The organism is Neisseria sp. HMSC055H02 (assembly GCF_001813335.1).
GTDB lineage: Bacteria > Pseudomonadota > Gammaproteobacteria > Burkholderiales > Neisseriaceae > Neisseria > Neisseria sicca_C.
The window spans coordinates 61,420-117,586 of record NZ_KV812081.1 but is presented as its reverse complement, the minus strand read 5'-3'; the positions used below and the strand labels follow the sequence as shown (position 1 = coordinate 117,586).

The following is a 56,167-nucleotide window of genomic DNA, read 5'->3' as shown; positions in this document are numbered from 1 at the left end:
CGATTCCGAGCTTCTGGGCATCCCGCACCGCATCGTCATCGGCGACCGCGCCTTGAAAGAAGGCAATGTCGAATACGCCGAACGCCGCGACAATCAGGCGCAAACCGTAAGCCTGAATGAAATCGCCGGCAAAGTATTGGCTGCATTGAAAGACTAATGACGGATTAAAACGAATGCAGATAAAAGAAGGTCGTCTGAAACTGGAAACAGGTTTCAGACGACCTTCTTTATTTTGAAATCAAAATCAGCAGTAAAAATCAGGAAAACACATGATTATTTAGTCAAGTATGTTTTTACCACCTCTGCTATTTTTATGAAAAAGATGGGCGGCGCTACTAATGAATCTGAAAATTCAAGCTGGACGGCAACTTTGGCTTCGCGTATGTTCAAAGTGTATTTAGATGTATAGCTGCAATGATTCGAGATATTTTATTATCGTAACTTTCACGGATACCAACAACCATGCCTTCCAGCCCTTTTCCTCTTTCAGTTTGTCCGGAAAATGTGAATGACCTTATCCGCAGTCTGAACATGTTTGCACCTGTCTTGCAGGTATTGCCCAGTACGGTGTTTTTTGTAAAAAACATGCGGGCGGAGTATGTCTATGCCAACGATACGCTGTTGCACCGCTTACAATTGTCAGATATGGCGGCTTTGATTGGGAAAACATCGGAAGACCTGTTTCAGTCGGAATGGGGACAACGTTATACACAGCAGGACAGGGAAGTTTTGAACGACGGCAAAATCATCAACAATAAGCTGGAGCTGCATACTTATGCTTCGGGAGAACTGGGCTGGTGTATCACGCATAAAATGCCGGTGCGCAATCCTTTGGGTGAAATTATTGCCATGCTTGGTGTGTCTGTGGATGTGGAAACCAATGACAGCAACCGCCCCGAGCTGAATAAAAAAGTCGCGCTGATTGAAAAATACATTGCCGGCCACTTCGACCAAAACATAAAAATGAAAGACTTGGAAGCCGTTTCACGTCTTTCCACCGCCCAAATCGAGCGTTATTTCAAAAAGATTTTCCACATCACACCTTCGCAATATATTCAAAAAATACGCATCGAAGCAGCCATGGCGATGTTGGAAACAGGCTTGTCGGTAACGGAAATTTCTGCCCGCTGCGGCTATTCCGATCACAGTGCATTTACGCGTCAGTTTAAGGCACTGGTAGGATTGGTACCATCTGAATTTAAGAAATCAAGATAACAGTAACCGTACGGAAATGCCTGTCTGAAAATAGTTTTCAGACAGGCATTTTTTGTTTTAAGTGTGTCTGAGTGTGCACATTTCCGCATAAAAAACGGGAAATTCATCAAGACGGCGGCAGCAGCGATTTTGTAAGGTTAACGGAAGTTTTTTAGCGATAGGATTTTGCTATGCCGCATACCGAATATACTTTTTCCGTGATTGACTCCCATACCGGCGGTGAGCCGACCCGTGTAGTGTATGACGGATTTCCCGAGCTTTTCGGCAGCAGTTTGCAGGAGCAGTGTGCCGATTTTGCCAAACGTTTCGACCATTTGCGTCGTGCGCTGATTTTGGAGCCGCGTGGTTCGGAAGTTTTGGTCGGGGCGTTGTTGTGCAAGCCGCAAGCCCCTACTTCTGTCGCCGGCGTGATTTTCTTTAACAACAGCGGTTATTTGGGTATGTGCGGCCACGGCACCATCGGTTTGATTAAAACGCTGCAACACCTCAAACGCATTGATATCGGCACGCATATCATCGAAACGCCGGTGGGCGATGTACGCTGCACGTTGTATGAAGACGGCTCGGTCAGCGTGCGCAACGTACCGGCCTACCGCTACCGTAAAGACGTGTCGCTTGACGTTGAGGGCATTGGCAGCATCACCGGCGATATTGCTTGGGGCGGCAACTGGTTTTTCTTGGTGAATGACCACGGCTGCACCATCTCGCCCGACAATCTGGAGCAATTGACTGATATTTCATGGCGCATCCGCACCGCGCTGAATGCGCAGGGCATTAGCGGCAAAGACGGGCAGGAAATAGACCACATCGAGCTGTTCGGGAAAACCGATACTGCAGACAGCCGCAGCTTTGTGCTCTGTCCCGGCAAAGCTTACGACCGCTCGCCTTGTGGCACGGGCACCAGCGCGAAGATGGCCTGTTTGGCTGCAGACGGCGTGTGGCCATCTGAAAAAGAGTGGGTGCAGGAAAGCATAATCGGCAGCCGCTTTGCTGCTTCTTATGAAACACTTTCAGACGACCTTCATTCGGAAGGTCTGATAATCCCCACCATCAAGGGAGAGGCACATATTCATGCGGCATCGGAAATTTTTGTAAACGCGGATGATCCGTTCCGCTACGGAATTGAAACATCATGAGCAGCCAAATTTTTTCTGCAGCCGTGGTTGGTGGCGGCATCGTCGGATTGAGCATCGCGCTGGAATTGCAGCGTTGCGGCGAAAGCGTACTGTTGTTAGAGCGGGACACTGTATGCGGAGGCGCATCTTATGGCAATGCCGGGCATATCGCCACCGAGCAGGTGTTTCCGATTGCATCGCCGGACGTGCTCAAGCAACTGCCGAAAATGCTGCTCGACCCGCTTGGACCGTTGCGGCTGGACTGGAAATACCTGCCTAAAATCACGCCGTGGCTGTTCAGCCTGCTGTACAACCTTACGCCCAAACGCTTCCAGCACAGCCACCGCGCCCTGATGGCACTAAACAGTCTTGCTTTGGCTGCATGGAGGAAGTTTGCACAAGAATGGAGAGTGGAACAACATATCCGTATCGACGGTTCGCTGTTGGTGTGCGAAACCGAAAACGGGCAATCAGCGTTACAGAAACACGGCAGGGTGTTGAATGAATTAGGTGTGGTCAACGAATGGCTTGACTATGCCGGTCTGCATGAACGCGAACCTGCGCTGGCCGATACGCAACGCGGTGCGCTGTTTTACCCTCATACCGGTCATGTGGTCGATTTGGCAGGTATGGCGGCTGATTTACAGCACGCTTTCATACAGGCGGGCGGTACGATCAGTGAACATACCGACGTTTCCGATATCCAATTATTTTCAGACGACCTGTTCCGCATCATAGGCGGTAGTAAGGCGTTTGAAGCCAAACATGTGGTGATTGCTGCCGGTGCGTTTTCTAAACCATGGTTGAAAAAACTGTGCGGCAGCGACGTACCGCTTGATACGGAACGCGGTTACCACCTGATGTTGCCGCAAAGCCTAAATATTTTGAACGTGCCGGTAAGCAGCTTTGAGCGCAAATTCATCATGACGCCCATGAACGCAGGCTTGCGCCTGGCCGGTACAGTGGAGTTTGCCGGGCTGGATGCACCGCCGAATATGGAACGGGCTCAGCAGCTCTTTCACTTGGCAGAATCTATGCTCAAAGGTCGTCTGAACCGGCAAGGTGCCGTGTCGTGGATGGGTTTTCGACCGTCGATTGCCGATTCCCTGCCGGTAATCGACCGAAAAGAAAACATTTTTCTGGCGTTCGGGCATCAGCATTTGGGCTTAACCCAAGCACCGCTCACCGCAAAACTGGTGAAAGCCTTGTATTTTGGAGAACAGCCTGCAATAGATTTAAGCCCTTACCGTTTTAGCCGTTTCTGAAGCGAGCAAACCGAATCACGATTCATCTCAAGAGGAGAAACATATGAATATCGAAGGTATTTTAGTTCCCATCGTTACCCCGTTTACCGCCGACAATCAAGTGGATACCACGCTGCTGGCCGAATTGGTGGACGCGTTTATTGCTAAAGGCGTGCGCGGCATCGTAGCCTGCGGCACCACGGGTGAGTATTACGCTTTGTCGGAAGCCGAACGCGAAACCGTATTGACCACCATCGTGAAGGCCGCTGCTGGCCGTTGTACGCTGATTGCCGGTGTCAGCGATATGTCGAGCGAAGTGGCTGCACAACGCGCCGCCCGAGCTAAAGAATTAGGCTACGACGGGCTGATGTTGTCGGCGCCGCCATACAGCCTGCCGTCGCAGCAAGGCATTATCGAGCACTTTGAATATGTGGCGTCTAAAACCGACTTGCCGATTATTCTCTACAACTTTCCCGCGCGTATCGGCGTAGAACTCGAATTTGAAACTGTGGCGCATTTGTCGAAACATCCCAACATCGTCGGTATCAAAGAAAGCACCGGTAATTTCTCTAACGCGTTGCGTATGATCCAGGCGAAATTCGACAACTTCCAAGTCGTGTGCGGCTGCGACGACCAACCTTTGGATTTCTTCTTCTGGGGTGTGAAAAGCTGGATTGCAGGTGCGGCCAATGTGTTCCCAGGTGAGCAGGTTGCCCTGTTTAACGCTGCCCAAGCCCAAGATTGGGATAAAGCCCGCCAGATTCTTACCGACCTTTATCCCGCCCTGCATTCGATGGAGTCGGGCGACTACAACCAAAAAGCTAAAATCGGCTGCTTAAACGGTACCAAACCCGCCGGAAAAGTGCGCCTGCCGCTGCACAATCTGACCATGCAGGAAGCCGCCGAGTTTACGGCATTGTTGAAATAAAGGAGCCGCAGTATGAAAACCATTGAACAAATCTTCGAGGCCGCCAAAGCAGGCAGCCTATGGGCGGGGAATTTGATTCCGAACCACGCCGATTCGGGCAGAAAGCTGGAAAACCGCACGCCCATCGACAATTCACTCATCGGTTACATCGCCGACGGCAGTGAACAGGATATAGATGCCGCCGTGCGTGCCGCGCGTTCTGCGTTTTCAGACGACCTTTGGGCAGGCAAAAGCCCATCTGAAAAACGTGCCGTACTGCTGCGTTGGGCGCAGTTGATTGAAGAACATGCCGAAGAGCTCGCTGCGTTGGACTGTATCGACGCTGGCAAGCCCATCAGCGAGTGCATCAACACCGATATGCCCGCCACCATTGAGACCTTTTATTTCTACGCCGAATATGTGGATAAAGCCTTCGGCCGCGTTGCCCCCACCGGCAACGACGCGCTGGGTTTGATTGTGTATGATCCGGTCGGCGTGGTCGGCGTAGTGCTGCCGTGGAACTTCCCCGCGCAGATGTTTGCATGGAAAGTGGCACCTGCTTTGGCAGCGGGCAATTCGGTGATTGTGAAACCGGCCGAACTGACGTCGCTGAGCGCCTACCGCATGGTGCAGCTGGCGCATGAAGCAGGCGTGCCTGAAGCAGCGCTGACGCTGGTTTGCGGCTTGGGGGAAACGGTCGGCAAGGCTTTGGGTGTGCATCAAGATGTGGACATGGTGGCCTTTACCGGATCCACCGAAGTCGGACGCTATTTCTTGGAATATTCGGCGCAAAGCAATTTGAAAGAAATCGTCTTGGAATGCGGCGGCAAAAGTCCGCAAATCGTGTTTGCCGATGCGGATATAGACAAAGCGGTACCGTTGATTTTAGCCGCCGCGTTCTGGAATATGGGTGAAAATTGCAGCTGCGGTTCGCGCCTGATTGTGGAAGCAAGTATCAAAGATGCCCTGCTGGCCAAACTTTCAGACGACCTCAAGCAAGGCTGGAAAGTCGGCGATCCACGCCTGCCTGAAACCAACCTCGGCCCGATGGTGGAAGAAGCTCATTTTGATAAGGTGTGCCGTTATTTCGATACCGCGCTGAAAGAGGGCGGCAAACTGATTACCGGCGGCAAAACCGGCGACGGCTGGTATTTTGAGCCGGCGATTATCGACGGTGTAACTGCGGATATGACCGTGTTCCAAGAAGAAATTTTCGGTCCGGTGCTGGCGGTAACCGCATTCAGCAGCGAAGAGGAAGCCGTCCGTTTGGCGAACCAATCGGATTACGGACTGGCCGCTTCGTTCTACACATCCAATGTAAGCCGCGCCCACCGTGTTGCCCGCAAAATTCAGGCAGGTACGGTATCGGTAAACGGTTTTTCGGAAGGCAGCATCGCCACGCCGTTCGGCGGTTACAAACAATCCGGTTTCGGCGGTCGCGACAAAGGTGTGGAAGCGTTTGAGCAATATACGCAAACAAAAACCATTTGGTTTCTGGAATAACACAAAATAAAGCTCAGGTCGTCTGAAACCGACAGGCTTGTAACAAACACAAACCTTTTTCCAGACGACTTCTAATAACTACACAAAAACGCAAAGGAGAAGAGATGGAAAAGATCGTCAGTACACTGGTGGACTATATCTGGGGAAACGGCCTGGTTTATCTGGCTTTGGCCGTCGGTTTATATTTCACTATTATTACTAGAGGAGTGCAGTTCCGCTATTTGCCTGAAATGATCCGCCTACTGAATGAAAAGCAGGAGTCCGGTGCGGGTATTTCTTCGTTTCAGGCATTCTGCATGTCGCTGTCGGGACGCATTGGTGTCGGCAACATCGCCGGCGTAGCGACCGCTATTGCCGCAGGCGGTCCGGGCTCTGTATTTTGGATGATTGTGATGGCTCTGTTGGGTGGTGCCAGCGCGTTTGTAGAATCCACTTTGGCGCAGATTTATAAAACCAAAGTCGGTACGGAATACCGCGGCGGCTCTCCTTATTACATCGAGCGCGGCTTAAAGATGAAAGCCTTTGCAGTGCTGGTAGCCGTAGTGATTTTCCTGAGCTACGGCGTGTTAGTGCCGGGCATTCAGGCCAATACCATTGCTACATCGTTTGAGAACGCCTTCGCACTGCCTGCATGGAGCACCGGTGCTGCAGTTTCCATGATATTGGCGTTTCTGATTTTCGGCGGCACCAAACGCATCGCCCGTGCTGCTGACCGCATTATCCCCCTAATGGCGTTAGGTTATGTAGGCTTGATGCTGATTGTGTTGATAAACCACGCATCTAAAATCCCCGAAACCTTAAGCCTGATCATCGGTAGCGCATTCGGTACGGACGCGGTATTCGGCGGAATTGTCGGTAGCGCGATTTCCTGGGGGGTGCGTCGCGCCGTGTTCTCAAACGTAGCCGGTGCAGGCGAAGCAACGTTCAGCTCGGCTGCCGCTGAAGTAAGCCATCCTGTGAAACAAGGTTTGGTGCAAGGCTTTTCGGTGTATATCGATACCGTGATTGTCTGCACCTCCACCGCTATCATGATTCTGATTACCGGTATGTATAACGTACATCCGGTCGGCATGAAAACGCCGCTTGTGGAAAATATTCCCGGCGTGGAAGCCGGCTCTGCTTACACGCAGGCTGCATTGGGTACTGTGTTCGGTAATTTCGGCGGCGCATTTGTGGCGGTAGGCATCTTCTTCTTTGCCTTTACCTGCCTGCTGGCTTATTACTACATCGCCGAAACTGCGCTGCTCTATCTCGACCAAAAGCTGAAATACCCGATACTCAGTATGATTCTGCGGTTGGTGTTTTTAGCGGTGGTGTTTACCGGCAGCGTACAGTCCGCCAGCCTGATGTGGGGCTTGGGTGATATAGGCTTCGGCAGCATGTGTTATCTCAACCTGATTGCTATCGTATTTCTCAGTAAACCCGCCTTACGTGCGCTGTATGATTACGACCGCCAGAAAAAAGCCGGTCTTGATCCGGTGTTCGACCCGCGTGTAGCCGGGATTGAGAATGCCGAATTCTGGATAGAACATATGCAACAACATGATAGGCGCTAAGTTTGCTCCGTTACGATAGATGAGCAAAGTAGTTGGAGGATCTAGGTTTTAAGTGCAACATCTGATTTAATTGAGCAAACCCGTTTAATAAGTACCTCATTTGGTGCCGAATAACACAACAGTTATGTAGGTGTGTTGTTCGGCACTACTGTATATGGTGTACCAGGACATGTCTAAATTTGCCTGAAATCCTTCCCTTTCAAAAAATACTGTCAAAGCGGCTCATTAGTATTTTCATTCGATTCCTGATCCCACTAATGTGCACTAGACTTCCTGCTTGGAAAATCTTTGCACTTCAAATCCAAATGTGTGAACTCTGCGTTCAATCGTACAACTGCCGTTTCAAAAACCAATCGCCGAACGGCCAGTCCACGCTGTCGAGCAGGTTTTTGGTAATCAGCCCCAGCTCGGTATCGCCTTCAATTTGCAGTTTGCGGTTGAAAAACAAAGTATCCGGATCTTCCTCGCGCATTATCATGCGCATAAAGTCGATACCGTTGGCGGCAAGGCGCAAATCGGGCGTGCCGAATAAATCCGCGTCGATGGATTTTTCTAAATCTTAGTAAATTTGTCCAACAATTCAGTGTTTGCCGCATAATTGGTGTCGGTGGATGCAAAGACAGCTATTTGAAGTAATTTTCTTGTGCGTTGAATTTTTTGGAGACGTACCCTGATAATGTCATGGTTCATATGGTTTCCTTTATAGTTTCGAAAGAGGTCGTCTGAAATTTTTTCAGACGACCTCTTTTCTCTATGTTAATCAAACAACTTGCCGCTTAGCCAGTCTTCCACGCTTCACAGTATTTCAGGCAGTTTTGCAGTATCCGTTCCCCGGCCTGTATCAAATCCAGTTTGCCGCCGCTTTTACCGCCGACTTGTTCGGCTGCGAATTTGACAAAATCTCCGGCTTTCACTTTTCCGGTCATGGCTTTGGATATACCGGCGCACAGCGTATGGCGTAGCCTATGCACGCGGTTGGAAGGGGCTAAGGTTTGCTGAAAGTACAGGCTGCTTTTGATAAAGATAGGTCGTCTGAAAATTATTTCTCGGGCAGCTTTGAGATTACGGGCAATATAAAGTTTTGTTGGGTTATGATCCAAGCTACGTTTGCTTCGGCGCAGGCAACATAAAGCCAATGTCCGCACAACCTTGCTACAAATCCGATTCTCCGCCAAACATCTCTTCTGCCAAGGCTTTGGCTTTTTCCAAACCTTCAGGGGTGAGATAGGCGGATTTGGCTTTACCCCAAGGCTGGCTGATTAAGCCTTGTTCGTGCAGGCTATTGAGCAGGTCAAAATCGTAGCCTTTCCAAAAACGGCCGTCTTCAAATTCCAATGCGCCGATTAGGGCAAGCAGGGCGTTTTCCATTTTTTGGCGGTTGTAGGGCATGGGTTGGGGCTTTCTTGATTTGGATTGATGGGGTGAGATGTGGAAGAATGCAGGCTACTGCTTACTACACTTGTCAATCTTGTAAAGTTTAAAGAGAATGTATCATTTAATTGGACAGAAGAAAGAGCTTAATATGTATGACAAGTTAAAAGAGCGATATGAAAATTTTTTAGATCAAATAGCAAAATTAAAACTCTCTTATCGTATCACATCTAGAACATTTGAATGTTTTTTAAACGAATTATCAAAAAAACAAGCCAACTTTGATAAATTAAATCTTGATCTTACTGAAAAATGGACTCTACCTACAAATATTGAAAATTACTATTTTATAAATCCTTATACAGGGAAAACTGAATTACATAGAAACAATCAATTTGATTACAAAGAATATGCTGAGCAATGTTACATTCATAGAAATAAACAATATCAGTGGTTGTTAGTTGATGGATATGAATTATTTGAAGAGTATATTATTGATCTATATAAGATATGTTGTCATCACTTTAAAATAAAGCATCTCCGCCTTGATAAAGATAAAGAAGGGGATATGGATAATATGGAATTAAAAAAATATGTTAATAAAATTATTGTAAAATTTAGAGATAAAACCCCAAATATTAAAATAGATGAGAAAAATAATAAGACTGGAAAGAATCTCTTTTTTTATGTAAAGATGATTGAACAATTTCGTCATATTATCGTCCATAAAAATGGAAAAGTATCTGATGTTGATACGATATTAAAAAATATTCTGAATAAATCTGGTATTACAGGAAATAAAGAGTTAGAACCACAATATAAAAAAATTATTCAAGGGTATATTTACACTAACGCGGAAAAAAGAGAATTATTAGGAGTTATTGTATTAGAAGATTATAAAATAAATGAAATTGTGTCATGCAGAAAATTTGAAGGCTTAGCGAATGATTTATTAGGGTATGCCTTTATTCTTTCCTGCAATCTACTACTGACATTGAAAAATAATACATAGTAAGTCTTAGCTCCATATTACTTCACATCTTGCTCAATGGCACTGTATTTTTGTATGAGAGTAGATATAACAAGCAGAGCTTAAGCCATGATCCAATATCATCATTGAATTTTCCTAAATACTTGGGGTATTGCCTTAATCTGCTATATTAGGAAAGGAAAAATCTCAAAAAATTTATCCTAATATCTATATATCTTACTAAGAAGGTCGTCTGAAAAATTTTTCAGACGACCTTCTCTACTTAACTTAATACATCACTCATCAACTCAGCTTACTGTTTACCCAGCCTTCTGCCGAATTCAGCATCGTGCCGACTTGAGAAGCATCCGTACCCCCTGCCTGTGCCAAATCCGGTCTGCCGCCGCCTTTGCCGCCGACTTGTTCTGCTGCGAATTTGACCAAATCGCCGGCTTTTACTTTTCCGGTCAGGGCTTTGGATACGCCGGCGCACAGGGATACTTTGCCGTCGTTTACTGCCGCCAAAAGAATCACGGCGTTGTCGGATTTACCGGTTAAATCGGTAACGATTTCGCGCAGGGCGGCTGCGTCGGCTTCGATTTGAGCGGCGACGAGTTTGGCTGCGCCCAAGTCTTTGGCGTTGTCCAAGAGCTTTGCGCCTGCGTGGACGGCGAGTTCGGCTTTGGCTTTTGCCAACTCTTTTTCCAAGGCTTTGGCGTTGGCGGCGTTGGCTTGGATTTTGGCGAGTACGTCTTTTTCGGTTTGGGCTTTGACTTCGGCGATGATGTTTTTCATCAGGCTTTCTTGGTTTTGCGCCCATGCCAGCGCGGCAAGGCCGGTAATGGCTTCTACGCGGCGGATGCCTGCGGCGATGCCGCCTTCGCTGATGATTTTGAAGAAGCCGATGTCGCCGGTGCGGGCAACGTGGGTGCCGCCGCACAGTTCGGTGGAGTAGTCGCCCATGGTGATGACGCGGACGAAGTCGCCGTATTTTTCGCCGAAGAGCATCATGGCGCCGGATTTTTGCGCGTCTTCAATGGACATGGTTTCCACTTTGACGGGCACGTTGGCGATAATCGCGGCGTTGACGCGGCGTTCGACTTCGGCGATTTCTTCCGCGCTGATGCCTTGCGGGTGGGAGATGTCAAAGCGGGTCAGCTCGGCGTTTTGCAGGCTGCCTTTTTGTTCGACGTGCGTGCCCAAAACATCGCGCAGGGCTTTGTGCATCAGGTGGGTAACGCTGTGGTTGCGCATGATACTGTCGCGGATGTCGTTGTCGATTTCGGCAGATACGGCATCGCCGACTTTCAGACGACCTGATACAACTGCGCCGAATTGTCCGTGTACGGCGGCTTTGATTTTTTGCGTATCTTCAACGCGGAAGCGGTTTTCGCCTGCGAAGATAAAACCTACGTCGCCGACTTGGCCGCCGCTTTCGGCGTAGAACGGGGTTTGTTCCAAAACAACCACGCCGGCTTCGCCTGCTTGGAGTTCGTCCACGGCTTCGCTGCCTTTGTATAAGGCGATGATTTTGGTGTCTTGGCTGCGTTTTTCGTAGCCGGTGAACTCGGTGTCTGCGCCTGTGTAGTCCAGTTGCGCGTTGGCTTTGAAGTTTTGCGCGGCGCGGGCGCGGGCGCGTTGGGCTTCCATTTCGCGGTTAAAGCCTTCTTCGTCCAAATCGATATTGCGTTCGCGGCAGATGTCGGCGGTCAAATCATACGGGAAGCCGTAGGTGTCGTAGAGTTTAAAGATGATTTCGCCGTCCAGTTTGTTGCTGCCTTTGGTCAAGGCGTTTTCCAGCAAAGCCATGCCGGTTTCCAAAGTTTGGGCAAAGCGGCTTTCTTCGTTTTTCAGGGCTTCTTCGATTTGCGCTTGTTTTTCTTTCAACTCAGGATATGCGTCGCCCATTGCTTTCACCAAATCGGGCACGAGTTTGTAGAAAAACGCCTGTTTCTGACCGAGTTTGTAACCGTGGCGAACGGCGCGGCGGATGATGCGGCGCAGGACATAGCCGCGGCCTTCGTTGGACGGCATCACGCCGTCGGCAATCAGGAAGGAGCAGGAACGGATGTGGTCGGCAATCACTTTCAGGCTCGGCTCGTCCATGCTGAACGGCGCGCCGGTTTCGCGGGCAACGGCTTTGAGCAGGTCTTGGAACAGGTCGATTTCGTAGTTGCTGTGGACGTGCTGCATCACGGCCGCCATGCGCTCCAAGCCCATGCCGGTATCGACGGACGGCTTGGGCAGCCGATTCATATTGCCTTGCTCGTCGCGGTTGAACTGCATGAACACGCAGTTCCAAATTTCAATCCAGCGGTCGCCGTCTTCTTCAGGACTACCGGGAATGCCGCCCCAAATTTCTTCGCCGTGGTCGTAGAAAATTTCAGAACACGGGCCGCAGGGGCCGGTGTCGCCCATCTGCCAGAAGTTGTCGGACGCGTATTTCGCGCCTTTATTGTCGCCGATGCGGACGATGCGCTCGGCAGGCATACCGATTTCGTTCAGCCAGATGTTGTAGGCTTCGTCGTCTTCGGCATATACGGTCGCCAAGAGTTTTTCTTTGGGGATGTTCAGCCATTCGGGGGAAGTCAAAAATTCCCAAGCGAAGTGGATGGCGTCGCGTTTGAAGTAGTCGCCGAAGGAAAAGTTGCCCATCATTTCAAAAAAGGTGTGGTGGCGGGCGGTGTAGCCGACGTTTTCCAAGTCGTTGTGTTTGCCGCCGGCGCGTACGCATTTTTGCGCGGTGGTGGCGCGGTTGTATGGGCGTTTGTCGAAGCCGAGGAATACGTCTTTAAACTGGTTCATACCGGCGTTGGTAAACAGCAGCGTCGGGTCGTCGTGCGGCACGAGGCTGGAAGAGCGGACGATGGTGTGGCCTTTGGATTCGAAGAATTTTAGGAATTTTTGGCGTAGTTCGGAGGTTTTCATGATGTTTCGATGTCTCTACTAAAAAGGTTTCAGACGACCTTCCCGGCCGTATGTAATTGTGGAAAGAAAATGGGTGCTATATTACCGCAAAACCTTGTTTCTAGCTATTGAATCAGGGACTTTCAGACGACCTTCTGACTATCGCCCCAATGGAAACTGCTATCAGATAGTGCGTGCCTGATTTATAATCCCTTACTTTCCCTTCCACCCGATATGCAAGGAATGATAATGACCAAACATCTGCCACTCATCGCCCTGACCGCCGTCATGCTCGCCGCCTGCGGAGGTTCGGATAAAAATACCTCCGACAAAGCGGGTCAGGCGGGAAACCAAAATGTATTGAGGATTTACAACTGGTCGGAATACGTCGATCCCGAAACCGTCGCCGATTTTGAAAAGAAAAACGGTATCAAGGTAACTTACGACGTGTACGACAGCGATGAGACGCTGGAAAGTAAAGTATTGACCGGAAAATCAGGCTACGACATCGTCGGCCCGTCCAATACCTTCGTCGGCAGGCAGATTAAGGCAGGTGCTTATCAAAAAATCGACAAATCCCTGATACCCAACTATAAAAACCTCAACCCCGAATTGATGAAACTGATGGAAGGCGTCGATCCGAGCCACGAGTACGCCGTTCCGTTTTATTGGGGAACGAATACCTTCGCCATCAATACCGAGCGCGTGAAAAAAGCCTTAGGTACGGACAAACTGCCGGACAACCAATGGGATTTGGTGTTCAACCCCGAATACACATCCAAGCTCAAACAATGCGGCATCAGCTACTTGGACAGCGCGGCGGAAATTTATCCTATGGTGTTGAACTACATGGGTAAAAACCCCAACAGCAACGATACCGAAGACATCAAAGCAGCAACCGAGCTGCTCAAGAAAAACCGTCCCAACATCAAACGCTTTACCTCGTCCGGCTTCATCGACGACTTGGCGCGCGGCGACACCTGCGTCACCATCGGCTTCGGCGGCGACTTGAACATCGCCAGACGGCGTGCCGAAGAAGCGGGTGGCAAAGAAAAAATCCGCGTCATGATGCCCAAAGAAGGCGTGGGGATTTGGGTGGACTCTTTCGTCATTCCAAAAGATGCGAAAAACGTCGCCAATGCCCACAAATACATCAACGACTTTCTCGACCCAGAAGTCGCCGCGAGAAACGGCAATTTCGTCACCTACGCCCCTTCCAGCAAGCCCGCACGCGAATTGATGGAAGCCGAGTTCAGGGATGACCGCACCATTTTCCCGAGCGAAGAAGATTTGAAAAACAGCTTCATCATGGTCCCTATCCAGCCCACCATTTTGAAATTCATGGTCCGCCAATGGCAGGGCGTGAAAGCCGGCAAATAATTTGATACGGATAAGCAAAAGGTCGTCTGAAAACTTGAAATACAGGTTTTCAGACGACCTTTTGTTGGTTTTTACAGCAATCCTTCTATCGGCAGGAAGGAAAAGATTTTGGAGGTAACGCGTTTCCAGAATTTGGCTTCCGGCTCGGCGGAGTAGGTTTTCTGGGTGGCGGGGTCGTGCCAGTGCAGTTTGTTGTATTTGTCGAGGGTAACCTGATAGGCGTATTTGGGGGTGGTATTGACGAGGGTGCGCTGCATTTCGCCTGCGATTTTGGGGCTTTCGAGGACGACGCCCATTTCGGTGTTGAGTCTGGCGGAGCGCGGGTCGAGGTTGAATGAGCCGATGAAGACGCGTTTCTCGTCCACGATGAAGGTTTTGGCATGCAGGCTGGTGGCGGAGCTGCCGGTCAGACCGCGGTCTTTGGTGGTGGGGACGGCGTGGTTGGGTTGCAGCTCGTAGAGTTTGACACCGGCTTTGAGCATTGGTTTGCGGTATTTGGCGTAGCCTGAGTGGACGGCGGTGACATCGGTCGCTTGAAGCGAGTTGGTCAGGACGGTTACATCCACGCCGTCTTTAACGAGCCGGTCAAGCGCGCGCACGCCTGATTTGGTGGGAACGAAATAGGGCGAAACAAGATAAATGCTTTTCTTGGGTGTTTTCAAGGCGTTTTGCATGCGTTCGAAGATAGGCAGTTTATGGCGGTCGCGGTCCAGCCCTTTGGCGGGGTCGTCGCTGATCAGGCGGGTATGGACGCTTTGCCAGTCTATGCTGTTGCTCTGCATTTTTTGGTAGAGTTCGGACTCTTCAATGCTTCTGCGGTAACGGTTGACAGTATCGCTTTTGTCTTTGTCGTCGTAACCCATCTCTTGGAAGCCTTTTTCGATATCGCCTTTTTTGATGATGCTGGCGACGGTGTAGGAGGAATGGCTTGCCCAATAGCGGTCGAAGTCTTGGGAAACTTCGGTTACGACGCGGCCGGTAGCGAGGATGTCGAGGTCGGCAAAGATGGTGTCTTCGCCGACTTTGAAATATTCGTCTCCGATATTGCGCCCGCCGAGGATGGTGGCGCGGTTGTCGGCGGTAAAGGATTTGTTGTGCATCCGGCGGTTGAGGCGCGGGAAGTCGGTCAAATAGCCCAGCGCGCGCCATTTGCGGCGGACGAAGGGGTTGAACAGGCGGATTTCGATATTGGGGTGGCTGTCGAGGGCGAGCAGGACGTTGTCCAGCCCGTTGGTGTTGTTGTCGTCAAGCAGCAGGCGCACGCGCACGCCGCGTTCGGCGGCACGGTGAATCAGGTTGAACATGAGCTTGCCGGAGATGTCGTTGTGCCAGATGTAGTATTGGAGGTCCAGGGTGTGGTCGGCGGCTTCAATCAGGGCGGCGCGGGCGACGAAGGCTTCGTGCGCGTCGTTGAGCAGATAGACATTGGAAATATCGCCTCCGGTTTTGGCAGTGGCGGTGTTGAGCAGGGCATCCATGCGCGGGGCGGAACGGATGTCGAGGTAGTGGCTTTCAGGGCGATCGTCCAGTGAGGGCAGGCCGGCGCAACCTGTCAGAAAAACCGGAAGCATAAGGATGAGATGGATTTTTTTCATTCTTGAGGGCATTTCAGACGACTTTCTGCGCTGAAACGGTATTTTTATTTAGAAGGGTCGTCTGAAAGGAAGTTCGATGTTTATACGGTTCGCATTTTAACCGAGAACAAAGCCGGCCGGATTGCTTTTTCAAGTCGGCTTCGTGTTTAAACATGGACGCTGTCGATTTCGGCGTACCGTTTTGCTTTTTCTTCCTCACTTAAAAACGAGGCTTTGAACGAGTTTTTGCACAAGGTGCGGATGTCTGCTTCATTCAAATCCAATGCCTCGGCAAGTTCGATGAAATTTTGGTTGAGGTAGCCGCCGAAGTAGGCGGGGTCGTCTGAATTGACGGTAACCAATACGCCGCGCTCAAGCATACGGCGCAGGTTGTGCCGGGACAGATCGCCGACGACTTTGAGTTTGAGGTTGCTTAATGGGCAGACGGTCAGGGGCATTTGTTCGGCAATCAGACGCTGCATAAGGAGTTCGTCTTCTTCAGAACGCACGCCGTGGTCGATGCGGACGACTTTCAGCAAATCCAACGCTTCCCAAACGTATTCGGGCGGACCTTCTTCGCCGGCATGGGCGACGGCAGGAAAACCTTGCGCGCGGGCTTGGGCGAAGACGCGCTCGAATTTCGAGGGCGGGTTGCCGAGTTCGCCCGAATCCAGTCCGATGCCGTCGATATGTCGTCTGAAAGGCTGTGCTTGGGCAAGCGTTTCAAACGCGGATTCTTCGCTCAAATGCCGCAGGAAACACATAATCAGCCTGCTGGAAATGCCCCATTTTTCCTGCGCTTCCAGGCGGGCGCGGGTGATGCCGTTGATGACGGTTTCAAACGGTACGCCGCGCGCGGTATGGGTTTGCGGGTCGAAGAAGATTTCGGTGTGGACGACGTTGTCCTCGCGGCAGCGGGCGAAATAGGCGGTGGTCAGGTCGTAAAAATCCTGCTCGTGGAGCAAGACCGCCGCCGCTGCGTAGTAAATATCGAGGAAGGATTGCAGGTTGTGAAAATCGTAAGCGCGGCGAACGGCGTCCACATCCGCATAGGGAATGGAAACGCCGTTGCGCCCGGCGATGGCGAACATCAATTCCGGCTCGAACGTGCCTTCGATATGGACGTGCAATTCGGCTTTAGGCAGGGTGCGGATTAAGGTGTGTACGGTCATGGGCGGCACCCGCTCGATCAATAGTGGCGGCGGCGGAAGTAGAACATTCCTTCGCTGTCGAGTTCGAGGATGTAGCGGCCGTTTTGAACGGCGGCATAGCCGCTTTTGCCTGCCTGATACGGTTGCAGGGCGGCGTGGGAGAGGAGGTAGCCGGTTAGTTTGCCACCGTCTTCGGCGATGTTGCCGACCAGTTTGGCAAACAAGGCATGGCATTTGCCGTTTTCAGTCCAGCCTAAAGGCTCGCCTTTGTCACCGGTTTCCATACATTTTCCGCTGATGACTTCCAAATCGTTGGGGTGGTTGCCGATCAGTTGGATGACGTTTTGTTCGGACAAGCCGTTAATCGGATAGCTGATTTGTTTTTTGCCGTCATTGGTTTTGCCTTCGCTGCTTTGACCTAAATCCAAGCCTGTGATGGCGTTGTTGTCGATGTATTTGACTTTAAACGAGGGTTTTGGCGCGGCTTCGGCGGCATTTTGGGCGGACTCGGCCGGGGCTTCGGATTTGCCGCAGGCGGCAAGCAGGAGGGCGGATAAGAGAATCGGAAAGGCTTTCATCGGATATTCCTTGTTTTAAACAGGAAAAGGTCGTCTGAAATATAAGCGGACTGCTTTTTCAGACGACCTTTTGAGATTTACTTCAATGGGCGGATGCCGACGGCGTCGCGTACTTTGTCCAGCAGTTCGCGCGCTTCTTTGCGTGCTTTGGCTGCGCCTGCCTGCAGGATGTCTTCGATTTGCGAAGGATTGGCGGTCAGCTCATTGTAGCGTTCGCGCGGTTCTGCCAGTTCTGCATTGATTTTGGCAGCCAAGAGTTTTTTGGCTTCGCCCCATGCCAGGCCTTCGGCAAGCATTTGTGTGAACGCTGCGGTTTCAGACGACGTGGAGAAGGCTTTGTAGATTTCAAACAAAGGGCTTTCGTCGGGCTGTTTCGGCTCGCCCGGCTCTTTCATGTTGGTGATGATTTTGTTGACCGATTTTTGGGTTTTCTTGTCGTTTTCCCAAAGCGGAATGGTGTTGCCGTAGGATTTGGACATTTTGCGTCCGTCCAAACCGACCAAGAGTTCGACGTTTTCGTCGATTTTTACTTCGGGCAGGGTGAAAACTTCTTTGAAGCGGTGGTTGAAGCGGCCGGCGATGTCGCGCGCCATTTCGACGTGTTGGATTTGGTCGCGGCCGACGGGCACTTCGTTGGCGTTGAACATGAGAATGTCGGCGGTCATCAGGATGGGGTAGCTGTACAGCCCCATTTCTACGCCGTGGTCGGGGTCTTCCTGATTGTTTTCGACATTTGCCTGCACGGCGGCTTTGTAGGCGTGGGCGCGGTTCATCAGGCCTTTGGCGGTGATGCAGGTCAGAATCCAGTTCAATTCCATCACTTCGGGAATGTCGCTTTGGCGGTAGAAGGTGGTGCGCTCGGGGTCGAGTCCGCAGGCAAGCCAAGTGGCGGCAACGGCTTGGGTGGATTGGTGAATCATCTCCGGCTCGTGGCATTTGATGATGCCGTGGTAGTCGGCGAGGAAGAGGAAGGATTCGGTATCGGGGTTTTGCGCCGCGCGGACGGCAGGGCGGATGGCGCCGACGTAGTTGCCCAGATGCGGGATGCCGGTGGTGGTTACGCCGGTGAGGACGCGTTTCTTGCTCATGGGGATATCCTTAAATGGCTCAAGGTAAATGGCTCAAGGTCGTCTGAAATGAAATAGGAATTGATTATACCTGATTCTTAACGAGTTTTCAGGCGACCTTTTTATAATTGGCATATGGACTTATTCACAGCTTTTTTTGTTTAATTTTCCTTTAAAAACATAAAGATATTATTTTTTTTGATATTTTCTTAGATTTTCCCCTTGAGTTATCCACAGGCGGCACTATATAGCATTCATTAGAATGATATTTCAAAAGAAAAGGAAACCAAGAAGATGAGATTCGACAAATTAACCGCCAAATTCCAACAAGCTCTTGCAGAAGCTCAGAGTTTGGCGTTGGCTGCGGACAGCAGCTATCTGGAAGCGGGCTTTGTGCTGAAAGCCCTGCTTGACGATCAAAACAGCGGAGCCGCCGCGCTCTTGGCTCATGCGGGCGTGAACGTGCCGCAGGTGAAACAGCGTTTGCAGCAGCATTTGAACAGCTTGCCGAAAGTGTCCGGCCAGGGCGGCGATATTCTGCCCAGCCGCGAATTGCAGGCGGTGTTGAACCTGATGGATAAAGCGGCAACCAAGCGCGGTGATGCCTATATCGCCAGCGAACTTTTCCTGCTTGCTTTAGTGCAGCAGAATGATGCGACTGGCAAAATCTTGAAAGAAGCCGGCGCGACCGAACAAAATATCAATGCCGCGATTGACGCGGTACGAGGAGGACAAAACGTGAATGATGCCAATGCCGAAGACCAACGCGATGCGTTGAAAAAATACACGCTCGACCTGACCCAGCGCGCCCGCGACGGCAAACTTGACCCTGTTATCGGCCGCGACGACGAAATCCGCCGTGCGATTCAGGTGCTGCAACGCCGCACCAAAAACAACCCCGTACTGATCGGCGAACCGGGCGTGGGTAAAACCGCCATTGTCGAAGGCTTGGCGCAACGCATCGTCAACGGCGAAGTGCCCGAATCCCTGCGCAACAAACGCCTGCTGGTTTTGGACTTGGCGGCATTGATTGCCGGCGCGAAATACCGCGGCGAATTTGAAGAACGCTTGAAAGGCGTGTTGAACGACTTGGCGAAAGACGACGGCAACACTCTGATTTTCATCGACGAAATTCATACTTTGGTCGGCGCAGGCAAAACCGACGGCGCGATGGACGCGGGCAATATGTTGAAACCGGCTTTGGCGCGCGGCGAACTGCACTGCATCGGTGCGACCACCTTGGACGAATACCGCCAATACATCGAAAAAGACGCGGCACTCGAACGCCGTTTCCAAAAAGTATTGGTTGGCGAACCCAGCGTGGAAGACACCATCGCCATCCTGCGCGGTTTGCAGGAACGTTACGAAATCCACCACGGCATCGACATCACCGACCCCGCCATTGTTGCCGCCGCGGAATTGAGCGACCGCTACATTACCGACCGCTTCCTGCCCGACAAAGCGATTGATTTGATTGACGAAGCTGCCAGCCGCATCAAAATGGAGTTGGACAGCAAACCCGAGCAGATGGACAAACTCGACCGCCGCATCATCCAGCTCAAAATGGAAAAAATGCACGTTGCCAAAGAGAGCGACGACGCCAGCAAAAAACGTTTGGAACTGATAGACGAAGAAATCGACGGCTTGCAAAAAGAATACGCCGATTTGGACGAAATCTGGAAAGCCGAAAAAGCCGCGTCTTCCAGTACCGCCGACATCAAGAAACAGATGGACGACATCAAAGTCAAAATCGAGCAGGCCAAACGCCAAGGCGATTTCGCCCGTGCGTCCGAACTCGAATACGGCGAGTTGCCGAAATTAGGCGCGCAGTTGCAGGCAGCGGAAAGTAACCCCGACGGCAAAAAACAAAACAAACTTTTCCGCACCGAAGTGGGCGCAGACGAAGTGGCCGAAATCGTATCGCGTATGACCGGCATCCCTGTGTCCAAAATGATGGAAGGCGAACGCGACAAGCTGCTGAAAATGGAAGAAGTATTGCACCGCCGCGTGGTCGGTCAAGACGAAGCCGTGCGTGCCGTGTCCGACGCCATCCGCCGCAGCCGTTCCGGTCTTGCCGATCCGAACAAACCTTACGGCAGCTTCCTGTTCCTAGGCCCGACCGGCGTGGGTAAAACCGAGTTGTGCAAAGCCCTGGCAGGCTTCTTGTTTGACAGCGAAGACCACCTCATCCGTATCGACATGTCCGAATACATGGAAAAACACGCCGTTGCCCGCCTGATCGGCGCGCCTCCGGGCTATGTCGGCTACGAAGAAGGCGGCTACCTGACCGAACAAGTCCGCCGCAAACCGTACAGCGTGATTCTGCTGGACGAAGTGGAAAAAGCCCATCCGGACGTGTTCAACATCCTGCTGCAAGTATTGGATGACGGTCGCCTGACCGATGGACAAGGCCGCACCGTGGACTTCAAAAACACTGTTATCGTCATGACTTCTAACATCGGCAGCCAGCACATCCAACAAATGGGCACGCAGGATTACGAAGCCGTGAAAGAGGCGGTAATGGAAGAAGTGAAAGCCTACTTCCGCCCAGAAATGATCAACCGTATCGACGAGGTGGTCGTGTTCCACGGACTGAATCAGGAGAATATCCGCAACATCGCGAAAATCCAGCTCAAAGGCTTGGAAAAACGTTTGGAAGCGCAGCACCTGCACCTGAAAGTGGACGATGCCGCCTTGGATTTGATTGCCAAAGCCGGTTTCGACCCCGTGTACGGCGCACGTCCGCTCAAACGCGCCATCCAGTCGGAAATCGAAAACCCGCTGGCAAAAGCCCTGCTCGAAGGCAAATACGCGCCCGACAGCACGATTCATGTGAAAGAAGAGGGCGGCAAGCTGGTATTTGCCTGATTTGAGTGTAGATTGAGATAAAGTGATGAAAAGGTCGTCTGAAAACCTGATTACGGGTTTTCAGACGACCTTTCGTCTTAGGGCTTCAATATTTCACATCAGCAACGCGGTTTTACAAATCCTGCAAACGCTCGACCGAAGGGGCGTAGTAATATGCGCCGGAAACGGCGGTGGAAAGATGCTTGAGCAGAAGGTCGGTTTTGCCGTCGGCATCGCCAAACATGTGCAAAAGCTGTACTTCGATGTTGTGCAGGGTATGGCAGTAGGCAGTGAACATCAGACCGTGTTCGCCGCTGAGTTTGCCGAAGGGCAGGCTGCGGCGGACAATTTTCAAACCCACGCCGTTTTCTTTCAGGTTGACGCGGCCCAAATGCGAATCGGGCAGGCGAACGTCTTTGCTGAATTCTTCGTTGGCTTCTTTGCTGCGGCCGATGCTGGCTTCTTGTTCGGCAACGGGGACGGCATCCCATTTTTTCAGGTCGTGCAGGTATTTTTGCAGGAGGACGTAGCTACCGCCGGCATCGGGTTGGCCTTCGGGAATAATGGCGACATTGCGGACGTTTTCATCGCCTTGCGGGTTTTCAGTACCATCGACAAAGCCGTCCAAGCCGCGGTCTTCATAAAGGCGCAGGCCGTGTTCCTCGGTGGCGACGCTGATGCTGTCTCCGAACGCGGCAAAGACGGATTGGGCGAGCGCGAAGGCGGCGTTTTGGCGGTAGGCTTGGATGTGGATGTAAATATCGTGTTGGGTCGAAGGGGCAAGGCCGTTGCCCATGACGGGGAAGGGCTTGATTTCGCTGCCTTCTTCCGCATGTCCGAACGCTTTCCATGCTTCGCTGCCGAAGGCGATGGTCATGCCTAAAATATCTTCGGGAAAGCGGGTTTTGAGTTTCGCCAAGGCTTCAAGCGAAGTTTTGCAGGCGGTTTTGATGTCGTCGTAGCGGCTGTTGCGAATGTCGGCCTCGATGAATATTCCGGCTTGGGCGTGGTCGGGGATGATGGCGGTTTGCGGGCGGAGCATTGTATTTCCTTTGCGGTTTATGAAATTTTTCAAGCGGTATTATAGCACTTAAGGTTTTCAGACGACCTCGTCTGAAAGGGCGGATATGATAGAATCCGCCGTTTGTTTTTTGATGTTCAACAGGTTCGCTTTATGTTTGGCACGATGTTTCTGATAATGATTGTATTGCTCCAGCTTTTTACTTTTGGGCTTGGGCGTTCGTTGCAATGGCTGTTCGCACCGGTAGTCGGCAAGGCGGGCAGGCGTTGGCTGATGGGTGTGTCGTATTTCGTGACCAACGGCCTGTTGGTGGGGCTTTTGTTGGAGTTGGGGCATTTTATGTTCCGCATCATGGCGTTTTGGATGGTGTTGCTGCTGTTTGTGATGTATGCGGCACTGGCGACATTTATTCTGTTTCTACTGCTGTGAAAATTCGTGGCAAGCCGGTCGCTGTCGCGCAGCCTGCGGTTGTTCGCGCCTCTGTTTGTGTTCGGCTTGGTCGGCTTTGGGATGTACAACGCCTATACGCCCGTCGTCCGTCATCAGACTGTCGTGATCGATAAGAAAATGGACAAACCGCTGCGCATCGGCGTGGCAAGCGACCTGCACTTGGGGATTTTGTTCGGCGCGCGACAACTGGATAAGCTGGTGGACATCATGAACCGCGAAAAAGTCGATTTAATCCTGTTGCCGGGCGATTTGATGGACGATAATGTTGATGCCTACCGCAAAGAGAATATGCAGCCGCATCTGGGTCGTCTGAAAGCGCCGCTGGGTGTTTACGCGACTTTGGGCAATCACGATATGTTCGGCGACAGCGCGCGCATCCGCCATGACCTTGAAGCGGCGGGTATTACCGTACTCGGCAACCAAGTGTTGCAACACGATGCGTTCCTGCTCGTCGGCCGCAACGATGACTTGGATCACGACCGTCCGTCTGTCGCGCAGTTGCTGGAAAACCACAATACCGACCAGCCCGTTTTACTGATGGATCACCGCCCGACCGAAGTCGAGGCGCACGCCACGCTGCCTATTGATGTTCAAGTTTCCGGCCATGTACACAACGGTCAAATTGCACCGGCGAACCTGATTGTCCGCACGCTCTACCGCCTTGCCTACGGCTACGAGGAAATCGGCGGAAGACACTTTTTTGTTACGTCCGGCTACGGTTTCTGGGGGATTCCGCTGCGCTTGGGTTCGCAGTCGGAAGTGTGGGTGATTGATGTGAAGGGGAAGTAATTTATTGAAATTAAGATATAAGGTGTATGAAAAAGGTCGTCTGAAACAAAATTCGGACGGCCTTTTTTATGACTTATGGGCAAAAAAATCTATTTGGGTTATAATGCCATCAAACTAAATCAAATCTGCGGATTGGTTTTCGTTCGCGAGAAATCTGCAAAATACTCAACACATTACTTCAATAAATAATCAAGGATGAGCATTATGGGAATCATTAGTCTTATTTTCATCGCCGTGATATTGGGCTTTCTGCTGATTAATTTCAAACAAAAGCTCAGCCGTTGTAAAAAAGATTACCAAGAATCTTTCGTTGCATTGCGTATCGCTTTGGCGTGTAGGCATCAGGCAGTCAGACATGTTTTAGATGCGTCAAAAATCTACTTAGGGCGCGAAGGTGACGATATGGATAAAGGTTTGTTGTCCGCCTGTGGCGATGCAGAAGCGGTATTGAGCCAGGCATCCAAATCTTTTTCGCCGGAATCGCTTTCCCGCCTGTGCAATGCGGAAGCAGAATTAAACAAATTGCTCCGAAGCTTGCAGGAAGCTTTGGAAAAAAACTTAAAACAACGACCCGACGAAGGGTTGAAAAGCCAGCTTGAAATGCTGGATGCAGCTGAAAACGACGTTGTTTCCGCGCGCCGTGCTTACAACCGCTCCGCAGAACGCTACAACCGCATACTGAGAAAGTCCATGAGCGGAATTATTGCGAAAGTATTGGGTTATCATGTCAAAGCAAGCCTGATTAAATTTGAAGACAACAATGGCCCTCAAATGAGCAAACATTTACTCGCACGCTCGTAATCCTTGTTCGAAAGTATGACGAGTTTGGATGGGAACCCCTTTATTGTCATCATCCCTCGTTCAATAAAAAGGTCGTCTGAAAACCATGTTTCAGGTTTTCAGACGACCTTTATTTTTCAAAACGGAATCAACCGCCGCATGCGCCGCAGCAGCCGCCTTCGCTGTGGCCACCGCGTTTTTCATCGTTGTTGACTACGGGCAGCTCGACTTCTTCAGACTGTTCTTTTTTGTCTTCGGGCAGGTCGTTGACTTTGATTTTGTTTTCTTCTGACATTTTAGGCTCTCTTTAAAAAAGGGTGGAAAGGTGTGCCAAGATACCATCGGGCGGCGGATAAACCAAGCCGGATTTAAGATTTTTTGCGATTCGGTTTGATGAATCGCAAATTGCGCGGGTTTGGATGGTTGATGCACGGCTGATATGATGACGGGACGCTTGTTATCGCGTCCCGCTTGGGTTTCCAGACGACCTTTGGGGATCAGTTCAGGCAGTTTTTCTTACCGAACCAAACAAAACCGATCGCGCCCAAAACAATCATCGGAACGCTCAACCATTGTCCCATCGACAAGCCCAAGGTGAGCAGGCCGAGATAGTCGTCGGGTTGGCGGGCGTATTCGGCGATGAAGCGGAAGAAGCCGTAGCCGCCGAGAAAGAGGGAGGCGACTTGTCCGGTCGGACGCGGTTTTTTGGAGAAAATCCATACGACGATGAAAAGGCAGATGCCTTCCAGCGCGAATTGGTAGAGTTGCGAAGGGTGGCGCGGCAGTACGTGGTATTGCTGCATCCATTCAGCCCAAAGAGGATTGTGCACGGCGGCGTTGAGGTCTTCTGTGCGTGCTTGCGGGAAACCCATTGCCCAAAAGGCGTTGATGTCGGTAATGCGGCCCCAGAGTTCGCCGTTGATGAAGTTGCCGATACGGCCGGAAGCCAAACCCAGCGGAACGAGCGGCGCGACAAAATCCATGGTTTTCAAGGTGCTGATTTTGTGTTTGCGGCTGAACAGCCACATGGCGATGACGACGCCCAAGAAGCCGCCGTGGAATGACATGCCGCCTTCCCAGACCTTGAAAATATCCAGCGGGTGGGCGAGGTAATCGGAGAGTTTGTAGAACAGGACGTAACCGAGACGTCCGCCGAGAATGACGCCTACAACGCCCCAAGTCAGGAAGTCGTCGAGCATTTCTTGGGTAAAGGCGGTGTTGCCTTGTTTGATGCGGCGGCGTCCCAGCCATAGGAAAAGCATAAAGCCGACGATATAGCTGAGGGCATACCAGCGTATGGCGACTGGTCCGATACTGATTGCAATGGGGTCAAACTGCGGATGTATCATCATGATGTGTGTTCCTTATTGGAAGGGCGGTTTATGTGTTTTTAGCCCGACAAAGGTCGTCTGAAAATCCCGATTGGGATTTTCAGACGACCTTTTGTGTGATGGGAAAAGAATTATCGCAAATCATCGACAACGTTCAAGACAGCCGACAACATGGCTTCACCTAAACGCAGGGAGCGTTGGCCGTTCCAACCGAAATCGTCGTCGGGCAGGTTTGCGTTGTCTTTAAACGGCATTTCCAGCGTATAGGCGAGGCAGTCGAAACGGTTGCCCACCCAGTTGGTTGCGAGCGTCATGTTCGCCTGACCGGGCGCGTCTTTTTCATAGCCGTATTCGTCTTGGAAGTCGGGACTGGCGGAGAGCAGGGCGGTTTTGAACTGCGTTTCCAGTGCGGCGATGCGCGGATTGTAGTTCGGCACGCCTTCCGTACCGGCAACAAAGACAAACGGCAATGCTTCGTCGCCATGAATGTCTAAGAACAAATCCACGCCAGTTTCCAACATTTTTTCGCGCACGAGGAAGACTTCGGGGCTTTTTTCCAAAGTCGGATTTTCCCATTCGCGGTTGAGGTTTGCGCCTGCGGCATTGGTGCGCAGGTTGCCCAAGACCGAGCCGTCGGGATTCATGTTCGGTACGATATAGAAAGTGGCGCGGTCAAGCAGGATGCGCGCGGTCGGGTCTTGCGGATCGAGCAGGCGGCCGAGCAAGCCTTCGATAAACCATTCCGCCATCGTTTCGCCCGGATGCTGGCGCGCGATAATCCAGATTTTCATGTCGCTTTCGACTTGGTTGCCGATGGTCAGCAGATTGATGTCGCGGCCTTGTACGGTGCTGCCCAAGTCGTCGATACGGCAAAGCCCGCTGCCTTGCGCGTCGCCCAAGAGGTTTAAATGCTGCTCGTGGGAGTAGGGTTCGAAATAGGCGTAGTAAACGCTGTTGGAGAGCGGCGTATGGTTGATGGTCAACACGCCGTTTTCGTATTCTGTCGGGACGCGGAACCAATTTTGGCGGTCGTAAGAGGCGCACGCCTGATAATCTTCCCAGCCTTCGGGATAAGCCGAATCCGCCGCGTTTTCAAAGTGCATCACGCAATTCTGATACGCCGCACCTTGCAGGCGGAAATAAAACCATTGGGCGAAATCGGAAGCGTTGTCCGGACGCAGCTCAAGGCGGATATTGGCAGGGTCGGTCAGGTCTTTGACGACGACGGAGCCGGCGTCAAATTGAGTGCTGATTTTAATCATGGGAAAGTCCTCGGTATATCGGGCGAACCGGATAACCGTTGTTTGAAAAAATGTGTGGGTGATACCGCGTCCGTCGGCGACGGCAAACCGATATGCCCGAATCCGTTGATTCTACCATTCCGACGGGCGCGTCCTCAACCGATAAGGGGCGGGGAATGTTGTTTCAGACGACCTTTGACGTTAAGATAGGGCAGATTCACTTTAAATCGGGACAAGACGGCAAAGCGGCAAATAGTTGCAAAGCTGATTTTTACTGATTCAAAGGTAATCCGCTATAATGATTAAATTGTTAATAATGAGACACGATTATGAGCGAATCCCACCCCATTTCAGCAGCCGACAAAGCGCGTATTTTAGCCGAAGCCCTGCCGTATATCCGCCGTTTTTCCGGCTCCGTCATCGTCATCAAATACGGCGGTAACGCCATGACCGAGCCTGCTTTGAAAGAAGGCTTCGCCCGCGATGTCGTTTTGCTCAAACTGGTGGGCATCCACCCCGTCATCGTCCACGGCGGCGGCCCGCAAATTAATGAAATGTTGGAAAAAATCGGTAAAAAAGGCGAATTTGTGCAAGGTATGCGAGTGACCGACGGCGAAACGATGGACATCGTCGAAATGGTGTTGGGCGGTCATGTGAATAAAGAAATCGTCTCACTGATTAATTTGCAGGGCGGACGCGCGGTCGGCGTCACCGGACGCGACAACCATTTCATCAAAGCGAAAAAACTGCTGGTCGATACGCCCGAACGGGCAGGCGTGGACATCGGACAAGTCGGTACGGTCGAAAGCATAGACGTACGCCTGATTGAAGGATTGATCGAACGCGGCTGCATCCCCGTCGTCGCGCCCATCGGCGTCGGCGAGAAAGGCGAAGCGTTCAACATCAACGCGGACTTGGTCGCAGGCAAACTGGCGGAAGAGTTGAACGCGGAAAAACTGCTGATGATGACCAATATCGCCGGTGTGATGGACAAAGAAGGCAACCTGCTGACCAACCTCACGCCAAGCCGTATCGGCGAATTAATCGCAGACGGCACGCTCTACGGCGGTATGTTGCCCAAAATCAGCTCCGCCGTCGAAGCGGCAAGCAACGGCGTCAAAGCCACACACATCATCGACGGCCGCCTGCCCAACGCGCTTTTGCTGGAAATTTTCACCGATGCGGGCATAGGCTCGATGATTTTGGGTGAAAGTTCATAACGGTCGGCAACTGATTCAAGGCTTGCCCAACAGCGGGCCTTGCCAATGCTCAAATACACAAAAGGTCGTCTGAAAACCTGTTTCAACGCTCATAGAGAATGCAGAAACGGATTTTCAGACGACCTTTTTACTATTTTCAGCCCTATTGAGGCTGCACGTTGAAAGGCATATCGATCTTTTGCCATTGCGCGCTTTCGTAGCCGAGTGCGGCGGCGATTAGAGGGTGTTGTTCGAGCCAGTTTTGGCTGATGCGCAGGATGAAGCCTTTGCCGGTTTCGTCGGCGCGCAGTTGGGTTTGCGGCGGCAAATCCAAAGGCAGGCGGGCGCGGCAGAAAAGTGCGGCGAGGCGCAGGGAGAGGACGGCGTACCAAAGCATTTCGCTGCTGCCGACGATGTCCGCCATTTTTTTCATGTCGCCGCGGTGTCCGATGACCAGTTGCGCGAGTATGGTTTGCTCTTTGCGGGAGAAACCGGGCATATCGGCGTTTTCGAGGATGTAGGCGGAGTGTTTGTGGTAGCCGGTGTGGGCGATGTCGAGTCCGATTTCGTGCAGCCTGCCTGCCCAGCCGAGGTATTGTTGCCATTGGGCAAGGTCTTGGACGGTTACGTTTTTGGCGTGGCACAGGCTGTCCATAAAGGCTTGCGCGGTTTCGGCGACGCGTTTGGCTTGATTGAGGCTGACATGATAGCGGTTTTGGAACTCGGCGGTCGTCTGATCGCGCATGTCTTCGTTCAAACCTCGCCCAATCAGATCGTAGAATACGCCGTCGCGTAGGGCGGCTTCGGTAACGGTCATTTTGGTGAGGTCAAGTTCTTCAAACGCTGCCATCATGACGGCCAGTCCGCCGGCGAACACTTCCACGCGCTCGGGCTTGAGGCTTTCGAATTTGGCTTTTTTGACGGAACCGGCTTCAATAATACGGTCGGCGAGGTAGCGCATGCCTTTGTAGGTGATGTCGGCTTCTTGGGGCAGCTCGGCGGCGATGAGGTCGCGGATGGATTTGGCGGAGCCGGAGGTGCCGATGGCGAAATCCCAACCTGTACGCTTCATGAGTTTGCTGATGCGCTGGATTTCGTTGCGGGCGGCGGAGATGGCGGCTTGGAAGTCTTTGGCGGTGATTTTGTTTTGGAAAAAACGCAGGCTGTAAGTGACGCAGCCTAAGGGCAGGCTTTCGGTAGCGAGCGGCTGGAGGTCGGAGCCGATGACGAATTCGGTCGAGCCGCCGCCGATGTCGATGACGAGCATCTTGTCGCCGTTGGGCGGTAGGGTGTGGACGACGCCGGTGTAAATGAGGCGGGCTTCTTCACGGCCTGCGATGATTTCGATGGGGAAGCCCAGTGCGGCTTCGGCTTTGGGTAGGAATTGGGCGATATTTTTTGCTACGCGGAAGGTATTGGTCGCCACAACGCGCACTTGTTCGGGTTTGAACCCGCGCAGCCGTTCGCCGAATTTTGCCAAACAGTCCAAGGCACGTTCTTGGGATGCTTCGTCGAGGTTTTTATGTTCGTCCAAACCGGCGGCAAAACGCACCATTTGTTTGAAGGAATCAATGACTTTCAGTTGTCCGTTGTTGTTTTCGCAAACTTGGAGGCGGAAGCTGTTGGAACCTAAATCGACGGATGCCAGGACGTTGGTGGGCGTAGTGGTCATGAAGGGATACCGGTGGATAAACGAAGCTCTAATGTTACTCTGTCCCGCCGTTGATTGACAATATCGCAGATCAACTTTAAACCGCCGCAATATTGCACCGTATTGATGTATCACGCATTGTCTGTTTCAAGTCAATCTGCCCATCAATGATGTACGCCACCTTTGATTCCGCACGGAGATATTCTTATAATACCCGTTTTGCAAACGTCAAAAGGTCGTCTGAAAACAAAAATAGGGTTTTCAGACGACCTTTAAACCGACTAAACGAATGACAGTACACATGAAAACGGAAAACCTGATCCTCACGCCCGAATCCCCGTCCCGCCGCCGCTTTTTACTGGCTGGCGGCGCATTGCTGCTCAGTCCTGCAGCCGCACTCGCCGGCGCGCAACGCGAAGAAACGCTTGCCGACGATGTCGCTTCAGTGATGCGCAGCTCCATCAACAATGTCAATCCGCCGCGCCTCGTGTTCGCCGATCCAAACGAAGGCGAACGCTGGCTGGCGGCGATGTCCTCCCGCCTTGCCCGCTACGTTCCCGATGCCGCCGAACGCCGCCGCCTGCTGGTCAACATCCAATACGAAAGCAGCCGCGCGGGGTTGAATACCCAAGTGATTTTGGGTTTGATCGAAGTCGAAAGCGCGTTCCGCCAATACGCCATCAGCGGCGTGGGCGCGCGCGGGCTGATGCAGGTCATGCCGTTTTGGAAAAACTATATCGGCAAACCTTCGCACAACCTGTTCGACATCCGCACCAACCTGCGCTACGGCTGCACCATCCTGCGCCACTACAACAATATCGAAAAAGGCAACATCGTCCGCGCTTTGGCGCGCTTCAACGGCAGCCTGGGCAGCAACAAATACCCCAACGCCGTCTTAGGCGCATGGCGCAACCGCTGGCAATGGGGCTGACCGCGGGGTATAAACGGCTGCGCCCGTGCAAATGCAAACCCTTTTGAATCCTGTATAATCCGCACATCTGATAATTTTAAAATTTCAGACGACCTTAAAATCCTACCGGGTCGTCTGAAAAACCGTTTATGGCAAAAGACACCCGCATCCAAATGTTCCCGCACGAATGGCGTGCCAGCACCACCCTCTCCGGCGTTTACGCTCTGCGTATGTTGGGGATGTTCTTGGTTCTCCCCGTTTTGTCCTTATATGCCGCCTCATTGCCCGGCGCGGAAAACAACAAAACCTTGGTCGGTCTGGCAATGGGTATCTACGGACTGACGCAGGCTTTGCTGCAACTGCCTTTGGGTATCGCCTCCGATAAATTCGGACGCAAAAAAACCATTTATGTCGGACTGATTGTCTTTGCCGCCGGTAGTTTTCTCGCCGCTGCCGCCAACTCATTGCCCATGCTGGTTGCCGCGCGCGCCATCCAAGGGGCGGGCGCAGTCAGCGCCGCAGTGACCGCGCTGCTTGCCGACCTGACCCGGGACGGCGTGCGTACCCGCGCAATGGCGATGATAGGTTTGAGCATAGGTTTGACCTTTTCCGTCAGCCTTGTGGTCGCCCCGATGATTGCCGATATTATCGGCGTTCCCGGATTGTTTATGCTGACCGGCATCCTGACCGTCATCAGCATAGGCGTTGTCGCTTGGATGACTCCTGATCCCGAAGTGTCCAAGCTGCACGAAGACACACAGGCGCAGCCCTCGCGCATGGGCGAAGTCCTCCGCGACCGCCAGCTTCTCAACTTGGATTTCGGCATTTTCGCGCTGCATGCCGCACAAATGGCGTTATTCACTGCCCTGCCTTTTGCCATGACGCAGCTCGGTTTGGAAAAAATCCAGCATTGGAAAGTCTATCTGCCCTCGACCATCGCAGGGCTGGTGATTATGATTCCCCTCATCATCATTGGCGAAACCCGCAACAAGCTCAAGCAAGTCTTCATTCTCGGCATCGCCTGCATCGCAGCGGCGCAAATCGGCTTATTGTTCGGCATGCACTCGATTTGGTTGATTACCGCCTATCTGGTTGTTTACTTTATCGGCTTCAACGTATTGGAAGCCAGCCTGCCGTCTATGGTGTCTAAGATTGCACCGGCCGATTTGAAAGGCACGGCGATGGGCGTTTACAATACCATGCAGTCCGTCGGGCTGTTTGTAGGCGGCGCAAGCGGCGGATGGCTGTTTCAACAATACGGCTTTGCAGGCGTTTTCACCTTTTGCAGCGTATTGATGCTGCTATGGCTGGTCATCGCCGTTCTCGCGCCCGCGCCCAAACCCGTCAGAAACCTCAGCTATCCCGTCAGCCGTGCATGGCAGGAAAAACACGATTCGCTCTACCAAGCATTGTCCCAAGTCGAAGGCGTCGAAAGCATTACCTTCAGCGCAGACAAACAAACCATTTACATCAAGGCGTTGCAAAAAGGATTTGACCAAGAGGCCGCCGAAAACATCATCACAGGAGTTTAAAAAATGTCATTGAACAAAGTCATCCTTATCGGCCGTCTCGGTCGCGACCCCGAAGTCCGCTATATGCCCAACGGCGAAGCCGTCTGCAATTTCAGCGTCGCCACCAGCGAAACCTGGAACGACCGCAACGGCCAGCGCGTAGAACGCACCGAGTGGCACAACATCACCATGTACCGCCGTCTCGCCGAAATCGCCGGACAATATCTGAAAAAAGGCAGCCAAGTATATCTGGAAGGCCGCATCCAAAGCCGTAAATACCAAGGCAAAGACGGCATCGAACGCACCGCATACGACATTATCGCCAATGAAATGAAAATGCTCGGCGGCCGCAACGACAACAGCGGCGGCGCACCTTACGATGACGGCGGTTACAGCCAAGGCGGCTACCAACAACAAGCGCCGCAGCAACAATACCAAGCCGCCCCGCAAAACCAAGAGCCTCCTGCCGCCCCCCGCCGCCAAGCTCCCGCCGCACCGGCAGCCCCTGTCGAGGACATCGACGACGATATTCCGTTCTGAGTTACATAAACAACTCAACAATATTGCTTGATACAAACCGCCGAGGTTTGAGGATAGATTGGGTATCCGTATTGGATGAAAGCAATCCGTCAGACTTTGAAAGCCATTTATAAAATGCTTTGAAATTTGGCCGCGCTTTTATTGTCGATACCCTCAAAGTACAAAGGTCGTCTGAAACTTTAATTTCAGACGACCTTTCCACTTTTCAAACAACCGTCAAACTTCCTGGCGAGTAGGCCGGAAGATGATTTCGTTTATATCCACTTCCTCAGGTTGACTGATTGCGAACAGGACGGTGCGGGCAAAGCTGGAAGCGGGAATCTCATTGTGAGCATAGAAGTTTTCCATTGCGCCGCTAGCCATTTCAGAGCTGCTGCCATGCTTTAATTCGCTTTCAACTGCACCCGGGCAGAGAATAGTAGTACGCAAGTTGTAAGGTTTAACTTCCTTGCGCAGGCTTTCAGAAATGGCGCGTACCGCGGTTTTGGTCGCAGAATAAACAGCACATAATGGCCCCCAAACGTGTCCGGCTACGGAAGAAACATTGATGATCTGACCGCTCTTTTGTGTTTTCATGGTCGGTAAAACGGCTGCAATGCCATGTAAGACGCCCTTGATATTGATGTCGATCATTTGATTCCATTCATCCACTTTCAATTCCTCCAATAAGGAAAGTGGCATGACACCCGCGTTGTTGAGCAATACGTCGATGCGGCTGTATAAATCCAACGCACGTTGTGCCAAGGCTTGAACTTCGCCTAATTTAGTGACATCCGTTTGCACGCAGTGGTCGTGCGAGATACCCAATTCGTCAGCAAGGACGTGCAGGCGGTCTAAACGGCGCGCGCCCAAGATGACTTTTGCGCCTGCCTGCACCAAATGGCGGGCGGTTTCCGCACCCAGCCCGCTGGATGCGCCGGTGATAATGACAACTTTGTTTGCTACGTTTTGCATAATATTCTCCTTAATTAACGGATAAAGTGTAATTGGCCTTGATTGCCCAAATAGGTCGTCTGAACAGCGGTGAATTGCTTGTCAGCAACCATATCGGCGGCCTGTTGCAGATAATCTTTGAAATGCGGCGTTTCGCGGTGCGCCTGATAGGCGGCTTCGTCGGCGTAGATTTCAAAAAATATCCATTGGTTCGGCACGTCTTGTCGGGTGGCGGCATACATTACCAACACTCCATGTTCCGCTTGCAGTGATTGCGCCACTTCCGCGCGGACGATTTTGCTGAATGCGGCAGTGCGTGTTGCCCGCACACTGAACTTGATTGCAGGCGACGGGCAAACCAACGTCTTGCATCTAAACACGCTGGATTGGGAACGCTGGGATGAAAAAACCAAAGACGAAAACTGGCTCGATACTTACGGCAACGGTTGGAAAGGTTTGCGCAAACTCAGAAAGCAAAAAGACAGCAACCGCGATTTCGGTTTCGACATCCTGATGGCGAATCCACCGTTTGCAGGCGACATCAAAGAAAGCCGTATTTTGGCGAAATACGAACTGGGGAAAAAGCCCAACGGCAAAGCCCAAACCAAAGTCGGGCGCGATATTCTCTTTATCGAACGCAACCTGGATTTCTTAAAAGACGGCGGACGCATGGCAATCGTGTTGCCGCAAGGGCGTTTCAACAACAGCTCAGACAAAGCCATCCGCGAATTTATCGCAAAACGTTGCCGCATCCTTGCTGTGGTTGGTTTACATGGGAATGTATTCAAACCACATACCGGCACCAAAACCAGCGTTTTATTCGTGCAAAAATGGCATGACACCCTTTGCCCGAAAGTGGAAGACTACCCGATTTTCTTTGCCACCATGCAAGAACCCAGCAAAGACAACAGCGGCGACAAAATCTTTGTCCGCAAAGAAGACGGCACACCTGTACTCGACAGTCACGGGCATTTGATCGTCAAACATGACCTGTTCAACCACGACGGCAAAACAGGAGACGGTATTGCCGAAGCCTTTTTGGAATTTGCCAAAAAAGAGAAACTGTCTTTTGCGGGAAAGCCCTAAGCCCCTTTGATGCTGCGAAATACCAGCGGTTGTTGGAGGGGCTGGAGGTAGAAGAAATACAATTTCAAAATGTATTAAATAACCCAAATTTAAGATTAGAGGCTGAATTTTTTATAAAAAAGACAAACTTATTTGAAAGTTCTATAGGTGCAGAGATAATCGATTTTGTTCAATATGGAACATCCGAAGAATTAAACGAAGATAAGCGTGGTTACCCTATTTTAAGGCTAAATGAGTTTGATGGTTCATTTTTAGGTATTCCTGCAAAATATAGCGAAAAAATTTCATTAGATACTTATCGGACTCTAGAAATTAAAAAAGGAGATGTTTTAATTTGTCGTACTAACGGTAACTTGAAATATGTTGGTAAAGCCGCCATAGCTATGCAGGACTATAGTTTTGCTTTTGCATCTTATTTGTTTCGGATTAGGCCGAATAAATTTATAAATCCTGAAACATTAACTGTATTTTTAAATAGTAAAAGTGGGCGTAGAGAGATTGAAAAATATGCAATGAAAGGTAATCAGTCTAATTTTAGTCCTGCAAAGTTTAGAGAGATAAAAATTCCCCATTTTTCAACTGTACTTCAAGATGAAATTGAAGCCCTTGTTTCATCATCATTTGAAAAATTGCAAAAATCCAAAAAAGCTTACCAAACCGCCCAAAACCTGCTTTTAGAGCATTTGGGCTTAAAAGGCTTTAATCCGCCCGTCCAAGCAGTCAATATCAAATCCTTTGCAGACAGTTTCGGCACATCGGGGAGGCTGGATGCGGAGTTTTATCAGGAAAAGTATGAAAGCTATCTGAAAAAAATTCAGGCATTCAACAATGGATTTGTTCAAATCCAACAGGAATACAGTCAAGTTAAAAGCAAATCAAAGTTTGATTTGCCAGCGTATCAATATATTGAAATTGGGGATGTAAATGTATCTGATGGCTCATATTCATTTAATGAAGTTGCAACAGAAGATTTGCCAGCCAATGCTAAGATTATGGTTAAAGAAGGTGATATTTTGATTTCAACTGTACGTCCAAATCGCGGCGCAATTACAGTTATTGAACATGATAGAGATGATCTGATTGTCAGTGGAGCTTTTACCATATTACGCAGAAAAGTAAAATCGTATTTCAATAATGAATTCCTAAAAGTTCTTCTAAGAACAGAAATTTATAAAGATTGGTTACTTCAGTTTAACGTTGGAACAAGTTACCCCGTTATTAAAGATGAAGATATTCTTAATTTGGTTATCCCAAATGTGGAAGAGGCAATCCAAACCCAAATCGCCGATTTAGTCCGACAATCTGACCGCTTGCGCCAAGAGTCCCAAGCCCTGTTGGAAGAAGCCAAGCGTAAGGTGGAACAAGCGATTGAGGGGTAAGTTTTAGTTCGTTGCCAAGTAAAAGGTCGTCTGAAAAATCTTCAGACGACCTTTTGTCTGCCTAAACGTTTCGTAATATATTTGTTATGATTAGACGCATAATTACTAAACCACTATTAGGTATAATCTAACAATGGACAATTCATTCTACGGCCAGCTCAACGTTTTCCAAATCATCGCCCAAGAAGGCAGTATTTCAGCGGCAGCGCGCAAACTGGAAATCGCCGTACCTTCGGCGAGCCAAGCATTAAAGTTATTGGAGCAGAAAATCGGCGTGCCGCTGTTTCACCGTACCACGCGCAATATCCAGCTCACCGATACCGGCAGGCAACTTTTAGAACGTACCGAACAAGCCATGGCAACATTGCATCAGGCTTTTGAGGAAGTGCGGAATTTTGGCGAGCAGGTGAGCGGAACAGTGCGGATTACCATGGCGCGGGTAATGTATCAGCTTGTTTTGCGCCCGCATTTGGCGGAATTTCACCAACGCTATCCGCAAATTCAACTGGAAATTTCGCTGAATGACGGGCTTTCGCACCTGATTGAGGATGGTATCGATTTAGGGATTCGATTCGGAAACCGTTTGGATGAAGGCATGGTTGCCCGCAAGCTGATGAACGGCACGCAGGAAGGGCTGTACGTCAGCTCAAGCTACGCCGCGCAACACGGCATACCGAAAACGCCCAAGGATTTGCCCGCCCACAAACTCATCGGCTACCGCTTTATCTCGTCCAACAAAATCGAGCCGCTGGTGATTGCGCAAAACGGGCAGGAAACCGCCGTGGAAATGGATACGCCACTTATCTGCAACGACCCTGAAATCTTATTGGATGCCACCCGCCAAGGCTTGGGTATCGGGCGGGCGTTTACCCATAATATGCAGCAACAGCCCGACCATGCGGATTTTGTGCCCGTGCTGCAAAAATACTGGCGGCAGTATCCGCCGTTGTATCTTTATTATCTGCAATACAGCCAGCGGACAAAAAAGGTGCAGGCGGTGATTGAGTTTTTACTGGAGAAAACGGCGCAATACCGTTGAAGTTGGGCAGCCTGAAAACGGACGAGGCGGGAAGCGGCAAAGCTAAATTTCAAAAGCAGCCTGCACTTTGTTTTCCAAAGGTGCAGGCTGCTTTTTATTTTTCAGGTAGCCTTTCATTTCAGCCAGCCCCATAAGCTGCCAAATAACTTTCCCGAAACGCTTTGGGTGTAGTGTTTTGCCGTTTTTTAAAAAATTTGTTGAAATGCGTGGCTTCCTCAAAACCCAGTTGCAAGGCGATTTGTTTGACGGATTGCGGTGTATGAATCAACAAACGTTTGGCTTCCAGCAGCAGGCGGTCAGTGATGACGGTTTTGGCAGAAAGCCCGCTTTGGGCAAGGCAGAGCGTACCCAGCGTTTTTTCGCTGCACGCCAGTTGAGCCGCATAAAAACCGACTTGGTGTTGCGTAGAAAAATGCTGTTCCAACAATCGGTTGAATTGTTGCCAACGCAGGTTTTGTTTACCTTCAGGCTGCGTGTTTTGCGCGTAGAGCGTAATCAGCAGCGTGAGAAAAGCCTGTAATTGCGCTTGAATCAAAGGATGGGCATTGTTGTTTTGCCAGTCGGCATAGCGGCATCGTTTGAGTTGCGTCAAGGCAGGCAGCAGCAATTCTGCGTGTGATGCATCGACTACTTGGCGATAAGGAAGGTTTTGCCATTCTTGGGTCAGATGCGTAGGCAGAAGTTCGGTAGGAAAGGACAATCCCCAGCCATCCCAGCCCTGCATAGATAAAAAATGGTGTACCTGATTGGGACGTATCAGCAGCCATTCTCCTGTCTTTTGCACTATCTGTTCAAAATCCAAAAGATGCCGACATTCACCCTCGGTTACCCATAGCCAAATATATTGGTCAAAGCGGTGTTGGCTGCCTAATTGGGTGCGCGCCTGTTCGTCATCAGGGTGCTGGCTTTGCCAAAATTCGCTGAACAGACAGATTTCCAACTCTGTCCGAATGATTTGTGTAATTTCAGCATGATTTCCGATTTTTGCCATAAATATGCCCATTATTACCTTTTTATTCATTTTTTTTGCCGTATAATACCTTCCATTGATTTTTAACACAACAGGAAAAGAAACATGGCTCAAACAGCATTGATTACAGGCGCATCAAACGGTATTGGTTTGGAATTGGCAAAAATCCACGCCAAACAAGGCGGTGATTTGGTGTTGGTGGCGCGAAGTGCAGACAAATTAAACGCCTTGGCAGATGAATTACATAATCAATACGGTGTTAAAGTCGCCGTCATTGCGAAGGACTTGGCGCAGCCGAATGCCGCAACGGAAATTTTTGCCGAAACCGAACGTTTGGGCATTACAGTTGATATTTTGATGAATAACGCAGGCATTGGCGGTCATGGACGCTTTTTTGAGCGTGATTTGGCAAAAGACACGCAGATGATTCAGCTCAATATCACCAGCCTGACGGAGCTGACCCATCTCTACCTACAAGGCATGGTGCAACGCCGTTCGGGGAAAATTCTCAATGTGTCTTCTACCGCATCGTTTCTGCCCGGTCCTTTACAAGCAGTGTATTACGCCAGCAAAGCCTATGTAACGTCATTCAGCCAGGCTATTGCCGAGGAAGTGCGCGAGTTCGGCATCACCGTAACTGTGCTTTGCCCCGGAGCCGTTGCCACGGGATTTGTACAGGCAGGCGATTTACAGAATGTTGATGCGTGGAAAAACGCCAAATCCGCCCAATCCGTTGCCGAATACGGCTATCAGGCAATGCAACGCGGCGAGTTGGTTGCATTTAACGAAGCCAAATTGAAATTTGCCTCAGATTGGGTAATACCGCTTCTACCGCGCAAAACCGTTTTGAAAATGTCGCGTATGGCGATGGAAAAACGGAAATAGGAAAATACAAAGCAGCCTGAGACCTTTGCAAAATTTTCCAAATCCCCTAAATTCCCACCGAGATATTTAGGGGATTTTCTATGAGCATCTTCTTCCGGCAACCCGCACAAGCCATGATAGCCAAACATATCGACTGTTCCCCCACTGTCGAAGTTGGATCAGGTGATTGATTGGCAACCGATCTAACAATTCCTGAATTATCAAGGAATCCGTTACCTTAAAACCACCGCGGCCATCCCGCCTATCCGTTTTTGGCCACATTCAAAGCCGTCCTGCTCGGACAATGGAAACAGCCGGAAATCTGTGTTGGAATTTTAACTGTTGGGTAAAAAGGTTTATTTCGCAAAGGCCTTGGCTATTTTTGAAAATACCAGGTCGTCTGAAACGCTATTTGAGATTTCAGACGACCTTTATATTTTATAGCTTCAATCATTTTTGTCTAAATGATAAATTTGGGCGACGGCTTCTACAAGATCACTGTCGGTCGAGCCTGCTTTATTGAGGGTTCGGGTAGGGGAATGGAGCAGTTTGTTGGTCAGTTGGATAGAGAGGCGTTCGAGGACTTCTTCTGGGGATGTGCCTTTTGCCAATTGCTTCATTGCATTTTCCAGCACTTGTCTGCGGGCGCGCTCGCCCTCGTCGCGAAGTGCGCGGATAAGCGGGACGCTTTGGCGGCTTTTTTGTTGTCGGATAAATTCACTGACTTTTTCTTCAACCATGGCTTCGGCGGCTGCGGCGGCTTTTTGCCGTGATTCTTTACCGCTTTGGACGATGTTCATCATATCGTCGACGGTATAGAGATAGGCATCTCCAAGTCCGCCCACTTCTGCTTCGATGTCTCTGGGGACGGCCAAATCCAATAGGAAAACGGGCATGTTATGGCGTTGTTTCAAAGCGCGTTCAACCATACCTTTGCCGACCAACGGAAGCTGGCTGGCAGTTGAAGAAACGACGACATCGTATTCGTGCAAAATTTCAGGCAGGTCGGTCAGCAGGCGAGGTTCGGCAGTAATGCCGAGTTTATCGCACAATTCTTGTGCACGGGGCAGGGTGCGGTTGGCAACGGTAATCAGTTTGGGGTTTTTCGCGGCAAAGTAGGTGGCCACCAGTTCAATCATTTCGCCTGCGCCGATAAATAAAACATTCAAATCGGCAATATCAGGGAAAATTTGTTCCGCCATTTTGACCGAGGCGGATGCCATAGATACGGAATTTTCACCGACGGCGGTATCGGTACGGATTTCTTTGGCTACTGAGAAGGTTTTTTGGAACAGCGCATTGAGGTGTGAATTGATGCTTTCCTGCTCTTGGGCGATACGGACGGCATCTTTGATTTGTCCGAGGATTTGCGGTTCCCCCAACACCATGGAATCCAGCCCGCAGGCTACGCGGAAGGCGTGTCGGATGGTTTCGTTGTTGTCTAAAGTGTAGAGGTAGGGACGGATTTCTTCGATAGGAAGATTATGATATTCGGCGAGCCATTCAATAATCCGCTCGGTATCGCCGACGCAGTAGAGTTCGGTACGGTTGCAGGTAGACAGAATGACGGCTTCGTCAGCGGTCGGACTGTGTGCCAAAGCGCGAACGGCATCGGGGAGATGCTCGGCGGCGAATGCTAATTTCTCGCGTATGCTCAGGGGCGCAGTTTGATGATTGAGTCCGACGGCGGTGAGTTGCATGGGGAGGATGTTTTGCGGAATGGTGTGTGTCGGGCGGTATTATAGCCCAATTCAGATATGAAATGAACGGATAAGGAAGAGCGGATAAATGGCGGTCGTCTGAAATTTTATGTATCGGCGGCTTTAGGTTTTCAGACGACCTGCTCATCTCACAGATAAAAATGTTTGCCGTTGTTGGGGTTGTTTGCTTTCAAATCGCTCAACATCCGTTTGAAATCCAAGCCGTATTGTCCGCTTAACTTTTCCGCGCGCTTTTTCAGCTTGTCGAGGTTTTGCTCTTTCGGGCTGCTTTGGAACGCCATCACCGCCATATTGCCGTGGCTTTCGGCGGGCAGTTCCAGCACGCGGCCTTCGAAGACGTTGAGTAGGCGTTCGATAAAGCGTTGGTAGCGTTTGTCGCCGCTCCACCAGTTGGTGACGAACACGCCGTCGGGCGAGAGGGCGTGGCGGCAGTCTTGGAAGAAGGGTTCTTCCACCAGTGCGTCGATGATTTGTTCGCCGTCGAAGCCGTCCACTAAAATCACGTCGGTATTGTGGCGGAACACTTTGATGTATTCCGCGCCGTCCGCTTCGACGATTTCAAAGTTTTCCCCTTCAAACGGCAGCTCGAACAGGCTGCGGGCGACGGCGATGACCTGCGGGTTGATGTCCACGGCGGTTTGCTTGGTGTCGGGCAGGTAGCTGTCTATCCAGCGCGCGAACGAGCCGCCGCCCAAGCCGATTTGGGTGATGTGTTTCGGCGTTTCTTCCGCAAACAGAAGCCAGCCCATCATCGCGCGGCTGTACGACAAAACCAGTTCGGCGGGATGGTCGAGGTTCATCGAGCTTTGGATGGTGTCGCTGCCCAAATGCAACGAGCGGATGTTGCCTTCTTCGGAAATGCCGACTTCGGGCAGGTCGGACTTGGCGGGGCGCAGGCGGCGGTAGGGGTGTCGTGGCATGATGTGGACGGATGGAGGGGAAAGGGGGGTATTTTATCAGAGTGTCGTCTGAAATGCTTTTTGTGCGGTTGTTTTTCAGACGACCTTTCGGCTATATGCCTGAGCGGCTTGGTTCATATATGGGGTAATCATTACGCTTGAAATAAATTTCTTTTTAAATCAGATATTTTTTATAAAAATTTACTTTGTGGGCGACAGGCTCTTGCCAAGCGGGGCAGTTAACGGCATAATTCGGCTTCTTTGCCGGTATAGCTCAGTTGGTAGAGCACCTGACTTGTAATCAGGGGGTCCCGAGTTCGACTCTTGGTGCCGGCACCAGTTTATCGCTGAAGGTGCCGCAAGGTATTTCAGTAAGCCGGTATAGCTCAGTTGGTAGAGCACCTGACTTGTAATCAGGGGGTCCCGAGTTCGACTCTTGGTGCCGGCACCAATCAAACAGCCCGATTGTCAAAGCAGTCGGGCTGTTTTGCGTTTGCCGTTCGGGTGGCAGGGCGGCGGGCATTTCACTATAATAGCCCGTTTTAATCTAAAAGGTCGTCTGAAAAAGGCGGAACACATTCTAATGATTACTGTGAACACACTGCAAAAGATGAAGGCAGAAGGCGAAAAAATCGCCATGCTGACCGCCTATGAATCCAGCTTTGCCGCGTTGATGGATAACGCCGGAGTCGATGTTTTGCTGGTGGGCGATTCCTTGGGCATGACTGTGCAGGGGCGAAAATCCACGCTGCCCGTCAGCCTGCGCGATATGTGTTACCACACCGAAAACGTCGCGCGCGGTACGGAAAACGCGATGATTGTCAGCGACTTGCCTTTTGGTGCGTATCAGCAGAGTAAAGAACAGGCGTTTGCCGCCGCTGCCGAACTGATGGCGGCGGGCGCGCATATGGTCAAACTCGAAGGCGGCGTTTGGATGGCGGAAACCACCGAATTCCTGCAAATGCGCGGCATTCCCGTCTGCGCCCATATCGGCTTGACTCCGCAGTCCGTGTTTGCGTTTGGCGGATATAAAGTGCAGGGGCGGGGCGATAAGGCGGAAGCCTTGTTGGCAGATGCGAAAGCACACGACCAAGCGGGTGCTGCCATCGTATTGATGGAATGCGTGCCGGCGGAATTGGCGAAAAAAGTAACCGAAACCGTCTCTTGCCCGACCATCGGTATTGGCGCAGGTGTGGATTGCGACGGACAAGTTTTGGTCATGCACGATATGCTCGGCATTTTTCCGGGCAAAACCGCCAAATTCGTCAAAAACTTCATGCAGGGCAAAGACAGCATCCAAACCGCCGTTGAAGCCTATGTCCATGAAGTCAAAGCCAAAACCTTTCCCGCTGCGGAACATTCGTTTGCTTGATACCCTCAACTGAAAAAGGTCGTCTGAAAAGGTTTTCATCGTGAAAACCGAATTTCAGACGACCTTTGTTTGTCCGTGTTCCCAGCGTATAATCGGCGCGTGATTTTCGGGCTGACAAAATACAGCGGCTGAGCGCCGCAATCCCGAAAAAGATAAAGGACATTTTCCACCATGCAAATCATTCATACCATTAAAGAATTACGCGAATGGCGCAAAAACGCAGGCAGCGTTGCCCTTGTGCCGACTATGGGCAATCTGCACGAAGGCCATCTCGCCCTCGTTCGCGAAGCCAAAAAACGCGCCGACAACGTCGTCGTCAGCATATTCGTCAACCGCCTACAATTCGGACAGGGCGAGGATTTCGACAAATACCCGCGCACCTTGCAGCAAGACGCCGACAAACTCGCCAACGAAGGCGTAGCTGTCGTGTTCGCGCCCGACGAAAAAGAGCTGTATCCCAATGTCGAGCAACGTTTCAACGTCGAACCGCCCAACCTCCAAAACGAATTGTGCGGCAAATTCCGCCCCGGTCATTTCCGCGGTGTCGCTACTGTCGTCAGCAAACTGTTCAACATCGTCCAACCCGATACCGCCTGCTTCGGCAAAAAAGACTACCAGCAGTTGGCGATTATCAAAGGCTTTGTCGAAGACCTGAATTTCAATATCGACATCGTTCCCGTCGATACCGGACGCGCTCCTGACGGACTCGCGCTTTCCAGCCGCAACCAATACCTCAGTGAAGCCGAGCGCGCCGAAGCCCCGCGTCTGTACCGCGAATTGCAGCGCGTCGCCGCCGAACTCAAAAACGGCAATCTCGATTATGTCGGACTGGAAACAGAAACCGTCCGCCGCCTGACCGAAGCCGGCTGGGTGGTTGATTACGTCGAAATCCGCCATGCCGAAAGCCTCGCCGTCGCCCGCACCGGCGACAAAGCCCTCGTCGTCCTCGCCGCTGCCCGCTTGGGAACGACGCGCCTGATTGACAATTTGGAAGTCAGCTTGGCTTGATTGTTGGAATAGAAAAAGGTCGTCTGAAAACCAAATGTGTTTTCAGACGACCTTTGTTTGCTTTATCGCTATATTTTGGAATATGGATAGCCGATATTATTCGACGAAACTAAATTTTAACAAAATAGATCTTAAGGCTTAAAAGCAAATAAAAGAGCCGATTTAGTTCTCTATTTTTTATAACCTACCTGTTCACAGCCTGTATTGCCGTTTTTGCTTGTTGACTTGGTTTTAGCCGATTCTGCATCAGTACATTTATAGGCATTGCCCAAGCTGTCCATCCAAACGGAAAGTTTGTAATCAGTACCGGTTTTCGGAGTGGCGAAAAGATAATAAGCCCTGCTGTTTTTAGCGTCCTTATTTTTCATTTCACCGCTGAAGTCGTATTTGGCAGCGACCTCGGGCGCAGCTTTGTAGGTCTTAACCAATCCCGTATCTCCCTCAATTTCATCTTTTATTTTAAGGGTAGGATTTTTGACTAATTCGGTTTTTAAGGCATTGTTAATAGCAAGCAGTTCCGTATGCGCTTGAGATTGATAGCCGCGTTCGATGTAATGGATATAGGAAGGGTAAGCGATGGTACTGAGGATGCCGATGATAGCAACGACAATCAGCATCTCGACCAGCGTAAACCCTTGAACTTTAGTGATAGACGTATTCATGATTTTATCTATTTATTCGTTGGCCACATAGGATTGCAGCATAACTACCGTATTTTCGTTTTTTCCCCATGCTTTGGCGGTAACGCGATAAATGGTACGGTTGTCGGTAGAATTGGTGCTTAGGTATTCGATGATGTAACACGCATCTTTTTTAGGTCTGCAATTTTTTTTAGCTCCGCTATTTTTGCCAGGATAGGGGATACCGTTAATATCAATGCACTTAACTTTATCTTTGCCACATTCTCTATGCCAAGCCTCTTCAGTGGAATTCCCTTCTACTATTACTTTGCCTGTGGTGGTGGTATATGGTTCATTGGGCTTCGACGCGGGGAGTGATTTCGCTTTACAAAGGCCATTTGTACAATCATCATCAAAGGTTGTTGTTCCATCTTCAATAGAATAAATATAGTTCTCACCTTCACGCAATGCCGCTTCCGCAAGCGTGGTAGCAAATTTATGGTCGGCGTCATTTGTACTGATACGCTGCTCGGTATTATAGGACTGGGTCGCAGTAACGACGAGCAAGGCGATGACGATCATGATCATCAGGACGATGAATAATGCGAAGCCTGTTTGTGCAGAGGCTTTAGCAGGATGGTTTAAAGTAATCGGTCTGCGCATTTGTTTCCTCCGCGTACAGTCGCGTTGATTCGATAGATTTGGACTTCATTTTTATCATTGTTTTTGCCTACATTGATACTGTTACCTCCGTTCAACAGGATCTCGATGGAGGCAGGTGTTTCTTTATTGGAAAATTCTTTAGTATATTTGAATTTTTCGTCTTTTTCCTGACTTGTTCCCTGATTTTGTGCATTTCCAGCAGTGGTGGGGGTAGGGGCTGATGCGGCTTCACTTCCTTCAAAGGTCTCAGGGCATTCTTCAGTATAAAAGTAATGGATGTCCATATTTTTTATTCCCTTAATCAGCAACTGCGGATTACTCCATGTACCGTTGTCAGCCAGTTGGAAACGGTACAAACCTTCTTGCCCATCTACTTTACCAACAGCGTAAGCATTTACCTCATGTTTCATGATTGAGATATTGCCTGCTTGGGAACTATCTGACTTTAAAGCTGCTTTACCATCGGTGATTTTCGTTCCTGGCTTGGTAATGTTAGTACAATTGCTGGCAACTGCAGTTTCTGCAGGCGGATCTTGGGCATCTATGCCGTATTGGAAAATCAGTGCTTTTCCACTCGGTGTAAAGTCCTTTAAGCCTAAAGAGTCTGTTTCTCTGACAGCGGGAAGTATTGATCCAGTACCCTTGAGTTTGAATAAATCTGCGGAACCGAAATCTTGAATAACGACTTGGTCATCGAAGCCTGACATATTGAAACAGCCAAAGTTACCAGCCATACGGGCATCACGCACAATTTGGTTGGATGCGTTGCGCAAATCCTGTTGGACGTTTAGACGGGAGGTTGCAGCGGTGTTCAGGCTGCGGGCGGTAAAATAGCCCGAGCTGACGGCCAGCAGGACTATCATGCTCAATGCGCTTGCTACAAGGAATTCAATCAGGCTGAAGCCTTGCATACCTGTTTTTACCGGAATGTGTGGGCGGTTTTTATTATTCATTATCTTTCCCTTACGCGTACTTGGTAGGTGTAAACAATTGGTTCATCGGATTTGCCGCTTGCTGCTTTGTCGCTTTCTGCATCTTTAAGCCATAACACTTTAATAACAGTATCAGCATCTGCCTTTTTGTCACAATGAGAATTAAATGATCCATCGTAAGTAGGCTCTTCATTAGAACTGTCTCGGCAGATTTCATAATGAAATTCGGATTCAGGTAAAGCAGCACGCAAGGCTTGATCGAATTGTGCGATCTGTGCTTTTGCTAAACTTTTTTTGCTCATGCTGGTTGTGGGATCTAATTTTTCGTTTTTGGGATTATCACTAGAGCCGGCAGTAATGTAATAATCAATGTATGTTTTACAAAATCCACGCTGACCATTGTTACGAGTGCATTCTTCCAGCCTTGGATTAATCAGCATACCTTCAACTAAGTTTTGGGTAAGCTGGGATACGATGGTTTGCCCTTCCGCTTCGCGTACGCTGGAAACGGTACGCAACTGGATGGCGAGTAGGGCGAGTACGCCGATTGCGAGGACGAACATGGCGACCAAGACTTCAATTAAAGTCATACCTGCTTGGTTAGGTTTGGAAAAATCTGAATAACGGGTTTTGGCGAAACTCGCTTTGCTCGTTTTCAGACGACCTTTTGTATGTAATGTTATGTATTTCATAGGATGGTATTTTTATTTTTTGGGTTCGGGACTTTGAGATTCTGAATATTGGCAAAGGGGTCGCGAATCTGATTTGGCGCAGATTTCGACTCGACCGCTGCTGTCGATAAGGACGATACTGGCGCGGGATTTTTTGGTTTCTTCAGTCGTTGCGGCGGAATCGGTCATGCTGATTTTGATGTAGCCGTCGGCGTATTTGAAAGTTGTTGATTTATCCAGTGTTTTAGAGGCGGTATAGCCGAATGTGCCGTTGGGCATAAATGACCAAAATACGGCCTCACCGTCATCGGCATTATCTTTTCCAAATGCGACGTGTTGGAATGTATGGGAAACTTTGGCAGGGTCGGTACCGTTGAGGACTATGGAGCGCAAAGAAATATCGCTTGTGTCATTCTTATAGGCTACGTCCCGATTTGTATCGGCATAGGCGAGCAGGCCGCTGCTTTTTTGGCTGCTGTCGCATGTGCCGTCAGCCAAGCCGTGTTTTCTAACTTTTACGGGACAGACATAGACAGGGAGATTGAGGCGGACTGCTTCGGCTCTTGCAAAGCGCAAGAGGTTTGCCACCTGCTCTGCCTGACTGGCAGCGCGGCGGGAGGCAATCCATTCGCTCATATTGGGAAGGGCGATAGTGGCCATGATGGCGGTAATAGCGATCACGACCAACAATTCGATTAAGGTAAAACCTTTTTGTTGTGCGTACATGAGTAGTAAAAACGTCTGGAGTTAAGTAATGTGTTTTATCATCCGGCTTAGAATATTTTTATCGCCGGAATTATGCGGTTTGGCTCATTCTAAACGATATTGGGATGAATTGCCTAATAAAATATGAAATTTGCTTGGTTTTTAGGCTGATTTGTCTCAATCTTCCATCAATGCGGATTCGGGTACGTAGGCTGCATTGTCGAATTTGGTAAATTGTCCCATCCAAGTGAGGAATACTTTCCCGACAGGACCGTTACGGTGTTTACCGATAATACATTCCGCAAGGCCTTTCATGGGCGATTCTTGGTTATAGTATTCGTCGCGGTACATAAACATAATCAGGTCGGCATCCTGCTCGATGGCACCAGACTCCCGCAAGTCGGACATCATTGGGCGCTTGTCGGTACGCTGCTCTACGGTACGGCTCAACTGCGACAAAGCAATAACGGGAACTTGCAGCTCCTTCGCCAAGGCTTTGAGGGAGCGCGAAATTTCGCCGAGTTCTGAGGCGCGGTTGTCCGAACGGCCTGAGCCTGCCATTAATTGCAGGTAGTCAATCACGATTAAGCCCAATTTTCCGTTGAACTGGCGCGCAAGACGACGGGCGCGGGCGCGCAATTCGAGCGCGGTCAAGCCCGGTGTTTCGTCAATATACATAGGCGCATCGGAAAGCTTGACTACTGCTTCGTTCAGACGACCCCAGTGTTCATCTTCCAATCTGCCTGTTTTCAAGACGCTCTGATCAAGCCTGCCCACCGAACCCAACATACGCATCACCAGTTGCGCGCCGCCCATCTCCATCGAAAATACGGCGACAGGCAGCTTGCCCTCTACGGCAACATGTTCCGCGATATTGATGGAAAAGGCAGTTTTACCCATAGAGGGACGACCTGCCACAATAATCAAATCACCGGGCTGGAGACCTGAGGTTTTTTTATCCAAGTCGATAAACCCTGTTGACACGCCGGTAACTTCATCCGGATTATCGCGTGAATAAAGCATGTCGATGCGCTCGACTACTTCCTTCAAAAGCGCAGGCATTTCGAGAAAACCTTGTTTGGATTTAGCCGTACTTTCCGCAATTTGGAATACCTTGTTTTCCGCTTCATCCAAAAGCTGCCCCGCATCCCTGCCTTGCGGATTGTAGGCACTACGGGCGATTTCGGTCCCGACTTCGGCAAGTTGGCGCATAATGGAACGCTCGCGCACGATTTCGGCATAGCGGCGGATATTCGCAGCGGACGGCGTGTTTTGCGCCAAAGTAATCAGGTAATTGAATCCGCCCGCCGCCTCCAATTCTTCGTTACGCTCCAAACTTTCCTGAACGGTAATCACGTCGGCAGGACGGCTTTCATTAATCAGATTGGCGATGGCGCGGAAAATCAGGCGGTGTTCGTGTCGGTAGAAGTCTTCACCGGTAACCACATCGGCGATTCTGTCCCAAGCCGAATTCTCGAGCAAAAGACCGCCCAAAACGGATTGCTCCGCCTCCATCGAATGCGGCGGCAGCGACAACGCGCTGACTTCGCGGTCTTCAGACGACGTATCGGGATAATCGTTCATGGCGGCAATCCTAAGTGAATGGAAATTGGAAACCGTTATTATAGCGCAGCGCAAGTTTAACTGGTTTCTCTGATTTAAAGCAGGTAAAATAACGAAGCTGTCCGGTTTATACCGAGCAGCGGACACTACCAAAAACAAATAATTTAGGAGCACTAAAATGGAACATAAGCTGCCACAACTGCCTTATGAACTGGACGCATTGTCCCCGCATCTGAGCAAAGAGACTTTGGAGTACCACTACGGCAAGCACCATCAAACCTACATCACCAATCTGAACAATCAAATCAAAGGTACCGAATTTGAAAACCTGCCTTTGGAAGAGATTGTGAAAAAATCTTCAGGCGGCGTGTTCAACAACGCAGCCCAAACTTGGAACCACACCTTCTACTGGCTGGGTTTTACGCCCAAAGGTCAAGGCAAACCTTCCGGCGAGCTGGCCGCCGCCATCGACGCCAAATGGGGCAGCTTCGAGAAATTCCAAGAAGCTTTCAATGCTTGCGCGGCAGGCACTTTCGGTTCAGGTTGGGCATGGCTGGTGAAAACCCCTGCCGGCGAATTGGATTTGGTTTCCACTTCCAATGCGGCAACTCCGCTGACCACTGAAAACACTCCGCTGCTGACCTGCGACGTATGGGAACACGCCTACTACATCGACTACCGCAACAGCCGCCCCAACTACCTGAAAGGTTTCTGGGAAATCGTCAACTGGGACGAAGTCGCCAAACGCTTTGCTGCTTAAATAATCGGTTGATATGAAAAGGTCGTCTGAAAACTTGGATTTGGGTTTTCAGGCGACCTTTTGTTGTTGCTTATGATTTCTCTGATATTTTAGAAATATTGGAAATGGCTGAAACTTCAGAAACTTGGATTAGTTCCTGTCAATAAGATGAATGGCAGCGCAAGTTTGGTAACACGATATATGCCTGCTTATTTCCATCATAGGCAACCGAAGTAGATGCAACTTGTTTAAACATTTTATAAACGGATTTTAAAAAATAAACGTCGTCTGAAAGATACAGTCTTTCAGACGACGTTGGTGTTTCAGACATTGATTAAAACGGCGTAATTAAGCCAAGCCTTTTTTCTCCAGATAGCTTTCGTAATCGCCCAGATAGTGTTCGTAACCGCCCTTGCCGTCCAGCTCGATAATCTGGGTGGCGAGCGAGGAGACGAACTGGCGGTCGTGCGACACGAAAATCAGCGTGCCGTTGTATTTCTCCAGCGCCATGTTCAGCGATTCGATGCTTTCCATGTCCATGTGGTTGGTGGGTTCGTCCATAATCAGCACATTGGGTTTCAGCAGCAGGAGTTTGCCGTAGAGCATACGGCCTTTTTCACCGCCGGAGAGAACCTGCACTTTTTTCACCACGTCGTTGCTGCCGAAGAGCAAACGCCCCAAAGTGCCACGGATGACTTGTTCGTCGTCGCCTTCTTGGCCCCATTGGCGCATCCATTCGCTCAGGTTCATATCGACATCGAAGTCGTTTTCGTGGTCTTGCGGGTAATAGCCGACGTTGGCTTTTTCCGCCCATTTGATGGTACCTGCATCGGGGGCGATGCCTTCGGCGTATTCGGGCTTGAATGCGCCGGCGAGTAGTTTCAGCAGGGTGGATTTACCCGCACCGTTGGGGCCGATGATGGCGAGGCGCTGACCGGCTTCGAGGATGAAGCTCAGGTTTTTGAACAACTGGGTTTCAAAGCGTTTGGCCAAATTTTCGACTTCAACCGCCTGACGGTGCAGCTTGGCTTTTTCATCGGCTTCAAAGCGGATATAAGGGTTTTGGCGGGTAGAAGGCTTGACTTCGACCATCTCGGCTTTGATTTTGTCTGCCTGTTTCAGACGACTGGTTGCTTGGCGGGCTTTGGATTTGTTGGCGGAGAAGCGGGCGACGAACTCTTGCAGCTCTTGCAGTTTCTCTTTTGCCTTGGCGTTGTCTTTCAGGGCGCGTTCGCGCGATTGGGCGGAGGCGAGCATGTAGTCGTCGTAGTTGCCCGGGTAGATGGTGATGGTGTTGTAGTCCAAATCCGCCATGTGCGTGCAGACTTCGTTTAAGAAGTGACGGTCGTGCGAGATGATGATCATGGTGGAGTCGTATTGGTTCAACACACCCTCCAGCCAGCGGATGGTATTGATGTCCAAGTTGTTGGTCGGCTCGTCAAGCAAGAGAACATCAGGTTTGGAGAACAGGGCTTGCGCCAGCAATACGCGCAGCTTGAAGCCCGGGGCGACTTCCGCCATGGTCGCATTGTGCAAATCTTCAGAAATGCCCACGCCGCTCAACAGTTCGGCGGCGCGCGCTTCGGCGGTGTAGCCGTCGTATTCGGCGAACTTGGCTTCCAGTTCGGCGGCTTTCATGTAGTCGTCTTCGGTGGCTTCGGGATTGGCGTAAATCGCGTCGCGTTCGGTCATCGCCGCCCACATTTCGGTATGCCCCATCATCACCACGTCCAGCACGCGCATGTCTTCGTAGGCAAACTGGTCTTGGCGCAATTTACCCAAACGCACGCCGTTTTCAATCGCGACTTCGCCCGCAGTCTGTTCCAAATCGCCGCCAAGGATTTTCATGAAGGTGGATTTGCCCGAACCGTTCGCACCGATCAAGCCGTAGCGGTTGCCTTCGCCGAACTTGACGGATACGTTTTCAAACAGCGGCTTCGCGCCGAACTGCATGGTAATGCCGTTGGTAGAAATCATTATTGGTAAAACCTTTATAAATATAGATAAACAGGGTGTTATAATCGCCGGCGATTGTAGCATATTTTGTATAGGTCGTCTGAAACGGGGCGGAGGAAATGGAAACCGAAAAAATCTATTACGCCGTGATTATTCTGTTGTGCGCCGCATCCATGCTGCTCAGTCCGTTTTTCTACATCCGCCGCACACGTTCAGGCGCAGAATTACGCCACGCACCTCGGCAATGGAAGCCGATTATTATTGCGAATTTGGTGATGATCATTGCTTTGGTGGCATGGTGGATATGGTTTTGATGATTTGATGAAAGGTATAAGAATGAATAAATTGATTTTAAGCACATTACTGCTCGCATTTTCCGCCGCTACGACGGCATCACCTGTGTTTGAGTGTATCGACAAATCGGGACGTAAAACCTATACGCAGACCGGCGGCAAAAACTGCAAACCGGGCAATATCGGCAGACCTTCGGTTTATACCTCCGCCGCACCGTCCGCACACTCGGCATCAGCAAGCGCTGCTTCAGGAAACGCTCCTTCCGAACAAATGCCGCCTCCACCGGCCGGCGCAATGCCCGGTTCATCTTCGGCGCAAGACGAATTGGCTCAGGCACAGAAAAATCTGGAAGAGGGCAAACAGGTCCGTTATGGCAACGAGCGCAACTACGCCCGTTATCAAGAACGGATTAAGGGTTTGGAAAATCAAGTGAAAGCCGCGCAGGAACGGGTTAATGCGGCAAACAGTATGGGCGGTGAAGGTGAGATGATGCCTGAGTATTGATAGAGAAAAAGATGTCAATAAAAAGGTCGTCTGAAATACCGTTTTCAGACGACCTTTAAGCGTGTTTTAACGAGGCAGGCCGCGTTCCCATGCGCGGCGGGCGCGTTTGCAGGCAAGCTGTTCTTTCCAATTCATGTAGCGTGCTTTAAAGCGGGCTTTCATGAAGTCGTCGAACTTGCGCTGTACGGTCAGGTTCCACAAACTATGCGCCTTAACCGCCCAGCTTTCATCCCATGCGCGCAGGGAGATGGAGAATGAGCCGTCAAGGTATTTCATCCAATGCCACCAGCCGGTCGGCATGAACAGGGTGTCGCCGTATTCCAAGAAACATTCGATGCCTTCGATGCCTTCAAGCTCGGGGAAACGTTCCGTATCGGGGTTGTCGACGTGGTAGTCTTCCAGCGCGTAAGTGGCGAAAGGAATGCGGAACAGGCGCTCTTTCCATTTGTAATCGAACAAGATGATGTGTTTCTTGCCGAAATGCGTATGGAAGATGTGCGCCATATCAATGTCGTAGTGCAGGAAGGTTTCCGAACCTGCACCGCCGAAAAATAGAGTAGGGTAACGGTCTAAGAATCCTCCCATCAGCTCTTTGGGGAAAACGTAGTCGTTCAGCAAGGCGGGAGCGTGTTTGATGGGGTCAAATAAGAAAATCCGCAAATCCGTCGGTTCGCGTTTGATCAGATCGATATAATCGCTAAAGCGCATTTCCGTACTGGCGGCGTTAATCGGCGCGGAAGGGTTGGCTTTGGCACTGTCGTACAAGGGGACGACGATATCGCCGACGGTTTCTTTCATATAGTCCAGCGACCATTTGTCACGGGCAGGCCAGTTGCGGGTCAGTCCTTTGATCACGACGGGACGGCGCGGCTTGAGATAATTCTGATAAAAATCTTCGCGGCTGATGTCATCAACAACATCAATCGGAGTAAGTTTGAAACCCATAAGCAAATCTCTTTTTGGAATGTAAGACTGATTTTAAGTGAATATTTCGGAAGGAGGCAAGCGATGTTTCAGACGACCTGATTGGAATCAAGAATCGCGGTTAACTGTGATATTATGTCGATATAAATATTCCGTCCGAAACGCTTATGAACGATGCAGACGATTATTTGGGCAAGATGCCTTTTTTTATTGTATTCCTCGACCCGCTGCACACGGATTTCCACAGCAGCGGCAAGCCTCTGAACGAATACATCGCCCGCCATCCGCTGATGCACGACAAGCTGCACCGCCCCGCTTTTGCCGCCAAAGTGTTGGAAATGGCGGCAAACAGCAGCAATATGCGTGTATTTGTCCGCAAAGCGGATGCGCTGATTAAGCATCCGCTGCATTATATTGTCCGTAACGGCGTTTTCCGAACCGAAGAGCAGATGTGGGCGTTTATCAATTCGCCCGAAAACATCGCCGCCGTCAAACAACCCTAAAAGGCCGCACACTCATGCTTTTGTTCATTGATAACTATGACAGTTTCACCTACAACATCGTCCAATATTTCGCCGAACTCGGTCAGGAAGTCGTCGTCCGCCGCAACGACGATATTACGCTCGAAGAAATCGAGGCTTTGAAACCGCAATATCTCGTTATCGGGCCGGGTCCTTGTTCGCCGAAAGAAGCGGGCATTTCGGTCGCCGCCATGCGCCATTTTGCCGGCAAGCTGCCGATTATGGGCGTGTGCCTCGGGCATCAGACGATAGGCGAAGCGTTTGGCGGGGATGTGGTGCGGGCAAAAACGCTGATGCACGGCAAAGTTTCGCCCGTGTTCCATTTGAACAAAGGCATGTTCAAAGATTTGCCCAATCCCGTTACCTGCACGCGTTATCACAGCCTTGTCATCGCCCGCGATACGCTGCCCGATTGCTTGGAAGTAACCGCATGGACGGAAGATCAGGAAATCATGGGCGTGCGACACAAGGAATACGCCATTGAAGGCGTGCAGTTCCACCCCGAAGCCCTGTTGACCGAACACGGACACGATATGTTGAAAAACTTTTTGGAAGAATTTAAAAACTTCCAAGCGTCCGCCGCTTAAACCAAACGTCGTCTGAAAACTTTCAGACGACGTTTGACGTAAAAATACCCGTAAAAAGGATTGAACCATGATTACACCGCAACAAGCCATCGAACGCTTAATCAGCAACAACGAATTGTTTTACGACGAAATGACCGACCTGATGCGCCAGATTATGAGCGGGCAGGTGCCGCCCGAACAAATCGCCGCCATCTTGACCGGATTGCGGATTAAAGTCGAAACCGTATCGGAAATCACCGCCGCCGCCGCCGTCATGCGCGAATTTGCCGCCAAAGTGCCGCTGAAAAATTCAGACGACCTCGTCGATATTGTCGGCACGGGCGGGGACGGTGCAAAAACCTTCAATATTTCCACGACTTCAATGTTTGTCGCGGCGGCGGCAGGCGCGAAAGTCGCCAAACATGGCGGACGCTCCGTTTCCTCGTCCAGCGGCGCGGCAGACGTGATGGAGCAGATGGGCGCGGTGTTGAACATTACGCCTGAGCAAGTCGCCGAAAGCATCCGTCAAACAGGCTTGGGCTTTATGTTTGCCCAAAACCACCACAGCGCGATGCGCCACGTCGCGCCCGTGCGCCGTTCGCTCGGGTTTAGAAGTATTTTCAATATCTTGGGACCGCTGACCAACCCCGCCGGCGCGCCAAACCAGCTTTTGGGCGTGTTCCATATCGACTTATGCGGCATCCTGTCGCGCGTATTGAAACAGCTTGGTTCCAAACACGTTTTGGTCGTGTGCGGCGAAGGCGGTTTGGACGAAATCACGCTGACGGGCAAAACTCGCGTTGCCGAGCTGAAAGACGGAGAAATCCGCGAATACGACATCAGCCCCGCCGATTTCGGTATCGAAATCCGCCGCGATTTGGACGAAATCAAAGTCGCCAACGCGCAAGAGTCTTTGGAAAAAATGGATGAAGTGTTGAGCGGCAAACATGGCGCGGCACGCGACATCGTCCTGCTCAACGCCGCCGCCGCGCTCTATGCCGGCAATGTCGTGCCTTCGTTGGCGGACGGTGTCAAAGCCGCCGAAGCAGCCATCGATTCAGGCAAGGCAAAAGCGAAAAAAGAAGAATTTGTCCGCTTTACGCAGCAATTTGCCAAAGAGTAAGCAAAGGTCGTCTGAAAACGGGAAGCCAGTTTTCAGACGATTTTTTATAGCAACTCTCGAATATTCGGATATTGATAAGGCGTTTATTTATGTTGATGCTTCCTTCAAATCGTCTGAAACCGTTTTTTCAGACGACCCATATCCTCTTAAATCAGATTTAACTATCGGATTTTAATGATAATTGGGAATGTGGTTGCATTGAAGGCGGGGGCGGTTTGTTATATAGTGAAATAAAAAAACAGACTGGATGATTGAGTCGGGGCGTTTTGCGTGCTTTATTATATAGTGGATTAACTTTAAACCAGTA

General features: G+C 50.5%; 52 protein-coding genes, 2 tRNA genes and 4 pseudogenes (1 of these 58 cut by a window edge). 32 read left to right on the top strand and 26 right to left on the bottom strand.

The genetic code is table 11. The features are described 5' to 3' along the window. The 7 genes from HMPREF2907_RS03675 to HMPREF2907_RS03645 form a co-directional block, all read left to right on the top strand. Positions 1–157, top strand: partial view of a proline--tRNA ligase gene (locus tag HMPREF2907_RS03675; protein WP_070680163.1) — the 3' end only. 1,556 nt of this gene lie to the left of the window's left edge; 157 of the gene's 1,713 nt are visible here — the last part of the coding sequence; its start codon lies off the left edge, out of view; the stop codon is at positions 155–157. A 347-nt stretch (positions 158–504) separates the two neighbouring features. After that, positions 505–1,215, top strand: coding sequence for an AraC family transcriptional regulator (locus tag HMPREF2907_RS03670; RefSeq protein ID WP_003765346.1), 711 nt, complete (start codon positions 505–507; stop codon positions 1,213–1,215). Positions 1,216–1,385: 170 nt separating this feature from the next. Beyond that, the gene (locus HMPREF2907_RS03665) at positions 1,386–2,351 is read left to right on the top strand and encodes a proline racemase family protein (protein ID WP_070680159.1); all 966 of its coding nucleotides are present in this window, start codon (positions 1,386–1,388) and stop codon (positions 2,349–2,351) included. Continuing rightward, on the top strand, positions 2,348–3,595 hold the full coding sequence (locus HMPREF2907_RS03660) for an NAD(P)/FAD-dependent oxidoreductase (RefSeq protein ID WP_070680156.1): 1,248 nt from the start codon (positions 2,348–2,350) through the stop codon (positions 3,593–3,595). The genes HMPREF2907_RS03665 and HMPREF2907_RS03660 overlap by 4 nt, the downstream gene beginning before the upstream one ends. A 43-nt stretch (positions 3,596–3,638) precedes the next feature. Then, positions 3,639–4,502, top strand: coding sequence for a 4-hydroxy-tetrahydrodipicolinate synthase (gene dapA / locus HMPREF2907_RS03655; RefSeq protein ID WP_070441197.1), 864 nt, complete (start codon positions 3,639–3,641; stop codon positions 4,500–4,502). Positions 4,503–4,514: 12 nt separating this feature from the next. After that, positions 4,515–5,984 (top strand): aldehyde dehydrogenase, encoded by a 1,470-nt coding sequence (locus HMPREF2907_RS03650; protein ID WP_070680153.1) that lies wholly within the window; start codon positions 4,515–4,517, stop codon positions 5,982–5,984. 104 nt (positions 5,985–6,088) lie between these two features. Continuing rightward, entirely contained in the window at positions 6,089–7,540 is a 1,452-nt protein-coding gene (locus tag HMPREF2907_RS03645; RefSeq protein ID WP_070680150.1) for an alanine/glycine:cation symporter family protein, read from the top strand. Between the two features lie 322 nt (positions 7,541–7,862). On the opposite strand, the pseudogene ubiT reads toward HMPREF2907_RS03645, so the two are convergent. The 3 genes and pseudogenes from ubiT to HMPREF2907_RS03635 form a co-directional block, all read right to left on the bottom strand. Beyond that, positions 7,863–8,060, bottom strand: a pseudogene (ubiT, locus tag HMPREF2907_RS03640) (ubiquinone anaerobic biosynthesis accessory factor UbiT); the annotation flags it as partial. Between the two features lie 275 nt (positions 8,061–8,335). Continuing rightward, positions 8,336–8,493, bottom strand: a pseudogene (locus HMPREF2907_RS12865) (DHHA1 domain-containing protein); the annotation flags it as partial. 199 nt (positions 8,494–8,692) lie between these two features. Next, positions 8,693–8,929 (bottom strand): DUF6429 family protein, encoded by a 237-nt coding sequence (locus HMPREF2907_RS03635; protein WP_049226486.1) that lies wholly within the window; start codon positions 8,927–8,929, stop codon positions 8,693–8,695. Positions 8,930–9,062: 133 nt separating this feature from the next. Between HMPREF2907_RS03635 and HMPREF2907_RS03630 the strand changes: the two genes are divergently transcribed. Then, complete coding sequence (locus HMPREF2907_RS03630; protein ID WP_141754401.1) at positions 9,063–9,923, top strand: hypothetical protein; 861 nt, start codon at positions 9,063–9,065, stop codon at positions 9,921–9,923. A gap of 261 nt (positions 9,924–10,184) precedes the next feature. Here the strand turns inward: HMPREF2907_RS03630 and alaS are convergent, their stop codons facing one another. Next, positions 10,185–12,809: an alanine--tRNA ligase gene (gene alaS / locus HMPREF2907_RS03625; RefSeq protein WP_070680144.1), complete on the bottom strand. Its 2,625-nt coding sequence runs from the start codon at positions 12,807–12,809 to the stop codon at positions 10,185–10,187. Positions 12,810–13,037: 228 nt separating this feature from the next. On the opposite strand from alaS, the gene HMPREF2907_RS03620 reads away from it, so the two are divergent. Then, entirely contained in the window at positions 13,038–14,168 is a 1,131-nt protein-coding gene (locus tag HMPREF2907_RS03620) for a polyamine ABC transporter substrate-binding protein (protein ID WP_141754400.1), read from the top strand. Between the two features lie 71 nt (positions 14,169–14,239). Here the strand turns inward: HMPREF2907_RS03620 and HMPREF2907_RS03615 are convergent, their stop codons facing one another. From HMPREF2907_RS03615 to trpS, 4 genes are all read right to left on the bottom strand, one after another. Further along, on the bottom strand, positions 14,240–15,763 hold the full coding sequence (locus HMPREF2907_RS03615; RefSeq protein ID WP_070680139.1) for a phospholipase D family protein: 1,524 nt from the start codon (positions 15,761–15,763) through the stop codon (positions 14,240–14,242). Positions 15,764–15,909: 146 nt separating this feature from the next. Beyond that, positions 15,910–16,914 (bottom strand): adenosine deaminase, encoded by a 1,005-nt coding sequence (locus tag HMPREF2907_RS03610; protein WP_070680136.1) that lies wholly within the window; start codon positions 16,912–16,914, stop codon positions 15,910–15,912. Positions 16,915–16,931: 17 nt separating this feature from the next. Continuing rightward, positions 16,932–17,471 carry a hypothetical protein gene (locus HMPREF2907_RS03605; RefSeq protein ID WP_070680133.1) on the bottom strand — a complete coding sequence of 180 codons (540 nt, stop codon included), beginning with the start codon at positions 17,469–17,471 and terminating at the stop codon, positions 16,932–16,934. Between the two features lie 77 nt (positions 17,472–17,548). Continuing rightward, positions 17,549–18,559, bottom strand: coding sequence for a tryptophan--tRNA ligase (gene trpS, locus HMPREF2907_RS03600; RefSeq protein WP_016688058.1), 1,011 nt, complete (start codon positions 18,557–18,559; stop codon positions 17,549–17,551). A gap of 273 nt (positions 18,560–18,832) precedes the next feature. Between trpS and clpB the strand changes: the two genes are divergently transcribed. Continuing rightward, positions 18,833–21,406, top strand: coding sequence for an ATP-dependent chaperone ClpB (clpB, locus tag HMPREF2907_RS03595; RefSeq protein ID WP_003742105.1), 2,574 nt, complete (start codon positions 18,833–18,835; stop codon positions 21,404–21,406). A 112-nt stretch (positions 21,407–21,518) separates the two neighbouring features. On the opposite strand, the gene HMPREF2907_RS03590 is transcribed toward clpB, so the two are convergent. Beyond that, on the bottom strand, positions 21,519–22,427 hold the full coding sequence (locus HMPREF2907_RS03590; RefSeq protein WP_070680130.1) for a Dyp-type peroxidase: 909 nt from the start codon (positions 22,425–22,427) through the stop codon (positions 21,519–21,521). Between the two features lie 132 nt (positions 22,428–22,559). On the opposite strand from HMPREF2907_RS03590, the pseudogene HMPREF2907_RS03585 reads away from it, so the two are divergent. Next, positions 22,560–23,645: pseudogene (locus tag HMPREF2907_RS03585) on the top strand (metallophosphoesterase). A 204-nt stretch (positions 23,646–23,849) separates the two neighbouring features. Next, positions 23,850–24,446, top strand: coding sequence for a LemA family protein (locus HMPREF2907_RS03580; RefSeq protein ID WP_039855689.1), 597 nt, complete (start codon positions 23,850–23,852; stop codon positions 24,444–24,446). 127 nt (positions 24,447–24,573) lie between these two features. Here the strand turns inward: HMPREF2907_RS03580 and HMPREF2907_RS12860 are convergent, their stop codons facing one another. From HMPREF2907_RS12860 to HMPREF2907_RS03570, 3 genes are all read right to left on the bottom strand, one after another. Beyond that, positions 24,574–24,720: a hypothetical protein gene (locus HMPREF2907_RS12860; protein ID WP_019269978.1), complete on the bottom strand. Its 147-nt coding sequence runs from the start codon at positions 24,718–24,720 to the stop codon at positions 24,574–24,576. A gap of 202 nt (positions 24,721–24,922) precedes the next feature. After that, positions 24,923–25,777: a prolipoprotein diacylglyceryl transferase gene (gene lgt, locus HMPREF2907_RS03575; protein ID WP_070680127.1), complete on the bottom strand. Its 855-nt coding sequence runs from the start codon at positions 25,775–25,777 to the stop codon at positions 24,923–24,925. A 110-nt stretch (positions 25,778–25,887) separates the two neighbouring features. Then, on the bottom strand, positions 25,888–27,018 hold the full coding sequence (locus HMPREF2907_RS03570) for a M14 family metallopeptidase (RefSeq protein ID WP_070613292.1): 1,131 nt from the start codon (positions 27,016–27,018) through the stop codon (positions 25,888–25,890). 92 nt (positions 27,019–27,110) lie between these two features. Here HMPREF2907_RS03570 and HMPREF2907_RS03565 point away from each other — a divergent pair, with 92 nt between their 5' ends. Both HMPREF2907_RS03565 and argB read left to right on the top strand, forming a co-directional pair. Next, entirely contained in the window at positions 27,111–27,275 is a 165-nt protein-coding gene (locus HMPREF2907_RS03565; protein WP_070493200.1) for a pseudouridine synthase, read from the top strand. Between the two features lie 51 nt (positions 27,276–27,326). Further along, entirely contained in the window at positions 27,327–28,217 is an 891-nt protein-coding gene (gene argB / locus HMPREF2907_RS03560) for an acetylglutamate kinase (RefSeq protein WP_070680124.1), read from the top strand. Between the two features lie 142 nt (positions 28,218–28,359). Here the strand turns inward: argB and ppx are convergent, their stop codons facing one another. After that, positions 28,360–29,868, bottom strand: a complete 1,509-nt coding sequence (ppx, locus tag HMPREF2907_RS03555; RefSeq protein ID WP_070680121.1) for an exopolyphosphatase — start codon at positions 29,866–29,868, stop codon at positions 28,360–28,362. A gap of 280 nt (positions 29,869–30,148) precedes the next feature. Between ppx and HMPREF2907_RS03550 the strand changes: the two genes are divergently transcribed. The 3 genes from HMPREF2907_RS03550 to HMPREF2907_RS03540 all read left to right on the top strand — a co-directional run bounded on the left by HMPREF2907_RS03550 (position 30,149) and on the right by HMPREF2907_RS03540 (position 32,808). Beyond that, positions 30,149–30,778: a lytic transglycosylase domain-containing protein gene (locus HMPREF2907_RS03550; protein WP_003756649.1), complete on the top strand. Its 630-nt coding sequence runs from the start codon at positions 30,149–30,151 to the stop codon at positions 30,776–30,778. Between the two features lie 128 nt (positions 30,779–30,906). After that, on the top strand, positions 30,907–32,289 hold the full coding sequence (locus tag HMPREF2907_RS03545) for an MFS transporter (RefSeq protein ID WP_049225826.1): 1,383 nt from the start codon (positions 30,907–30,909) through the stop codon (positions 32,287–32,289). Between the two features lie 3 nt (positions 32,290–32,292). Further along, entirely contained in the window at positions 32,293–32,808 is a 516-nt protein-coding gene (locus HMPREF2907_RS03540; protein WP_003742079.1) for a single-stranded DNA-binding protein, read from the top strand. 216 nt (positions 32,809–33,024) lie between these two features. Here HMPREF2907_RS03540 and HMPREF2907_RS03535 read toward each other — a convergent pair whose 3' ends face one another. Then, a complete protein-coding gene (locus HMPREF2907_RS03535) occupies positions 33,025–33,762 on the bottom strand; it encodes an SDR family oxidoreductase (RefSeq protein ID WP_318258997.1) in 738 nt (245 codons plus the stop codon). A 14-nt stretch (positions 33,763–33,776) separates the two neighbouring features. Then, entirely contained in the window at positions 33,777–34,070 is a 294-nt protein-coding gene (locus tag HMPREF2907_RS11670; protein ID WP_210388586.1) for a putative quinol monooxygenase, read from the bottom strand. A gap of 7 nt (positions 34,071–34,077) precedes the next feature. Between HMPREF2907_RS11670 and HMPREF2907_RS03525 the strand changes: the two genes are divergently transcribed. The 3 genes from HMPREF2907_RS03525 to HMPREF2907_RS03515 all read left to right on the top strand — a co-directional run bounded on the left by HMPREF2907_RS03525 (position 34,078) and on the right by HMPREF2907_RS03515 (position 37,245). Next, a complete protein-coding gene (locus HMPREF2907_RS03525; protein ID WP_210388585.1) occupies positions 34,078–34,827 on the top strand; it encodes an HsdM family class I SAM-dependent methyltransferase in 750 nt (249 codons plus the stop codon). 32 nt (positions 34,828–34,859) lie between these two features. Further along, positions 34,860–36,206 (top strand): restriction endonuclease subunit S, encoded by a 1,347-nt coding sequence (locus HMPREF2907_RS03520; RefSeq protein ID WP_141754399.1) that lies wholly within the window; start codon positions 34,860–34,862, stop codon positions 36,204–36,206. A gap of 133 nt (positions 36,207–36,339) precedes the next feature. Further along, positions 36,340–37,245 (top strand): LysR family transcriptional regulator, encoded by a 906-nt coding sequence (locus HMPREF2907_RS03515; RefSeq protein WP_070680115.1) that lies wholly within the window; start codon positions 36,340–36,342, stop codon positions 37,243–37,245. A gap of 118 nt (positions 37,246–37,363) precedes the next feature. Here the strand turns inward: HMPREF2907_RS03515 and HMPREF2907_RS03510 are convergent, their stop codons facing one another. Beyond that, positions 37,364–38,236: a helix-turn-helix domain-containing protein gene (locus HMPREF2907_RS03510; protein WP_070680222.1), complete on the bottom strand. Its 873-nt coding sequence runs from the start codon at positions 38,234–38,236 to the stop codon at positions 37,364–37,366. 84 nt (positions 38,237–38,320) lie between these two features. Between HMPREF2907_RS03510 and HMPREF2907_RS03505 the strand changes: the two genes are divergently transcribed. Together HMPREF2907_RS03505 and HMPREF2907_RS12450 are read left to right on the top strand one after the other, a co-directional pair. Next, positions 38,321–39,100 (top strand): SDR family NAD(P)-dependent oxidoreductase, encoded by a 780-nt coding sequence (locus tag HMPREF2907_RS03505; protein ID WP_070680112.1) that lies wholly within the window; start codon positions 38,321–38,323, stop codon positions 39,098–39,100. Between the two features lie 80 nt (positions 39,101–39,180). Further along, positions 39,181–39,420: pseudogene (locus HMPREF2907_RS12450) on the top strand (transposase); the annotation flags it as partial. Between the two features lie 105 nt (positions 39,421–39,525). Here HMPREF2907_RS12450 and hemA read toward each other — a convergent pair. Then, positions 39,526–40,779 carry a glutamyl-tRNA reductase gene (hemA, locus tag HMPREF2907_RS03500; protein ID WP_070680109.1) on the bottom strand — a complete coding sequence of 418 codons (1,254 nt, stop codon included), beginning with the start codon at positions 40,777–40,779 and terminating at the stop codon, positions 39,526–39,528. 149 nt (positions 40,780–40,928) lie between these two features. After that, entirely contained in the window at positions 40,929–41,720 is a 792-nt protein-coding gene (locus HMPREF2907_RS03495) for a polyamine aminopropyltransferase (RefSeq protein WP_070680105.1), read from the bottom strand. Between the two features lie 242 nt (positions 41,721–41,962). Between HMPREF2907_RS03495 and HMPREF2907_RS03490 the strand changes: the two genes are divergently transcribed. The 4 genes from HMPREF2907_RS03490 to panC all read left to right on the top strand — a co-directional run bounded on the left by HMPREF2907_RS03490 (position 41,963) and on the right by panC (position 44,079). Next, a tRNA-Thr gene (locus tag HMPREF2907_RS03490) sits at positions 41,963–42,038 on the top strand. A 36-nt stretch (positions 42,039–42,074) separates the two neighbouring features. Next, a tRNA-Thr gene (locus tag HMPREF2907_RS03485) sits at positions 42,075–42,150 on the top strand. Between the two features lie 132 nt (positions 42,151–42,282). Next, entirely contained in the window at positions 42,283–43,071 is a 789-nt protein-coding gene (gene panB / locus HMPREF2907_RS03480) for a 3-methyl-2-oxobutanoate hydroxymethyltransferase (protein ID WP_070603478.1), read from the top strand. A gap of 171 nt (positions 43,072–43,242) precedes the next feature. Further along, on the top strand, positions 43,243–44,079 hold the full coding sequence (panC, locus tag HMPREF2907_RS03475) for a pantoate--beta-alanine ligase (protein ID WP_070680102.1): 837 nt from the start codon (positions 43,243–43,245) through the stop codon (positions 44,077–44,079). Positions 44,080–44,249: 170 nt separating this feature from the next. Here the strand turns inward: panC and HMPREF2907_RS03470 are convergent, their stop codons facing one another. From HMPREF2907_RS03470 to dnaB, 6 genes are all read right to left on the bottom strand, one after another. Further along, positions 44,250–44,741 (bottom strand): PilX family type IV pilin, encoded by a 492-nt coding sequence (locus tag HMPREF2907_RS03470; protein ID WP_016686421.1) that lies wholly within the window; start codon positions 44,739–44,741, stop codon positions 44,250–44,252. 12 nt (positions 44,742–44,753) lie between these two features. Continuing rightward, positions 44,754–45,362, bottom strand: coding sequence for a pilus assembly PilX family protein (locus HMPREF2907_RS03465; RefSeq protein WP_016686420.1), 609 nt, complete (start codon positions 45,360–45,362; stop codon positions 44,754–44,756). Next, positions 45,341–46,315, bottom strand: coding sequence for a PilW family protein (locus tag HMPREF2907_RS03460; RefSeq protein ID WP_016686419.1), 975 nt, complete (start codon positions 46,313–46,315; stop codon positions 45,341–45,343). The genes HMPREF2907_RS03465 and HMPREF2907_RS03460 overlap by 22 nt, the downstream gene beginning before the upstream one ends. Then, entirely contained in the window at positions 46,315–46,986 is a 672-nt protein-coding gene (gene pilV, locus HMPREF2907_RS03455; protein WP_210388584.1) for a type IV pilus modification protein PilV, read from the bottom strand. Before pilV ends, HMPREF2907_RS03460 begins: the two co-directional genes overlap by 1 nt. Positions 46,987–46,998: 12 nt before the next feature. Beyond that, complete coding sequence (locus HMPREF2907_RS03450; RefSeq protein WP_016686417.1) at positions 46,999–47,691, bottom strand: GspH/FimT family pseudopilin; 693 nt, start codon at positions 47,689–47,691, stop codon at positions 46,999–47,001. Positions 47,692–47,847: 156 nt separating this feature from the next. Continuing rightward, complete coding sequence (dnaB, locus tag HMPREF2907_RS03445; RefSeq protein ID WP_003778401.1) at positions 47,848–49,254, bottom strand: replicative DNA helicase; 1,407 nt, start codon at positions 49,252–49,254, stop codon at positions 47,848–47,850. Between the two features lie 157 nt (positions 49,255–49,411). Between dnaB and HMPREF2907_RS03440 the strand changes: the two genes are divergently transcribed. Beyond that, positions 49,412–49,993, top strand: coding sequence for a superoxide dismutase (locus HMPREF2907_RS03440; RefSeq protein ID WP_016686415.1), 582 nt, complete (start codon positions 49,412–49,414; stop codon positions 49,991–49,993). A 327-nt stretch (positions 49,994–50,320) separates the two neighbouring features. On the opposite strand, the gene HMPREF2907_RS03435 is transcribed toward HMPREF2907_RS03440, so the two are convergent. Next, complete coding sequence (locus tag HMPREF2907_RS03435) at positions 50,321–51,949, bottom strand: ABC-F family ATPase (protein WP_070680097.1); 1,629 nt, start codon at positions 51,947–51,949, stop codon at positions 50,321–50,323. Positions 51,950–52,047: 98 nt separating this feature from the next. Between HMPREF2907_RS03435 and HMPREF2907_RS03430 the strand changes: the two genes are divergently transcribed. Both HMPREF2907_RS03430 and HMPREF2907_RS03425 read left to right on the top strand, forming a co-directional pair. Beyond that, positions 52,048–52,242: a hypothetical protein gene (locus tag HMPREF2907_RS03430; protein WP_039405018.1), complete on the top strand. Its 195-nt coding sequence runs from the start codon at positions 52,048–52,050 to the stop codon at positions 52,240–52,242. Between the two features lie 22 nt (positions 52,243–52,264). Beyond that, a complete protein-coding gene (locus HMPREF2907_RS03425; RefSeq protein ID WP_070680094.1) occupies positions 52,265–52,726 on the top strand; it encodes a DUF4124 domain-containing protein in 462 nt (153 codons plus the stop codon). 66 nt (positions 52,727–52,792) lie between these two features. On the opposite strand, the gene HMPREF2907_RS03420 is transcribed toward HMPREF2907_RS03425, so the two are convergent. Further along, the gene (locus tag HMPREF2907_RS03420) at positions 52,793–53,671 is read right to left on the bottom strand and encodes a cupin-like domain-containing protein (protein WP_070680091.1); all 879 of its coding nucleotides are present in this window, start codon (positions 53,669–53,671) and stop codon (positions 52,793–52,795) included. Positions 53,672–53,817: 146 nt separating this feature from the next. Between HMPREF2907_RS03420 and HMPREF2907_RS03415 the strand changes: the two genes are divergently transcribed. From HMPREF2907_RS03415 to trpD, 3 genes are all read left to right on the top strand, one after another. Next, a complete protein-coding gene (locus HMPREF2907_RS03415; protein ID WP_003767144.1) occupies positions 53,818–54,153 on the top strand; it encodes a hypothetical protein in 336 nt (111 codons plus the stop codon). A gap of 14 nt (positions 54,154–54,167) precedes the next feature. Further along, complete coding sequence (locus HMPREF2907_RS03410) at positions 54,168–54,758, top strand: aminodeoxychorismate/anthranilate synthase component II (protein ID WP_070680088.1); 591 nt, start codon at positions 54,168–54,170, stop codon at positions 54,756–54,758. Between the two features lie 67 nt (positions 54,759–54,825). Beyond that, positions 54,826–55,860 carry an anthranilate phosphoribosyltransferase gene (trpD, locus tag HMPREF2907_RS03405; protein ID WP_070680085.1) on the top strand — a complete coding sequence of 345 codons (1,035 nt, stop codon included), beginning with the start codon at positions 54,826–54,828 and terminating at the stop codon, positions 55,858–55,860. Positions 55,861–56,167 lie beyond the last annotated feature (307 nt).

Coding starts and splice junctions, on each gene's coding strand:
- HMPREF2907_RS03535 (WP_318258997.1), bottom strand. CDS start 33,762: ATGCAAAACGTAGCAAACAAAGTTGTCATTATCACCGGCGCATCCAGC.
- HMPREF2907_RS03495 (WP_070680105.1), bottom strand. CDS start 41,720: ATGCCACGACACCCCTACCGCCGCCTGCGCCCCGCCAAGTCCGACCTG.
- trpS (WP_016688058.1), bottom strand. CDS start 18,559: ATGAGCAAGAAACGCGTCCTCACCGGCGTAACCACCACCGGCATCCCG.
- clpB (WP_003742105.1), top strand. CDS start 18,833: ATGAGATTCGACAAATTAACCGCCAAATTCCAACAAGCTCTTGCAGAA.
- HMPREF2907_RS03450 (WP_016686417.1), bottom strand. CDS start 47,691: ATGTACGCACAACAAAAAGGTTTTACCTTAATCGAATTGTTGGTCGTG.
- HMPREF2907_RS03505 (WP_070680112.1), top strand. CDS start 38,321: ATGGCTCAAACAGCATTGATTACAGGCGCATCAAACGGTATTGGTTTG.
- HMPREF2907_RS03515 (WP_070680115.1), top strand. CDS start 36,340: ATGGACAATTCATTCTACGGCCAGCTCAACGTTTTCCAAATCATCGCC.
- HMPREF2907_RS03665 (WP_070680159.1), top strand. CDS start 1,386: ATGCCGCATACCGAATATACTTTTTCCGTGATTGACTCCCATACCGGC.
- HMPREF2907_RS03615 (WP_070680139.1), bottom strand. CDS start 15,763: ATGAAAAAAATCCATCTCATCCTTATGCTTCCGGTTTTTCTGACAGGT.
- hemA (WP_070680109.1), bottom strand. CDS start 40,779: ATGCAACTCACCGCCGTCGGACTCAATCATCAAACTGCGCCCCTGAGC.
- HMPREF2907_RS03550 (WP_003756649.1), top strand. CDS start 30,149: ATGAAAACGGAAAACCTGATCCTCACGCCCGAATCCCCGTCCCGCCGC.
- HMPREF2907_RS03510 (WP_070680222.1), bottom strand. CDS start 38,236: ATGGCAAAAATCGGAAATCATGCTGAAATTACACAAATCATTCGGACA.
- HMPREF2907_RS03650 (WP_070680153.1), top strand. CDS start 4,515: ATGAAAACCATTGAACAAATCTTCGAGGCCGCCAAAGCAGGCAGCCTA.
- HMPREF2907_RS03645 (WP_070680150.1), top strand. CDS start 6,089: ATGGAAAAGATCGTCAGTACACTGGTGGACTATATCTGGGGAAACGGC.
- panB (WP_070603478.1), top strand. CDS start 42,283: ATGATTACTGTGAACACACTGCAAAAGATGAAGGCAGAAGGCGAAAAA.
- HMPREF2907_RS03430 (WP_039405018.1), top strand. CDS start 52,048: ATGGAAACCGAAAAAATCTATTACGCCGTGATTATTCTGTTGTGCGCC.
- argB (WP_070680124.1), top strand. CDS start 27,327: ATGAGCGAATCCCACCCCATTTCAGCAGCCGACAAAGCGCGTATTTTA.
- lgt (WP_070680127.1), bottom strand. CDS start 25,777: ATGATGATACATCCGCAGTTTGACCCCATTGCAATCAGTATCGGACCA.
- HMPREF2907_RS03465 (WP_016686420.1), bottom strand. CDS start 45,362: ATGCGCAGACCGATTACTTTAAACCATCCTGCTAAAGCCTCTGCACAA.
- HMPREF2907_RS03545 (WP_049225826.1), top strand. CDS start 30,907: ATGGCAAAAGACACCCGCATCCAAATGTTCCCGCACGAATGGCGTGCC.
- HMPREF2907_RS03590 (WP_070680130.1), bottom strand. CDS start 22,427: ATGCTCCGCCCGCAAACCGCCATCATCCCCGACCACGCCCAAGCCGGA.
- HMPREF2907_RS03540 (WP_003742079.1), top strand. CDS start 32,293: ATGTCATTGAACAAAGTCATCCTTATCGGCCGTCTCGGTCGCGACCCC.
- HMPREF2907_RS03435 (WP_070680097.1), bottom strand. CDS start 51,949: ATGATTTCTACCAACGGCATTACCATGCAGTTCGGCGCGAAGCCGCTG.
- HMPREF2907_RS03425 (WP_070680094.1), top strand. CDS start 52,265: ATGAATAAATTGATTTTAAGCACATTACTGCTCGCATTTTCCGCCGCT.
- dapA (WP_070441197.1), top strand. CDS start 3,639: ATGAATATCGAAGGTATTTTAGTTCCCATCGTTACCCCGTTTACCGCC.
- HMPREF2907_RS03410 (WP_070680088.1), top strand. CDS start 54,168: ATGCTTTTGTTCATTGATAACTATGACAGTTTCACCTACAACATCGTC.
- HMPREF2907_RS03580 (WP_039855689.1), top strand. CDS start 23,850: ATGGGAATCATTAGTCTTATTTTCATCGCCGTGATATTGGGCTTTCTG.
- HMPREF2907_RS03660 (WP_070680156.1), top strand. CDS start 2,348: ATGAGCAGCCAAATTTTTTCTGCAGCCGTGGTTGGTGGCGGCATCGTC.
- HMPREF2907_RS03440 (WP_016686415.1), top strand. CDS start 49,412: ATGGAACATAAGCTGCCACAACTGCCTTATGAACTGGACGCATTGTCC.
- panC (WP_070680102.1), top strand. CDS start 43,243: ATGCAAATCATTCATACCATTAAAGAATTACGCGAATGGCGCAAAAAC.
- HMPREF2907_RS03570 (WP_070613292.1), bottom strand. CDS start 27,018: ATGATTAAAATCAGCACTCAATTTGACGCCGGCTCCGTCGTCGTCAAA.
- alaS (WP_070680144.1), bottom strand. CDS start 12,809: ATGAAAACCTCCGAACTACGCCAAAAATTCCTAAAATTCTTCGAATCC.
- HMPREF2907_RS03565 (WP_070493200.1), top strand. CDS start 27,111: ATGCCCGAATCCGTTGATTCTACCATTCCGACGGGCGCGTCCTCAACC.
- dnaB (WP_003778401.1), bottom strand. CDS start 49,254: ATGAACGATTATCCCGATACGTCGTCTGAAGACCGCGAAGTCAGCGCG.
- HMPREF2907_RS03470 (WP_016686421.1), bottom strand. CDS start 44,741: ATGAATACGTCTATCACTAAAGTTCAAGGGTTTACGCTGGTCGAGATG.
- HMPREF2907_RS12860 (WP_019269978.1), bottom strand. CDS start 24,720: ATGTCAGAAGAAAACAAAATCAAAGTCAACGACCTGCCCGAAGACAAA.
- HMPREF2907_RS03415 (WP_003767144.1), top strand. CDS start 53,818: ATGAACGATGCAGACGATTATTTGGGCAAGATGCCTTTTTTTATTGTA.
- HMPREF2907_RS03420 (WP_070680091.1), bottom strand. CDS start 53,671: ATGGGTTTCAAACTTACTCCGATTGATGTTGTTGATGACATCAGCCGC.
- HMPREF2907_RS03610 (WP_070680136.1), bottom strand. CDS start 16,914: ATGACCGTACACACCTTAATCCGCACCCTGCCTAAAGCCGAATTGCAC.
- HMPREF2907_RS03620 (WP_141754400.1), top strand. CDS start 13,038: ATGACCAAACATCTGCCACTCATCGCCCTGACCGCCGTCATGCTCGCC.
- HMPREF2907_RS03630 (WP_141754401.1), top strand. CDS start 9,063: ATGTATGACAAGTTAAAAGAGCGATATGAAAATTTTTTAGATCAAATA.
- ppx (WP_070680121.1), bottom strand. CDS start 29,868: ATGACCACTACGCCCACCAACGTCCTGGCATCCGTCGATTTAGGTTCC.
- HMPREF2907_RS03460 (WP_016686419.1), bottom strand. CDS start 46,315: ATGAATAATAAAAACCGCCCACACATTCCGGTAAAAACAGGTATGCAA.
- trpD (WP_070680085.1), top strand. CDS start 54,826: ATGATTACACCGCAACAAGCCATCGAACGCTTAATCAGCAACAACGAA.
- pilV (WP_210388584.1), bottom strand. CDS start 46,986: ATGAAATACATAACATTACATACAAAAGGTCGTCTGAAAACGAGCAAA.
- HMPREF2907_RS03635 (WP_049226486.1), bottom strand. CDS start 8,929: ATGCCCTACAACCGCCAAAAAATGGAAAACGCCCTGCTTGCCCTAATC.
- HMPREF2907_RS03605 (WP_070680133.1), bottom strand. CDS start 17,471: ATGAAAGCCTTTCCGATTCTCTTATCCGCCCTCCTGCTTGCCGCCTGC.